At 73.0% G+C, this 48,094-nt stretch carries 43 protein-coding genes (1 of these 43 running past the window's edge); 21 read left to right on the forward strand and 22 right to left on the reverse strand.

Annotated features, from left to right (window positions below):
* Both AB0L45_RS32510 and AB0L45_RS32515 read right to left on the reverse strand, forming a co-directional pair.
* Window positions 1-502: the 5' portion of a multicopper oxidase family protein gene (locus AB0L45_RS32510; protein ID WP_365846392.1), read on the reverse strand. 1,169 nt of this gene lie to the left of the window's left edge; the window shows 502 of its 1,671 coding nt (coding positions 1-502); it begins with the start codon at window positions 500-502; the stop codon falls past the left edge of the window.
* Window positions 503-591: 89 nt separating this feature from the next.
* On the reverse strand, window positions 592-1,056 hold the full coding sequence (locus AB0L45_RS32515) for a DUF6153 family protein (protein WP_365846394.1): 465 nt from the start codon (window positions 1,054-1,056) through the stop codon (window positions 592-594).
* Between the two features lie 102 nt (window positions 1,057-1,158).
* Between AB0L45_RS32515 and AB0L45_RS32520 the strand changes: the two genes are divergently transcribed.
* Entirely contained in the window at window positions 1,159-1,863 is a 705-nt protein-coding gene (locus tag AB0L45_RS32520; RefSeq protein ID WP_365846397.1) for a DUF998 domain-containing protein, read from the forward strand.
* A gap of 98 nt (window positions 1,864-1,961) precedes the next feature.
* Entirely contained in the window at window positions 1,962-2,825 is an 864-nt protein-coding gene (locus AB0L45_RS32525) for an alpha/beta hydrolase (protein ID WP_365846399.1), read from the forward strand.
* 48 nt (window positions 2,826-2,873) lie between these two features.
* Here the strand turns inward: AB0L45_RS32525 and AB0L45_RS32530 are convergent, their stop codons facing one another.
* Window positions 2,874-3,491: a hypothetical protein gene (locus AB0L45_RS32530; protein ID WP_365846401.1), complete on the reverse strand. Its 618-nt coding sequence runs from the start codon at window positions 3,489-3,491 to the stop codon at window positions 2,874-2,876.
* A gap of 285 nt (window positions 3,492-3,776) precedes the next feature.
* On the opposite strand from AB0L45_RS32530, the gene glnA reads away from it, so the two are divergent.
* Complete coding sequence (glnA, locus tag AB0L45_RS32535) at window positions 3,777-5,138, forward strand: type I glutamate--ammonia ligase (RefSeq protein ID WP_365846403.1); 1,362 nt, start codon at window positions 3,777-3,779, stop codon at window positions 5,136-5,138.
* A complete protein-coding gene (locus tag AB0L45_RS32540) occupies window positions 5,135-8,173 on the forward strand; it encodes a bifunctional [glutamine synthetase] adenylyltransferase/[glutamine synthetase]-adenylyl-L-tyrosine phosphorylase (RefSeq protein ID WP_365846405.1) in 3,039 nt (1,012 codons plus the stop codon). Before glnA ends, AB0L45_RS32540 begins: the two co-directional genes overlap by 4 nt.
* A 28-nt stretch (window positions 8,174-8,201) precedes the next feature.
* On the opposite strand, the gene AB0L45_RS32545 is transcribed toward AB0L45_RS32540, so the two are convergent.
* The 3 genes from AB0L45_RS32545 to AB0L45_RS32555 form a co-directional block, all read right to left on the reverse strand.
* Complete coding sequence (locus AB0L45_RS32545; protein ID WP_365846407.1) at window positions 8,202-9,038, reverse strand: phosphatase PAP2 family protein; 837 nt, start codon at window positions 9,036-9,038, stop codon at window positions 8,202-8,204.
* 122 nt (window positions 9,039-9,160) lie between these two features.
* Window positions 9,161-10,240: a LacI family DNA-binding transcriptional regulator gene (locus AB0L45_RS32550; protein WP_365846409.1), complete on the reverse strand. Its 1,080-nt coding sequence runs from the start codon at window positions 10,238-10,240 to the stop codon at window positions 9,161-9,163.
* A 126-nt stretch (window positions 10,241-10,366) separates the two neighbouring features.
* Window positions 10,367-11,974: a glycoside hydrolase family 13 protein gene (locus AB0L45_RS32555; RefSeq protein ID WP_365846411.1), complete on the reverse strand. Its 1,608-nt coding sequence runs from the start codon at window positions 11,972-11,974 to the stop codon at window positions 10,367-10,369.
* Window positions 11,975-12,327: 353 nt separating this feature from the next.
* Between AB0L45_RS32555 and AB0L45_RS32560 the strand changes: the two genes are divergently transcribed.
* The 6 genes from AB0L45_RS32560 (at window position 12,328) to AB0L45_RS32585 (ending at window position 18,873) form a co-directional block, all read left to right on the forward strand.
* Window positions 12,328-13,596: an extracellular solute-binding protein gene (locus AB0L45_RS32560; protein WP_365846413.1), complete on the forward strand. Its 1,269-nt coding sequence runs from the start codon at window positions 12,328-12,330 to the stop codon at window positions 13,594-13,596.
* A 101-nt stretch (window positions 13,597-13,697) separates the two neighbouring features.
* Window positions 13,698-14,576, forward strand: a complete 879-nt coding sequence (locus AB0L45_RS32565) for a sugar ABC transporter permease (protein WP_365846477.1) — start codon at window positions 13,698-13,700, stop codon at window positions 14,574-14,576.
* A complete protein-coding gene (locus AB0L45_RS32570; RefSeq protein ID WP_365846415.1) occupies window positions 14,573-15,427 on the forward strand; it encodes a carbohydrate ABC transporter permease in 855 nt (284 codons plus the stop codon). Before AB0L45_RS32565 ends, AB0L45_RS32570 begins: the two co-directional genes overlap by 4 nt.
* A gap of 1 nt (window position 15,428) precedes the next feature.
* Complete coding sequence (locus tag AB0L45_RS32575; RefSeq protein ID WP_365846417.1) at window positions 15,429-17,057, forward strand: glycoside hydrolase family 13 protein; 1,629 nt, start codon at window positions 15,429-15,431, stop codon at window positions 17,055-17,057.
* Window positions 17,054-18,130, forward strand: a complete 1,077-nt coding sequence (locus tag AB0L45_RS32580; RefSeq protein WP_365846419.1) for a LacI family DNA-binding transcriptional regulator — start codon at window positions 17,054-17,056, stop codon at window positions 18,128-18,130. Before AB0L45_RS32575 ends, AB0L45_RS32580 begins: the two co-directional genes overlap by 4 nt.
* An 86-nt stretch (window positions 18,131-18,216) precedes the next feature.
* A complete protein-coding gene (locus AB0L45_RS32585) occupies window positions 18,217-18,873 on the forward strand; it encodes a 1,4-alpha-glucan branching protein (protein ID WP_365846421.1) in 657 nt (218 codons plus the stop codon).
* 27 nt (window positions 18,874-18,900) lie between these two features.
* Here AB0L45_RS32585 and AB0L45_RS32590 read toward each other — a convergent pair whose 3' ends face one another.
* The 3 genes from AB0L45_RS32590 to AB0L45_RS32600 all read right to left on the reverse strand — a co-directional run bounded on the left by AB0L45_RS32590 (window position 18,901) and on the right by AB0L45_RS32600 (window position 20,556).
* Window positions 18,901-19,455: an EF-hand domain-containing protein gene (locus AB0L45_RS32590; protein ID WP_365846423.1), complete on the reverse strand. Its 555-nt coding sequence runs from the start codon at window positions 19,453-19,455 to the stop codon at window positions 18,901-18,903.
* An 82-nt stretch (window positions 19,456-19,537) separates the two neighbouring features.
* Window positions 19,538-19,729: a DUF397 domain-containing protein gene (locus AB0L45_RS32595; protein ID WP_365846425.1), complete on the reverse strand. Its 192-nt coding sequence runs from the start codon at window positions 19,727-19,729 to the stop codon at window positions 19,538-19,540.
* Window positions 19,726-20,556, reverse strand: coding sequence for a helix-turn-helix transcriptional regulator (locus AB0L45_RS32600; RefSeq protein ID WP_365846427.1), 831 nt, complete (start codon window positions 20,554-20,556; stop codon window positions 19,726-19,728). Before AB0L45_RS32600 ends, AB0L45_RS32595 begins: the two co-directional genes overlap by 4 nt.
* 149 nt (window positions 20,557-20,705) lie before the next feature.
* Between AB0L45_RS32600 and AB0L45_RS32605 the strand changes: the two genes are divergently transcribed.
* From AB0L45_RS32605 to pulA, 3 genes are all read left to right on the forward strand, one after another.
* Entirely contained in the window at window positions 20,706-21,188 is a 483-nt protein-coding gene (locus AB0L45_RS32605; protein WP_365846429.1) for an ATP-binding protein, read from the forward strand.
* A 114-nt stretch (window positions 21,189-21,302) separates the two neighbouring features.
* Window positions 21,303-22,718: an alpha-amylase family protein gene (locus AB0L45_RS32610; RefSeq protein ID WP_365846431.1), complete on the forward strand. Its 1,416-nt coding sequence runs from the start codon at window positions 21,303-21,305 to the stop codon at window positions 22,716-22,718.
* A gap of 52 nt (window positions 22,719-22,770) precedes the next feature.
* Complete coding sequence (pulA, locus tag AB0L45_RS32615; protein WP_365846433.1) at window positions 22,771-25,416, forward strand: pullulanase-type alpha-1,6-glucosidase; 2,646 nt, start codon at window positions 22,771-22,773, stop codon at window positions 25,414-25,416.
* A gap of 335 nt (window positions 25,417-25,751) precedes the next feature.
* Here the strand turns inward: pulA and AB0L45_RS32620 are convergent, their stop codons facing one another.
* The 8 genes from AB0L45_RS32620 to AB0L45_RS32655 form a co-directional block, all read right to left on the reverse strand.
* Complete coding sequence (locus AB0L45_RS32620; protein WP_365846435.1) at window positions 25,752-26,279, reverse strand: GNAT family N-acetyltransferase; 528 nt, start codon at window positions 26,277-26,279, stop codon at window positions 25,752-25,754.
* 43 nt (window positions 26,280-26,322) lie between these two features.
* The gene (locus AB0L45_RS32625) at window positions 26,323-27,039 is read right to left on the reverse strand and encodes a TetR/AcrR family transcriptional regulator (RefSeq protein WP_365846437.1); all 717 of its coding nucleotides are present in this window, start codon (window positions 27,037-27,039) and stop codon (window positions 26,323-26,325) included.
* A 116-nt stretch (window positions 27,040-27,155) separates the two neighbouring features.
* Window positions 27,156-28,250 carry a PDR/VanB family oxidoreductase gene (locus AB0L45_RS32630; protein ID WP_365846439.1) on the reverse strand — a complete coding sequence of 365 codons (1,095 nt, stop codon included), beginning with the start codon at window positions 28,248-28,250 and terminating at the stop codon, window positions 27,156-27,158.
* 1 nt (window position 28,251) lies between these two features.
* Window positions 28,252-29,238, reverse strand: coding sequence for a metal-dependent hydrolase (locus AB0L45_RS32635; protein WP_365846441.1), 987 nt, complete (start codon window positions 29,236-29,238; stop codon window positions 28,252-28,254).
* A gap of 78 nt (window positions 29,239-29,316) precedes the next feature.
* On the reverse strand, window positions 29,317-31,317 hold the full coding sequence (locus tag AB0L45_RS32640) for a hypothetical protein (protein WP_365846443.1): 2,001 nt from the start codon (window positions 31,315-31,317) through the stop codon (window positions 29,317-29,319).
* Between the two features lie 136 nt (window positions 31,318-31,453).
* A complete protein-coding gene (locus AB0L45_RS32645) occupies window positions 31,454-31,699 on the reverse strand; it encodes a DUF397 domain-containing protein (RefSeq protein WP_365846445.1) in 246 nt (81 codons plus the stop codon).
* Window positions 31,700-31,823: 124 nt separating this feature from the next.
* Window positions 31,824-32,471, reverse strand: a complete 648-nt coding sequence (locus tag AB0L45_RS32650; protein ID WP_365846447.1) for a response regulator transcription factor — start codon at window positions 32,469-32,471, stop codon at window positions 31,824-31,826.
* Window positions 32,435-33,778, reverse strand: a complete 1,344-nt coding sequence (locus AB0L45_RS32655; protein WP_365846449.1) for a sensor domain-containing protein — start codon at window positions 33,776-33,778, stop codon at window positions 32,435-32,437. Before AB0L45_RS32655 ends, AB0L45_RS32650 begins: the two co-directional genes overlap by 37 nt.
* Window positions 33,779-34,038: 260 nt before the next feature.
* Here AB0L45_RS32655 and AB0L45_RS32660 point away from each other — a divergent pair, with 260 nt between their 5' ends.
* A complete protein-coding gene (locus AB0L45_RS32660; RefSeq protein ID WP_365846451.1) occupies window positions 34,039-34,848 on the forward strand; it encodes a GNAT family N-acyltransferase in 810 nt (269 codons plus the stop codon).
* Window positions 34,845-35,765, forward strand: coding sequence for a lysophospholipid acyltransferase family protein (locus tag AB0L45_RS32665; protein ID WP_365846453.1), 921 nt, complete (start codon window positions 34,845-34,847; stop codon window positions 35,763-35,765). Before AB0L45_RS32660 ends, AB0L45_RS32665 begins: the two co-directional genes overlap by 4 nt.
* Here the strand turns inward: AB0L45_RS32665 and AB0L45_RS32670 are convergent.
* The 4 genes from AB0L45_RS32670 to AB0L45_RS32685 form a co-directional block, all read right to left on the reverse strand.
* Window positions 35,741-36,346 carry a winged helix-turn-helix domain-containing protein gene (locus AB0L45_RS32670; protein ID WP_365846455.1) on the reverse strand — a complete coding sequence of 202 codons (606 nt, stop codon included), beginning with the start codon at window positions 36,344-36,346 and terminating at the stop codon, window positions 35,741-35,743. The genes AB0L45_RS32665 and AB0L45_RS32670 overlap by 25 nt on opposite strands.
* A 243-nt stretch (window positions 36,347-36,589) precedes the next feature.
* Entirely contained in the window at window positions 36,590-37,300 is a 711-nt protein-coding gene (locus AB0L45_RS32675; RefSeq protein WP_365846457.1) for a rhomboid family intramembrane serine protease, read from the reverse strand.
* Window positions 37,301-37,357: 57 nt separating this feature from the next.
* Window positions 37,358-37,621, reverse strand: coding sequence for a carboxypeptidase-like regulatory domain-containing protein (locus AB0L45_RS32680; protein WP_365846459.1), 264 nt, complete (start codon window positions 37,619-37,621; stop codon window positions 37,358-37,360).
* Window positions 37,622-37,696: 75 nt separating this feature from the next.
* Window positions 37,697-38,626, reverse strand: coding sequence for an endopeptidase (locus AB0L45_RS32685; protein ID WP_365846461.1), 930 nt, complete (start codon window positions 38,624-38,626; stop codon window positions 37,697-37,699).
* Between the two features lie 300 nt (window positions 38,627-38,926).
* Here AB0L45_RS32685 and AB0L45_RS32690 point away from each other — a divergent pair, with 300 nt between their 5' ends.
* The 6 genes from AB0L45_RS32690 (at window position 38,927) to AB0L45_RS32715 (ending at window position 45,434) form a co-directional block, all read left to right on the forward strand.
* Complete coding sequence (locus AB0L45_RS32690) at window positions 38,927-39,835, forward strand: Gfo/Idh/MocA family oxidoreductase (protein ID WP_365846463.1); 909 nt, start codon at window positions 38,927-38,929, stop codon at window positions 39,833-39,835.
* Window positions 39,836-40,036: 201 nt separating this feature from the next.
* Entirely contained in the window at window positions 40,037-41,581 is a 1,545-nt protein-coding gene (locus AB0L45_RS32695; protein WP_365846465.1) for an AMP-binding protein, read from the forward strand.
* Between the two features lie 243 nt (window positions 41,582-41,824).
* Window positions 41,825-42,553 carry a response regulator transcription factor gene (locus AB0L45_RS32700; RefSeq protein ID WP_365846467.1) on the forward strand — a complete coding sequence of 243 codons (729 nt, stop codon included), beginning with the start codon at window positions 41,825-41,827 and terminating at the stop codon, window positions 42,551-42,553.
* A 53-nt stretch (window positions 42,554-42,606) separates the two neighbouring features.
* Complete coding sequence (locus tag AB0L45_RS32705; RefSeq protein WP_365846479.1) at window positions 42,607-44,238, forward strand: HAMP domain-containing sensor histidine kinase; 1,632 nt, start codon at window positions 42,607-42,609, stop codon at window positions 44,236-44,238.
* Entirely contained in the window at window positions 44,235-44,921 is a 687-nt protein-coding gene (locus AB0L45_RS32710) for a hypothetical protein (protein WP_365846469.1), read from the forward strand. The genes AB0L45_RS32705 and AB0L45_RS32710 overlap by 4 nt, the downstream gene beginning before the upstream one ends.
* Before the next feature lie 264 nt (window positions 44,922-45,185).
* On the forward strand, window positions 45,186-45,434 hold the full coding sequence (locus tag AB0L45_RS32715) for a hypothetical protein (protein ID WP_365846482.1): 249 nt from the start codon (window positions 45,186-45,188) through the stop codon (window positions 45,432-45,434).
* A gap of 237 nt (window positions 45,435-45,671) precedes the next feature.
* Here AB0L45_RS32715 and AB0L45_RS32720 read toward each other — a convergent pair whose 3' ends face one another.
* Window positions 45,672-47,924, reverse strand: a complete 2,253-nt coding sequence (locus AB0L45_RS32720; RefSeq protein ID WP_365846471.1) for a germacradienol/geosmin synthase — start codon at window positions 47,922-47,924, stop codon at window positions 45,672-45,674.
* Between the last annotated feature and the right edge of the window lie 170 nt (window positions 47,925-48,094).

Below are 48,094 nucleotides of genomic sequence, written 5' to 3' on the forward strand. Positions count from 1 at the left end.
ACGTGCCGGGGTGGCTGACGGCGAAGCGGTACGTGAACGAGCCGCCCGCCTTGACGGGGCGCTGGGTCAGGTCCGGTACGCCGTCCATGTCGTTGCGCAGGGCCAGGCCGTGCCAGTGCAGGGACGTGGCCTCGGGCAGGTGGTTGGCGAGCGTCAGCTCCAGGGTGTCGCCTGCGGTGACCCGTACCTCCTTGCCCGGCAGGCCGTCCCCGTAGGCCCAGCTGCCGACCGTACGGCCGCCCAGGTCGAGCCGGGCGGCGGTGGCGGTGAGCGCCACCTTCCGTACGGGGCCGGAGCCGCGCTTGTGCTCGGCGGCGGCCACTTCCGGGCCGTCGGGGGAGACGTAACCGCCCGGCGCCTCGGCCGGGCCGCCGGCGTGGCCCGAGTGGCCCGCGCCCTTCGTGCTGTCCGTGCCGGAGCCCGTCGAGCAGGCGGCGAGCAGGCCGCCGCCGGCGGCGGCGATGCCCGCGCCGAGCACGGCGCGGCGAGTGTGTGTACGCATGCGGAAAAACACCTCATGAGGGAGTCGGTTGCGGTGTGCGCGGAAGCCGGTCCGCGGACGCGCGCAGGCGTCGGCGGCCGGCCGCGCGTCTACACGCGCAGGACCGAGAGCCGGGCGAGGTGTTTGTGGCGGGGGACCGGTGGCGGCTGGGGCCGCAGGCCGCGCAGCAGCCGGGCCCGTACGGCGGCCAGGAGGTCGGCGGCCTGCCGGCCCAGCAGCCGTCCCGTGCGGACGAGGACGAGTACGCACAGGGAGAGCACGGCCAGGCAGACCGCGCCGGGGTGCATGGCGTGGTGGTCGTCGGCGATGGAGGCGGAGGGCTGGGTGTGGGAGGGGAATGGCTGGGCGTGCGGGGAGGAGGGCTGGGCGTGCCGCGCCTGGTGGACGGCTTTCCCTTGGTGCGCCGCGGGCATCGCCCCCGACCCGTGACCGCCCACCGGATGCCCCAGGGTGTGCATCCCGACGATGCCGACGATGAGCGCGGCGAACAGCAGCAGGCGGCCGCACCATGCGGCTGCCTTCCCCCGCTCACGTCCACGCGTCGCGTACGGCATCTCTGCTCGGCCTCCCGGAACCTCTGCCCGGCAGCCTACCCCTGCGGGGTATGCCGCCCCAGGGCCACCCGGCCCCCTCGACTTTGCTTATCCTTGACCTTGATGTCCGTGCAGACGAGCAAGAGCCGCCGCGCCGCCCCCGTACTCCTCATGCTCGGCGCGGTCGCGTACACCGCCTGGGTGCTGGAGGTGGTCCTGTCCACCGGCCTCGACCCGGTCCGGACGTACGTCAGCGAACTGGCCGCCGCCGATCAGCCGCTCGGCGGCCTGTTCCGGGCCACGGACCTGTTCGCCGGACTGCTGGTGCTGGCCGGCGCGCTCGCCGCGCTCCGCACCCTGCCGCGCCGCCCCTGGGTCACGGCCGGCTGGGCGGCGCTCGCCCTCTTCGGCGCCGCCACCGCCGTCGACTCCCGGCTGCCGCTGAGCTGCGCGCCGACCAGCGACCCGGAGTGCGCGGCCCGCGAGACCGCGGGCCTGGTGCCCGCCACCCACACCGCGCACGCGATCAGCAGCTCACTGGCCATGGTGGGCGCGCTGGCCGCGCTGGTCCTGCTGACCGTGGCCGCCCGCCGGTACGGCTGGTGGCCGCCGCTCGGCCGCCTCGCGCCCTGGCTGACCGCGGCCGAACTGGCCGCCACCGCCTGGACGCTCACCTCCATCGCGGCCTTCACCGAAGGTCACGGCACCTGGGCGCTCGGCGTCGGCCAGCGCCTCCAGGTGCTGCTCGTCGCCCTGTACGTGGGGCTGCTCGCGTGGTGTGTCGGGCGAGCGGGCACCACTACGGGGAGGGAAGGGGACACGGCATGAGCGGGGACGGCGGACGCGGACGGCGCAGGAGCACGAGGGACGGCCCCGGAGGAGCCGCGCACGGACCGGGCCCCGGTCCCGGGCCCGCCCCCGGCCGCATGCTGCGCATAGACGGCGTGGTGCTGCACGTGCTGCGCGAGGGCAGCGGCCCGGTGTGCGTGCTCACCGGCGGGCTGGGCATGAGCTGGTTCGACTGGGGCGCGGTCGCGGCCCGGCTCGCCCCGCACCGTACGGTGGTCCGCTTCGACCGGCCCGGCCTGGGGCTGAGCGCGCCCGCCCAGGAGCCGCCCACCGCGGCGGGCGAGGCCGCCCGGATCGCGCACGTCCTGGATGCGCTCGGCCTGCCCGGACCGTGCACCGTCGTCGGCCACAGCCTGGCCGCCTTCCACGCGGAGGCGTTCGCCCGGCTGTACCCGGACCGCGCCGCGGGCCTCGTGCTCGCCGACGGCAGCGTGGAGGAGGATCCGCGTCCGCTGCTGCCGCGTACCGTCCGTACGGCCTGGGCGGGCGGCCTGGCCTCCGTGCTCTCGGCCGCCGGGATGCCGCGCGCGCTCGGCCCCACCGCGCGCCGCCTGACGGTCCGCGCCTCGACCGTCCGCGACCACCCGCGCGACCCGAACGAGGCCGGTGCCTACCGCACCAGCCGGGTGCTGCGCGCCTGCGCCCTGGAGAACGCGACGTACGCCTACCAGGCCGCCGAGGTCGCCGCGCTGCGCCCGGACCACCCGCTGCGCGGCGTGCCGGTGACGGTCCTGGCGGCGTACGACAGCAGCGAGACGCCGCGCGAACTGCGCTGGCTGGAGCGGCAGCGGGCGCTGGCCACCCAGCTCGGCGGCGCCTTCGCCGTCGCCGCCCCGGCCGGGCACCTGGTGATGGCCGACGCGCCGGACGCGGTGGCCACGGCCGTCCTGACGCTCACCGCCGACCCGGATCTGGAGGGCCCGCAGCAGTACGGGCGCTGAGCGTCCGGTCATGGCCCGGGCACGGAACAGGCTTCGCGTCCGGGCGGTTCACGGCTTCGCGGTCCGCCGCGCCCGCAGTTCGAAGAAGCCCGGTACGGACGCCGCGCCCACGACCGCGTCCCACAGGCGGTCGGCGGCCGCTCCGGTGGGCGGGGGCGCCACCACCGGGCCGAAGAAGCCGCGTTCGCCGCGGGCCGTGGTGAGGACCGTGACGGGCGAGCCGGCGTCCTCGCCGGAGAACTCCTGCGCCTGCCGGCGGGCGTGCGCCACCTGGCGGTCCAGCGCGGTGTCGTGCAGCACGTGGGCGTACGTCGCGCCGCCCGCCTCCGCCAGGCACCGCTCGGCCAGCTCGGGCGACGGTTCGGCGCCGCCGTCGTGCACCGCGGCGCCGTACGCGGCGTAGACGGCGCCGGTCAGGGTGTCCCGGCCGTCGGCGTGCGCGGCCTCGGCCAGCCGCAGCAGGCAGCGGCTCCCGGCGGCGGCCGGGCGGCGGGCGGCGGGCAGCTCGTCGAGCGGGGCGCCGTCGGTCAGGTCGAAGGCGCGGTACGCGAGCGGGACGCCGCGCCGTCCGGTGGCGTCCGCCAGCCACTGCGCGGTGCGCCAGGTCCAGGGGCACACGGGGTCGAAGTGGAACGTCACGGCCGTGACGTCGTAGTGGCGGCTCACGGGGGCTCCTCGGTCGTCGTACGGGATCGGACGGGTCCGGGTCCGTCACCGCCGCGTCCCGGGTCTCTCGCGGGGACAAAGCAGGACGATCCTGGCCGTCCTCTCCCGGAGTACCGCCCGCCGCTCCCGGGCAAACGTGCCGGTGCCGCCTTGCGGCCGGGCGGTTCTGTTCCCGGCCGAGGGTGCGTAATGTGACGGTAACCCCCTCACGTGATACTGGTGTGCCACACCTCGTTGCCCGATGGGGTGCGGACAGGCCGATTGACCTGCAAGGATTGGTGAGCCATGGACAAGCAGCAGGAGTTTGTGCTCCGTACGCTGGAGGAGCGCGACATCCGCTTCGTACGACTGTGGTTCACCGATGTGCTGGGGTTCTTGAAGTCCGTCGCCGTCGCGCCCGCCGAGCTGGAGCAGGCCTTCGACGAGGGCATCGGCTTCGACGGCTCCGCCATCGAGGGCTTCGCGCGGGTGTACGAGTCCGACATGATCGCCAAGCCGGATCCGGGCACCTTCCAGATCCTGCCCTGGCGCGCCGAGGCTCCCGGCACCGCCCGGATGTTCTGCGACATCCTGATGCCGGACGGTTCCCCGTCCTACGCCGACCCGCGCTACGTCCTCAAGCGCATCCTGGCCAAGACCTCCGACCTCGGCTTCACCTTCTACACCCACCCCGAGATCGAGTTCTTCCTGCTCAAGGACAAGCCGGTGGACGGCACCCGGCCCAGCCCCGCGGACTCCTCCGGCTACTTCGACCACACCCCGCAGAACGTCGGCATGGACTTCCGCCGCCAGGCGATCACCATGCTCGAATCGATGGGCATCTCGGTGGAGTTCAGCCACCACGAGGGCGCCCCGGGCCAGCAGGAGATCGACCTGCGCTACGCGGACGCGCTGTCCACGGCCGACAACATCATGACGTTCCGGCTGGTGATGAAGCAGGTCGCACTGGAGCAGGGCGTGCAGGCGACGTTCATGCCCAAGCCGTTCTCGGAGTACCCGGGTTCGGGCATGCACACCCACCTCTCCCTCTTCGAGGGCGACCGCAACGCCTTCCACGAGTCCGGCGCCGAGTACCAGCTCTCCAAGGTCGGCCGCTCCTTCATCGCCGGCCTGCTGCGGCACGCCGGCGAGATCTCCGCCGTCACCAACCAGTGGGTCAACTCCTACAAGCGCATCTGGGGCGGCGCCAACCGCACCGCGGGCGCCGGCGGCGAGGCCCCCTCGTACATCTGCTGGGGCCACAACAACCGCTCCGCGCTCATCCGCGTGCCCATGTACAAGCCGGGCAAGATGGGCTCCACCCGCGTCGAGGTCCGCTCCATCGACTCCGGCGCCAACCCCTACCTCACGTACGCGGTGCTGCTGGCCGCCGGCCTCAAGGGCATCGAGGAGGGCTACGAGCTCCCGGCCGGCGCCGACGACGACGTGTGGGCCCTGTCCGACTCCGAGCGCCGCGCCATGGGCATCGAACCGCTGCCGCAGAACCTCGGCGAGGCCATCGAGCTGATGGAGCGCAGCGAACTGGTCGCGGAGACCCTCGGCGAGCACGTCTTCGACTTCTTCCTGCGCAACAAGAAGCAGGAATGGGAGGAATACCGCTCCGAGGTCACCGCGTTCGAACTGCGCAAGATGCTGCCGGTCCTGTGACCGCCCACCCCGCTCCGCAGCACCAGGGGCGGCGCAGCAGCGCCTTCTCCCGGCTGCTGCGGTACGGCTTCACCGACCCGTCGGCGGCCGGGCGACTTCTTGAGGCGCCCGAACTGGCCGCCGTACGGGACGACTCGGTGCTCCTGGAGGCGCTCGGCGCCACCGCCGACCCGGACCTGGCGCTGACCGCGCTGGTCCGGCTGGCGGAGGCGCAGGACGAGGACGAGCGGCACAAGCTGCTGTCCACGCTGATCACCGCGAAGCCGCTGCGCGACCGGCTGCTGGGCGTGCTCGGCGCGTCCGAGGCGCTCGGCGACCACCTCGTACGGCATCCGCGCGACTGGCACTCGCTGGTCACCTACGAGGCGGCCGACCTGCACCCGACCACGCCCGAGTTCGAGGCGGCGCTCGCCGAGGGCATCTGGGGCGAGAGGGGCCGGGACCGGCCGCGCCCGGACGCGCTGCGCGCCGCGTACCGCCGCTGTCTGCTCGGCATCGCGGCCCGCGACGTGTGCGGGACCACCGACCTGGCCGAGACCGCCGCCGAACTGGCCGACCTGGCGACCGCGACGGTACGCGCCGCGCTGGAGATCGCCGCCGAGGAGCAGCCCACCGACAACGCCGCCTGCCGCCTCGCGGTCATCGCCATGGGCAAGTGCGGCGGCCGGGAATTGAACTACGTCTCGGACGTGGACGTCATCTTCGTCGCGGAGGCGCGCGACGGCACCGAGGAGGCCAAGGCGCTCCAGGCCGCGACGCGGCTGGCGGGCCGGATGATGCGGGTGTGCTCCGAGGTCACCGCCGAGGGCACCATCTGGCCGGTGGACGCCAACCTGCGCCCCGAGGGCCGCAACGGCCCGCTCGTACGCACCCTCAACAGCCACCTGGCCTACTACGAACGCTGGGCCAAGACCTGGGAGTTCCAGGCCCTGCTGAAGGCCCGGCCGATGGCGGGCGACGCGGAGCTGGGCAAGGAGTACGTGGCCGCGGTCACCCCGCTGGTCTGGCAGGTCTCCGAGCGCGAGAACTTCGTGAGCGACGTACGGCAGATGCGCCGCCGCGTCGTGGAGAACATCCCCGCCGCCCAGGTCGACCGCGAACTGAAACTGGGCCCCGGCGGGCTGCGCGACGTCGAATTCGCCGTCCAGCTGCTCCAGTTGGTGCACGGCCGCAGCGACGCGACACTGCACAGCGCCACCACCCTGGAAGCCCTTTCGGCGCTCGCGTCCGGCGGTTACGTCGGCCGGGAGGACGCCAAGGCGCTGGACGCCGCGTACTGCTTCCTGCGCACCCTGGAACACCGCATCCAGCTCCACAAGCTCCGCCGTACCCACCTGATGCCCGAGGACGAGCCCGACCTGCGGCGCCTGGCCCGCTCCATGGGCCTGCGCACCGAGCCGGTGGAGACGCTGCGCAAGGAGTGGAAGTGGCACGCCCGCGAGGTGCGGCGGCTGCACGAGAAGCTGTTCTACCGGCCGCTGCTGGACGCCGTGGCGCACCTGGAGCCCGGCAGTACGCGGCTCTCCGCCAAGGCCGCCGGCCAGCGCCTCGAAGCACTCGGCTACGCCGACCCGATCGCAGCCCTGCGCCACCTCGAAGCGCTGGCCTCCGGCGTCACCCGCAAGGCCGCCATCCAGCGCACCCTGCTGCCGGTCCTGCTCGCCTGGTTCGCCGACTCCGCCGACCCCGACGCCGGACTGCTCAACTTCCGCAAGGTCTCCGACGCGCTCGGCAAGACCCCCTGGTACCTGCGGCTGCTGCGCGACGAGGGCGCCGCCGCCGAGAACCTGGCCCGCGTCCTGTCGGCCGGCCGCTTCGCCCCCGACCTGCTGCTGCGCGCCCCCGAAGCGGTCGCGCTGCTCGGCGCGAAGGACGGCTTGCAGCCGCGCTCCCGGGCCGCGCTGGAACAGGAGGTGCTGGCCGCGGTCGGCCGCGCGGCGGACGCCGAGCAGGCCGTCGCGGCGGCCCGCGGCGTACGGCGGCGGGAACTGTTCCGTACGGCCGCCGCCGACCTGATCGGCGCGTACGGCACCGAAGGCCACCCGGCCGAGGCGGACCGCGGACACGCCGCCGACGTGGTCGGTACCGCCGTCTCCGACCTGACCGCCGCCACCATCGCGGGCGCCCTGCGCGCCGCCGTCCGCGACCAGTGGGGCGACACCCTGCCCACCCGCTTCACCGTCATCGGCATGGGCCGCTTCGGCGGCCGCGAGCTGGGCTACGGATCCGATGCGGACGTGCTGTTCGTGCACGAGCCGCGCGAGGGCGCCGACGAGCAGGAGGCCGCCAAGGCCGCGCACGCCGTCGCCAACGAGATGCGCCGCCTGCTCCAGCTGCCGTCCTCCGACCCGCCGCTGCCCATCGACGCCGACCTGCGCCCGGAGGGCAAGACCGGTCCGCTGGTGCGCACGCTCTCCTCCTACGCGGCCTACTACCGCCGCTGGTCCCTGGTGTGGGAGGCACAGGCCCTGCTGCGCGCCGAGCCGGTCGCGGGCGACGCCGGCCTGGGGGAGCGGTTCATCGAGCTGATCGACCCGCTGCGCTACCCGGTGGAGGGCCTGGGCGAGGACGCCGTACGGGAGATCCGCCGGCTCAAGGCCCGGATGGAGACCGAGCGGATGCCGCGCGGCGCCGACCCGACCACGCACACCAAGCTGGGCCGCGGCGGCCTCAGCGACGTGGAGTGGACCGTACAGCTGCTCCAGATGCAGCACGCCTGGCACGAGCCGGGACTGCGCACGACCCGGACCCGCACGGCGCTGGCCGCGGCCCGCGACGCCGGGCTGCTGGCCACGGAGGACGCCCAGATCCTCGACGAGGCGTGGGTGCTGGCGTCCCGGGTCCGCAACGCCACGATGCTGGTACGTGGCCGCCCCGGCGACACGTTCCCGTCCGACTCCCGGGAGCTGGCGGCGGTCGGCCGCTACCTCGGCTACGAGGAGGGCCACGTCGGGGAGATGCTGGACGATTACCGGCGGACGACCCGAAGGGCCCGCGCGGTGGTGGAGGAGCTCTTCTACGGGGCGGCGGGCTGAGGGCTGCGGCCCCGAGGGGCCAGGGGCCTCAGGCCGCGCCCACCCGCCGCGGCAGCCGGTGCGGCAGCGCCGCGTACCAGGCGAAGGCCAGGCCGATACCGAAGGCGAGGCACAGTATGCCGCCCACCGCGTCGAGCCAGAAGTGGTTGGCGGTGGAGACGATGACCATCAGGGTCGTCGTCGGGTAGAGCAGGCCGAGGACCTTCGCCCACACCGGCCGGGCGATCAGCGCGATCATCACGCCGCACCACAGTGACCACCCGATGTGCATGGACGGCATCGCCGCGTACTGGTTGGACATCGAGGCCAGGTTGCCGGAGGCCATCGAACCCCAGGTGTGGTGGACGATGACGGTGTCGATGAAGCCGCCGCCGCTCATCAGGCGGGGCGGGGCCAGCGGGTAGAAGTAGTAGCCGATGAGGGCGACACCCGTGGTGGCGAAGAGGGCGAGGCGGGCGGCCGCGTACCGGCCGGGATGCCAGCGGTAGAGCCAGACCAGCACACCGATGGTCAGGATGAAGTGCAGGGTGGCGTAGTAGTAGTTCATCGAGACGATGAGCCAGGTCACCGAGTCGACGGCGTGGTTGACGGTCTTCTCCACAGCTATGCCGAGGGTCTGCTCGGCCTGCCAGATCCAGTCCGCGTTCTTCAGCGCCTGGGCCTTCTGCTCGGGCACCGCGTTACGGATGAGGGAGTAGACCCAGTAGCTGACCGCGATCAGCAGGATCTCGAACCACAGGCGGGGGGCGCGGGGGGAGCGCAGGCGGGCCAGCCGGCCACCGGAGGGCGCGCCCGGCGCGGCATCCTCGGTGGGTGGCGGCACGGCCGTACGGCCGTCAAGAGTCTTCACATGCGCTTCACCCATAGGCAGACAGTCTGCCAGAAACGGGTCGTCGGCCGATCACCCTCAGGTCTGGTCCTGGAGGGCCGCGCGTAGCACCTTGGAGGGAGGCGGCACCCCCTACCCGGGTCGGGGGTGCTTCTGGGTCACGACGGGGTCGGAAGCCCGCCGCCGGTGTCGGCGGAGGCCGCCGGAGCGGGGATCCGGGCGGTCTTCGGGGCCGAAGCGGTTGAACCGCGTACGACCAGCTCCGGGTGGAAGACGAACTCGCTGTGCGGCGCCGGGGTGCCCCCGACCTCCTCCAGCAGGGCGCGCACCGCCGCCTGGCCCATCGCGGTGACCGGCTGGCGGATCGTGGTCAGCGGAGGGTCCGTGAAGGCGATCAGCGGGGAGTCGTCGAACCCGACGACGGAGACCTCCCTGGGCACCTCCAGGCCCTGCTGCCGGGCGGCCCGGATCGCGCCGAGCGCCATCATGTCGCTGGCGCACACCACCGCCGTACAGCCGCGGGAGAGCAGCGCGCCGGCCGCGGCCTGCCCGCCCTCCAGGGAGTACAGGGAGTGCTGGATCAGCTCCTGGGCCGCCTCCCGGTCCAGGCCGAGCTGCTCCCGCATGCTGTGCAGAAAGCCTTCGATCTTGCGCTGTACGGGCACGAAGCGCTTCGGCCCGAGGGCCAGCCCGATCCGCTCGTGGCCCAGTGCCGCCAGATGGGTGACGGCGAGGCGGATCGCGGCCCGGTCGTCCGGTGAGACGAAGGGTGCCTGCACCTTGTCGGAGAAGCCGTTGATCAGCACGAAGGGCACGCCCTGGCCGCGCAGCTGCTCGTAGCGCTGCATGTCCGCGGAGGTGTCCGCGTGCAGGCCGGAGACGAAGATGATTCCGGCGACGCCGCGGTCCACCAGCATCTCGGTCAGCTCGTCCTCGGTGGAGCCGCCGGGCGTCTGGGTGGCCAGCACCGGGGTGTAGCCCTGGCGGGTCAGCGCCTGGCCGATGACCTGCGCGAACGCCGGGAAGATCGGGTTCTCCAGCTCCGGAGTTATCAGGCCGACCAGCCCGGCGCTGCGCTGCCGCAGCCGGACGGGCCGCTCGTACCCGAGGACGTCGAGTGCGGCCAGCACGGACTGGCGGGTGGTCGCGGAGACACCGGGTTTTCCGTTGAGCACCCGGCTGACGGTGGCCTCGCTGACACCCGCCTGCGCTGCGATGTCGGACAGCCGGGCGGTCATGGAGGGGACTGTACCCGTCGGCTGTCGGATTGCCCACGCTGCCCGCACCGTCCGGCGGGCCGGACGGCCCTTCCGGTCGGCCGCACGGCTCCCGGGCCGGCCCCGGAAGGCCGCCGGGTGCGACCGTCAGACGGCCCACCAGGTGCAGGAGTCGCCCGGCAGGACGGCGGTGGCGCCTTCGGCGGCGACCGTCGCGGAGGAGAGCAGTACCCGTCCGGGGAGCGGGAGTTCGACGGCGCGGTCCAGGGTGTTGAGGGTGCACATCAGGCCCGTACGGCCCGGCCGGCCGGTACGGGTGAAGGCCAGCAGCCCTTCGGGGGCGTCGGCCCAGGCGAGGCCGCCGTCCCCGAGGCAGGGGTGTTCGCGGCGCAGGGCGAGCGCCGCGCGGTAGAGCTCCAGGGTGGAGGACGGGTCGCCGGTCTGGGCCCGTACGGAGAGGTCCTTCCAGGCGCGCGGCTGGGGCAGCCAGCTGCCGCCGGGCCCGAAGCCGTACGCGGCCGTCTCGCCGTACCAGGGCAGCGGGACGCGGCAGCCGTCACGGAAGCCGTCCTGCCCGTCGCCGCGGAAGAAGGCGGGGTCCTGGCGTACCTCGTCGGGCAGGTCGGTGACTTCCGGCAGGCCCAGTTCCTCGCCCTGGTACAGGTAGGCCGAGCCGGGCAGCGCGAGCATCATGAGCGTGGCGGCGCGGGCCCGGTGCAGGCCGCCCAGCCGGGTCGCGTGCCGCACCACGTCGTGGTTGGACAGCACCCAGGAGGTGGTGGCGCCGACCGAGGTGGTCGCGGCGAGGGAGGCGTCGATGACGGTGCGCAGCGAGGCGGCGGACCAGTCGGCGGTCAGGAACTGGAAGTTGAACGCCTGGTGGCACTCGTCGGCGCGGACGTACAGGGCGAGGCGTTCGGGGCTGGGGGCCCACGCCTCGGCGACGGCGATGCGCTCGCCGGGGTAGGAGTCCAGCAGGCGGCGCCAGGAGCGGTGGATCTCGTGCACGCCGTCCTGGTCGAAGAAGGGCAGAACCTGGCTGCCGATGAGCTTGGCCTGCTCCTTGTGGCCGATGTCGGGCAGGCCGGGCGCCTTGACCATGCCGTGGGCGACGTCGATGCGGAAGCCGTCCACGCCGAGGTCGAGCCAGAACCGCAGGACCGACGCGAACTCGGCGTGCACGTCCGGATCGTCCCAGTTCAGGTCGGGTTGCTGCGGGGCGAACAGGTGCAGGTACCAGTCGCCGCGTTCGGTACGGGTCCAGGCGGGCCCGCCGAAGACCGACTCCCAGTCGTTGGGCGGCAGCTCGCCCGACGCGCCCTTGCCGGGGCGGAAGATGTAGCGCCGCCGGGCCAGTTCCGGGTCCTGGAACCAGGGGTGCTGGTCGGAGGTGTGGTTGGGCACGATGTCGACGATCACCCGCAGGCCCAGTGCGTGCGCGGCCCGTACCAGGTCGTCGGCGTCCTGGAGGCTGCCGAACAGTGGGTCGACGGCGCGGTAATCGGCGACGTCGTAGCCGCCGTCGGCCTGCGGGGAGGCGTAGAAGGGGGTGAGCCAGACGGCGTCCACGCCCAGTTCGCGCAGGTACGGCAGGCGTTCGCGGGCGCCGCGCAGGTCGCCGATGCCGTCCCCGTCGCAGTCGGCGAAGGAGCGGACGTACACCTGGTAGATGACGGCGTCGCGCCACCAGCCGGGGCGCCTGCCGGGCGGCGCGGGCGTGCGGCCGGGATCGGTCGAGGTCAGCTCCTGGGTCATCTGGCATCCCTGTCGAGAGTGGGGCGTTTCGGGGCAGAGCGTCCATGCATCGTCTTGCAGGGTCCAGGCATCGATCGGCGGACGGTCGTCTACGGGCTCAACGCGCGGGACACGGCGGGGTGACGGGCCTATGGGCGCTCGCGGCCCTGGTGAGCGGCTTGCGGGGGTGCGGTGGGCGCGGCGTGCGCGGGCGCCGCCCCCACCGAAACCTTCCTGAGACCTTGCAGAAATTTGCCGCAAGGTCTTTCGAATTCATTTCCACGCTGTTACGTTCCTGTCCGCCATCACAGGCGTTCCGAACGGCCGAGCGAGGCGTTCCGGCGCCATCTCGGGCGTCCCCCTAAGGAGTTCACATGCGGCGTGGCATAGTGGCCACCGCGTTGGTCGCGGGTCTGGCACTGACGGCGACAGCGTGCGGAGGTGGCGGCGGCGGAGGCGACCAGCAGAGCGGTGGCGAGCTGTCGGGCACCGTGACCTTCTGGGACACCTCCAACGACGCCGAGAAGGCCACGTACAAGAAGCTGGCCGAGAGCTTCGAGAAGGAACACCCGAAGGTCGACGTCAAGTACGTCAGCGTCGCGTTCGGCGAGGCCAACGCCAAGTTCAAGAACGCCGCGGGGGCCGGTGCGGGCGCCCCCGACGTGATGCGCACCGAGGTCGCCTGGGTCGCCGACTTCGCCAACCTCGGCTACCTCGCCCCGCTGGACGGCACCCCGGCCCTGGACGACGCCGGTGACTACCTGCCGCAGGCCCTCGGCAGCACCAGGTTCAAGGACAAGACCTACGCGGTGCCGCAGGTCACCGACACCCTCGGCCTCTTCTACAACAAGCGGCTGCTCAAGCAGGCCGGTGTCGGGGTGCCCAAGACCTTCGCCGAGCTGACCGCCGCCGCCAGGCAGATCAAGGAGAAGACCGGCGCCACCGCGCTGTACCTGCGCGGCGACGACCCGTACTGGTTCCTGCCGTACCTGTACGGCGAGGGCGGCGACCTGGTCGACGCCCGCGACAAGATCGTCACGATCGACGACGACGCCGGCGTCAAGGCGTTCAAGGCCATCAAGGACCTGGTCGACTCCAAGGCCGCCGTCACCGACGCCACCGACGGCCAGGAGAACCAGCTCAAGGCCCTCAAGGACGGCAGCGTCGCGATGGCGGTCAGCGGTCCGTGGGACATCGAAGGCGTCCGCGCGGGCAAGGAGTTCAAGGACAAGAAGAACCTGGGCGTCGCGCCCGTACCGGGCGGCAGCGCCTCCCAGGGCTCCCCGCAGGGCGGCTGGAACCTCTCCGTCTACGCGGGCTCGAAGAACCTCCAGGCGTCCTACGCCTTCGCCAAGTACATGAGCTCGGCGAAGATCCAGCAGCAGACCACCGAGCAGCTGAGCCTGCTGCCCACCCGCAAGTCCGTCTACGAGATCCCGTCTGTCAAGAACAACGAGATGGTCGGCTTCTTCAAGCCCGCCGTCGAGAAGGCCGTCCAGCGCCCCTGGATCGCCGAGGGCAACGCGCTGTTCGAGCCGATCAAGGTCCAGATGAACAAGGTCCTCACCGGCGCCAGCACCCCCGAGCAGGCCGCCAAGGCCGTCGGCGACAGCTACCGCAAGCTCCTCAAGGACTACAAGTGACGGACACCGCACAGCTGTCCCGGACCCGGCGGAAGGAGGCCGCCGCCGCACCGCCGGGCCGGGTGCGCAGAACCCTGAGCACCCACTGGTACGCCTGGACCATGGTCGCCCCGGTGGTCCTCGTCATCGGCGTCATCATCGGCTACCCGCTGGTCCGCGGCGTGTACCTGTCGCTGACCGACGCCAACGAGGCCAACGTCGAGCGCAACATCGGGATGAACCACATCCCGGCCACCTACAAGTTCACCGGCCTGGACAACTACACCGCGGTCCTCGGCGACAGCGTCTTCTGGGGCCGGCTCGGCTGGACCGTGGTGTGGACGGTCGCCTGCGTCACCCTCACCTTCGCCATCGGCCTGACCCTCGCCAACCTGCTCAACCGCACGCTGCGCGGCCGCACTTTCTACCGGCTGGCGCTGATCCTGCCCTGGGCCATCCCCGCCTTCGTCTCCGTCTTCACCTGGCGGCTGCTCTACAACGAGAAGAACGGCCTGCTGAACAAGCTCCTGGCGGGCGGCGGCATCGACGCGGTGCCGTGGCTGAACGACCCGACCTGGGCCAAGCTGTCGGTCATCGCCGTCAACGTCTGGCTGGGCGTACCGTTCATGCTCGTCGCGCTGCTCGGCGGTCTCCAGTCGATCCCGGGCGAGCTGTACGAGGCCGCCGAGATGGACGGGGCCAACGCCTGGCAGCGGTTCCGCAACATCACCCTGCCCGGTCTGCGCGGCGTGAGCAGCACCGTGATCCTGCTCTCCACCATCTGGACGTTCAACATGTTCCCGGTGATCTACCTGCTCACCCGGGGCGGCCCCGGCGACGCCACCGAGATCCTGGTGACGTACGCCTACCGGCTCTCCTTCGTCGACAGCCCGCGGGACTTCGCCGGCTCGGCCGCCTGGGGCGTGCTGATCCTGCTCCTGCTGTCGCTGATCGCGGTCGTCTACCGGCGCTCGCTCCGCAAGCAGGGAGAAGTCTGGTGAACCGGACCACGAGTACACGCAACCAGCGCAACCGGCGCGGCCCGCTGGCCTCCGCCGGCCTGCACCTGACCCTGCTGACCGCCGCCGCCGTCGCGGTCTTCCCGCCGCTGTGGCTGCTGATCACGTCCTTCAAGCCGAAGAACGACGCCTTCTCCACCGAACTGGTCACCAACTTCACCTTCGCGAACTACCGGCACGTGATCGCCGACACCCAGTTCCTGACCTGGTTCGGCAACTCCCTGGTGGTCGTCGGCATCACCACCGCCGTCGGCGTCTTCGTCGCGGCCACCACCGGCTACGCCGTCAGCCGCTTCCGCTTCCCCGGCATGCGGCCGCTGATGTGGCTGCTGCTGATCACCCAGATGTTCCCGGTCGCCGTGCTGATCGTGCCGCTGTACAACCTGATGGCGAGCCTGGGCCTGCTCAACCAGCCGGCCGGCCTGGTCGTCACGTACCTGACCATCGCCGTCCCGTTCTGCGCCTGGATGATGAAAGGGTTCTTCGACACCATCCCGGTGGAGATCGACGAAGCCGGACGCGTCGACGGCCTCAACCCCTTCGGCACCTTCTGGCGCCTGGTCCTGCCGCTCGCCCGCCCCGGCCTGGCCGTCACCGGCTTCTACACCTTCGTGACGGCCTGGGCCGAGGTCGCGTACGCCTCCGCCTTCATGACCGGCGAGGAGAACCTGACCCTCGCCGGCGGCCTGCAGACCTTCGTCAACCAGTACGTCAACGACTGGGGCTCGATGACCGCCGCCGCCGTGATCATCGCGGTGCCCGCGGGTCTGGTCTTCGCCTTCGCCCAACGCCACCTCGTCGCCGGACTGACCTCCGGCACCACCAAGGGATGACATGACCACCGAGCACCACACCCATGGAGCGACCGCCGACGCCGCGGACCCGGCCGCGTCCGCAGCCACCCAGTGGTGGCGCGACGCGGTGATCTACCAGGTCTATCCGCGCAGCTTCGCCGACGGCAACGGTGACGGCATGGGCGACCTGCCCGGCATCCGTACGCGCCTGCCGTACCTGAAGGACCTGGGCGTCGATGCCGTCTGGCTCAGCCCCTTCTACTCCTCCCCGCAGGCCGACGCGGGCTACGACGTCGCCGATTACCGCGTCATCGACCCCGCCTTCGGCACCCTCGCCGACGCCGAGGCCGTCATCCGCGACGCGCACGGCCTGGGCCTGCGCATCATCGTCGACGTCGTCCCCAACCACTGCTCCGACCAGCACGCCTGGTTCCGGCAGGCACTGGACGAGGGCCCCGGCTCGACGCTCCGCGACCGCTTCCACTTCCGCAAGGGCCGCGGCGAGAACGGCGAACTCCCGCCCAACGACTGGGAATCCGTCTTCGGCGGCCCGGCCTGGACCCGCGTCGCCGACGGCGAGTGGTACCTCCACCTCTTCGCCCCCGAACAGCCCGACTTCAACTGGGACAGCCCGGCCGTCCAGGACGAGTTCCGCTCCATCCTGCGCTTCTGGCTCGACCTCGGCGTGGACGGCTTCCGCATCGACGTCGCCCACGGCCTGGTCAAGGCCCCCGGCCTGCCCGACATGGGCCGCACCGGACAGCTCAAGCTGCTCGGCAACCAGGTGCTGCCGTTCTTCGACCAGGACGGCGTCCACGAGATCTACCGCTCCTGGCGCCGCGTCCTGGACGAGTACGCGGGCGAGCGCATCGGCGTCGCCGAGGCCTGGACCCCCAGCGCCGACCGCACCGCCCTCTACCTGCGCCCCGACGAACTCCACCAGGCGTTCAACTTCCACTACCTCGGCACCGCGTGGGACGCCGCCGCCCTCCGCGCCGCCATCGACGACTCCCTCGACGCCATGCGGCCCGTAGGCGCCCCCACCACCTGGGTCCTGTCCAACCACGACGTCGTACGGCACACCACCCGCCTCGGCGGCGACGGCCGCCGCGCCCGCGCCGCGGCCCTGCTGATGCTCGCGCTGCCCGGCTCCGCGTACGTCTACCAGGGCGAGGAACTGGGCCTCCCCGAGGTCACCGACCTGCCCGACGAGGTCCGCCAGGACCCCGCGTTCTTCCGCGGCGACGGCCAGGACGGGCTGCGCGACGGCTGCCGCGTCCCGATCCCGTGGTCCGGCGACACGGCACCGTACGGCTTCGGTACGGGTGGCAGCTGGCTCCCGCAGCCGCCCGAGTGGGCGCGCCTGAGCGTCGCCGCCCAGACCGGCGACCCGGCCTCCATGCTGGAGCTGTACCGCGCCGCCCTCGCGCTGCGCCGCAGCCACCCCGGACTCGGGGCGGGCGACGCGGTCGAGTGGCTGGACGCCCCCGACGGCGTCCTGGCCTTCCGGCGCCCCGGCGGCTTCGTGTGCACGGTCAACACCACGTCGGAGCCCGTACGCGCCCCCGTCCACCCCGGCTGGCGCCCGCTGCTCTGCTCCGTCGAACTCCGCACCGTGGACGACGAACTCACCCTCCCGGCGGACACCGCCGTGTGGTGGGAAGCGTGACCGACCACACCGAGGCGCCGCCGGCCGGGGGCAGCGGCCCCCGGCTGGCGCGCATCGCCGCGCAGGCCCAGGTCAGCGAGGCGACCGTCAGCCGGGTGCTCAACGGGAAGGCGGGCGTGGCCAGCGGCACCCGGCAGCGGGTGCTGGCCGCCCTCGACGTGCTCGGCTGCGAACGCCCCGTACGGCTGCGCCGCGCCAGCGCCGGACTGGTCGGCCTGATCGTCCCCGAGCTGACCAACCCGATCTTCCCGGCCTTCGCCCAGCTCATCGAGCAGGCCCTGGCCGGCCACGGCTACACGCCGGTGCTGTGCACCCAGCTCCCCGGCGGCGCCACGGAGGACGAACTCGTCGAGCAGCTCGAAGCCCGCGGCGTCACCGGCATCATCTTCCTCTCCGGCCTCCACTCCGACAGCACCACCGACCCCACCCGCTACACCCGCCTCACCGACCGCGGCCTCCCGTACGTCCTCATCAACGGCTACCACGAGGGCGTCGCCGCGCCCTTCGTCTCCCCGGACGACCGGGCCGCCGCCCGCATGGCCGTACGCCACCTCGCCGAACTCGGCCACCGCGACATCGGCCTGGCCGTCGGCCCGGTCCGCTACGTCCCGTCGCGCCGCAAGGCCGAAGGCTTCGTCGCGGCGCTGACCGAGACGTTCGGCCTGCGGACGGGGCGGGCCGAAGGGCTCGTCCGGCACACGCTGTTCGGCGTCGAAGGCGGTCACGCGGCGGCGGCGTCGCTGCTGGACGAGGGCTGCACGGCGATCGTCTGCGGCAGCGACCTGATGGCCCTCGGCGCGGTACGGGCGGCCCGCCAGCGCGGCCTGGACGTACCGGGCCGGATCTCCGTCGTCGGCTTCGACGACTCCCAGCTCATCGCCTTCACCGACCCGCCGCTGACGACCGTGCGCCAGCCGGTGCGGGCGATGGCCTCGGCGGCCGTGGACGCGCTGATCGAGGAGATCCGCGCCCGCGAGGACGGCGACCGCTCACCGGACCGGCACACGGAATTCGTCTTCCAGCCGGAGCTGGTGGTGCGCGGCTCGACGGCGCGGTTACCGCCCGCGGCGTGATAGGCGGCGAACACGGGTGGCAGGATGCACCGGAGCACCACCAGTCACCCGGTCACCGTGACCGGACTCGGGAAAGGCGGCGTCCCATGTCCATCATCCACCGCACCACCCTCTCGCCCACCAAGCTGGAGCTGCTGGCCTCCTGGCTCCCCGCCCAGCCCTGGTACGCCGGCGACGGGACGGCCCCGGACCTCACCAAGGCCGGCGGCTTCCGCCTCGACGACCCGGCGGGCGAGGTAGGCATGGAGTTCATGGTCGCCACCGACACGGCCGGCCCCGCCCCCGTCCACTACCTCGTCCCGTTCACCTACCGCGGAGCCCCCCTCCCCGGCGCCGGCCACGCCCTCATCGGCACCCTGGAGCACGGCGTACTCGGCAAGCGCTGGGTCTACGACGGCACCCACGACCCGGTCCTGGTCACCCAGCTCTTCGCCTTCCTGACCGGCACGGCCGAAGCCCACGCCCAGAGCGAGAACGACACCCTCGACCCCACGGTGCGGGCCCACTTCGCGGAACCGGACCACGGGACGGTACAGGGCCCCGAATCGGTGGCCCAGAACCCGTCCAGCACCGACATCCTCATCCACACGCCCCGCCCCCTCGTCCTGCGCGTACACCGCGTACTGACCACGGCCGCCGACAACGACGACACCCCCCTGGGCCACATCAGCGCGACGTGGACCGAGGCACCGGGGGAGCGGGCGCGCGGCGTGTTCGTCACGGTGCATGAGGCGTCGGCCTGACGGTCGGGGCCGGGGCCGGGGCCGGCCTCACGTGATCAGCGGCGAGCCCAGCAGCCAGTTGCCCGGGGCGTCCGGGTCGGGGCTGAGGTAGAACTCCTCGATGGCCTTGCGGAATTCGGCGTGGCTGATGGCACCGTCGCCGTCGCGGTCCAGCCGGTGGAAGGCGGGGGTCGAGGTGGCCGGCTCGATGTGCAGGGCCTCGTACATCCGCACGTACTCGTCCTGGCTGAGCATGCCGTTGCGGTCGGTGTCGAGGGCCTGCATGAGCGCGTCGACGATCTGGAGCACGACGTGCTCGAAGGTCTTCGGGTCGGTGACGTGCGAACGCATCAGGCCGATGAACGCCTGGCGGCTCACCCGTCCCTCGCTGTCCGTGCCGCCCGCGTCCCGCAGCACCTCCCACCACCGGCCGAACGCCTCCCGCAGCGCGGCCCGGTTCTCGTGGTCCTCAGGCTTCGCGATCGCCATGAACAGCCCGGCCATCACCTCGAAGTCCTCGTGGGTCAGCCAGCCGTCCTCGGTCCGGTCGAACCAGTCGAAGAGGATGCTGAACTTGCGGTCGAGGGTGTCGCTCGTCGCCATCGGAACCCACCGTTCTCTCGAATGCGGCCAGAACCGCATCCATGCAACTGCCACCCGGGGCGGCGGGCAATGACGGTTCGGGTCAGGTTGCCCGGCGGGTGGCGTAGAGGAGGAAGGCGGTCCAGGCGTGGGGGGAGACGGTGAGGCGGGGGCCTCGGGTGTTCTTGGAGTCGCGGATGCGAATGACGGTGGGGGAGGTGGCGATTTCTACGCAGCTGTCAGCATCGCCGCTGCTGTAGCTGGACTTGTACCAGGACAGGTCAGTGGTGCTCATAGTGCTCCTCGGATCCGCTCCAGCAGGCTCACGGATTCGTCCAGCGTAAGGGCCTGCGAACGCATCCTGGCATACCGCCTCTGCAGGATGCTGACCTCCTTCGGATCCGAGATCAGGTGGCCGGTGCGCTGCCCTTCGGAGTACCCGTACCACCGGTTGCGCTGGGTTTCGAGCAGTTGCAGCGGGCCGCCGAGCCCAGCATGGTCCTCCCGCACCAACGGCATGACCTGGATTTCCACGTTCCGGAGAGTCGCGCATTCCAGCACGTGGTCGATGAGTTCCCGGGTGACATCCGCGCCGCCGGTACGCCTCAGGAAGAGGCTCTCTTCGAGAATGAAGCTGAACGTGGTGTTCGGCCTCTCACGGAGGAGGCGTTGACGTTCCATTCGTGCCGTGAGCTGAATTTCGACCTGTTCGTCGGTCAGCGGCGGCACGAGGGTGTCGAACAGGCTACGCGCGTAAGCCTCGGTCTGCAGCAGGCCCGGGACCATCCGGCACTCGTAGGTGTACAGGTTGATCGCACGCTCCTCCAGGGCCGCCCATTGCCGGAACCACGCTGCCAGGCCAGGCTTACGGGCCAGGTGCTTGGCCGCTGCCCGCAACACCCCGAACGCGCCCAGCACTTCTTCCGCCCGCCCGATGAAATCCGGCGGCGCGAGCCTGCGGCCTTGCTCGATCGACGCGATGGTCTCCGGGGAGAACCGCACCAACGTAGCCAGGCCCTCCTGCGTAAGCCCCGCCCGTTCCCGGAACACCTTGACCACGGCCCCGAAGCTTTTGAGGCTGTCCGTGCCTTCGGGCTCGTTCTTGTCTGCGCTGTCTGCCATGGGTCGGCACCTCCGAGGGGTCTACGCACACAATCGGGACATGGTTACGGCCTGTGACCCGTACCGTCCACCCTGCGCACCCGTACGCTGACGTTCCGTACGGGCGGAAAGCCTGGCCACCCCCGTCCTGAGCGGCAACCGTTGCCCCCATGCCAACCCACCTCATCACCCGCCCACCCCACCCACCCGTCACCGTACGTGTGTTCACCCAGCGCTTCAGCAGTACGCGGCTCGGGGCGCGCCTTGCGCGTCATCTCGCTGTGCATCGGCTCGACGCGTGGGGGTTTCCGTACGGCACCGGGTTCTCCGATGACGTCGGTGCCGTCGTGGGGGAGCTGGCGGCCAACGCCGTGACGCACGGCCGCGTGCCCGGGCGGGACTTCGAGTTGCGGCTCGCGGTGCTCGGAGGGCTCGCCCGTACGGGAACGCTGCGGATCGAGGTGACCGATACGCGGACCGAGCGACGGCCGCCCGGACCTGACGGGCTCGTGGACGCGCCGCCGGACGCCGACGGGGGCCGCGGCCTGACCGTCGTGGCCGCGCTCGCCACCCGGTGGGCTGTCCTCGACCGGGCGGGAGTCGGCAAGACCGTGCGCGCGGAGCTGGACCTGGCGCCGGGGGCTTACGGGTAGGGCGTGTGCCGGGCGCGGCACAACTCCTCTGCAATCCCTTGCGCAAACTCTTGCAGCAATCAACCACGGCGGATAGAACAACGGCTGAACCCCTCCCACCCTCAGGAGGACACCATGGCAGTCCGCATCCGCCGGCACCGGTCCGCCCGCAGACCGGTGGCCGCCGCGCTCGCCCTGCTCTGCGGCGCGGCGGCAGCCGTCCTCGCCCCGCCGCCGCAGCCCGCGCAGGCGGCCCCGCCCGGGGCGAAGGACGTGACCGCAGAACTCTTCGAGTGGCGGTACGACGCGGTGGCCAAGGAGTGCAAGGACACGCTGGGCCCCGCCGGGTACGGCTTCGTGGAGGTGTCGCCGGCCACCGAGCACATCCAGGGTGGCCAGTGGTGGACCTCGTACCAGCCCGTCAGTTACAAGATCGCCGGGCGGCTCGGTGACCGCGCGTCCTTCAAGAACATGGTCGATGCCTGCCACGCGGCGGGGGTCAAGGTCGTCGCGGACGCGGTGATCAACCACATGTCGGCCGGGTCGGGTACGGGGACCGGCGGCTCGTCGTACACGAAGTACGACTACCCGGGGATCTACCAGCGGCAGGACATGGACGACTGCACCGGGCGGATCACGGACTACCGCGACCGGTGGAACGTGCAGCACTGCGAACTGGTGGACCTCGCCGACCTGGACACCGGTGAGCCGTACGTGCGGTCCCGCATCGCCGCGTACCTGAACGACCTGCTGTCGCTCGGCGTGGACGGCTTCCGGATCGACGCGGCCAAGCACATGCCGGCGGAGGACCTGGCCGCCGTCAAGCGGCAGTTGAAGGATCCTTCCGTCTACTGGAAGCAGGAAGTGATCTACGGAGAGGGCGAGGCCGTCTCGCCCACCGAGTACCTGGGCAACGGTGACGTACAGGAATTCCGGTACGGGCGCGACCTGAAGCGGGTGTTCCAGAACGAGAAGCTGGCGTACCTGAAGAACTTCGGGGAGGGCTGGGCGTACCTGCCCTCCGGGAAGTCCGGTGTCTTCGTCGACAACTGGGACACCGAGCGCAACGGTTCCACCCTCAGCTACAAGGACGGCGCGGACTACACCCTCGCCAACGTCTTCATGCTGGCGTGGCCGTACGGGGCGCCGGACGTGCACTCCGGGTACGAGTTCGCCGACCACGACGCGGGCCCGCCCAACGGGGGCGCGGTGCGCGCGTGCTGGCAGGACGGTTGGAAGTGCCAGCACAACTGGCCGGAGATCCGCGCCATGGTCGGCTTCCGCAACGCGACCCACGGCACGGCCGTCACCCACTGGTGGGACAACGGCAACGACGCCATCGCCTTCGGACGCGGCGAGAAGGGCTACGCCGTGGTCAACCACGAGAGCAGCGCGCTGACCCGTACGTTCCAGACCGGGCTGCCGGCCGGCACGTACTGCGACGTGCAGAGCCGCAAGCCGGTGACGGTGGGCGGGGACGGGCGCTTCACCGCCACGGTCGCCCCGAACACGGCGCTGGCGCTGCACGTCGGCGCGCGCAGCTGCGGCTGACCGCTCCGCCCGATGCCCGGCCGGCCCCCGAACGTCCTGAAGGAGTCCTTACGTGAGGCGCACCCTCCGCCGTACCGTCGCAGCCGTGGCCATGGCCCTGTGCGCGGCGGTCCTGCCCGCCCCGCTCCCAGCGAATGCCGAACCGCCGCCGCCGACGGCTCCGGCCCAGGCGGCAGCGCAGTGGATCGACCGCGACACCGTGGTCTGGAAGGGCGCCCGGCACGCGGACGCCCGGCTGGAGTTCGGGACGGCCGGACCGGACCGGCCGACGGGGCGGATACGGCTGACACCCACCGCCCTCACCCCCGCCGAGCAGGCCGCGTACCCGCACCTGAAGCACTTCCCGGCGTTCGCCGTCGACCCGCGTGACCGGAAGCTCGCCGCCACCGCCCTGCGGGACCGGCTCGTCGCCGTCCAGCCGGACGCGGACGGGCGGCCCGTCAGCACGGGCGTGCAGATCCCGGGCGTGCTGGACGACCTCTACGGGCCGGCCGCGGCCGGGGCGCCGCTCGGCCCGGTCTTCCGCCGCGGCCGCCCCACCCTCTCCGTCTGGGCGCCGACCGCCCGCACCGTCGCGCTCGAACTCGACGGCCGTACGGTGCCGATGCGGCGGGACGACGCGAGCGGCGTGTGGCAGGCGCGGGGCACACGCGGCTGGGCGGGCAAGCCGTACCGGTACGTGGTGACCGTCTGGGCGCCGAGCGTCGGCCGCTTCGTCACGAACAAGGTCACCGACCCGTACGCGACCGCCCTGAGCGCCGACTCCGCGCGCAGCCTCGTCGTCGACCTCGCCGACCCGCGCCTCGCGCCGAAGGGCTGGGACCGGCTCAGGAAGCCCGCCGCGGTGCCGCTGAACCGGGCCCGCATCCAGGAACTGCACATCCGCGACTTCTCCGTCGAGGACCGCACCTCGCGCCACCCGGGCCAGTACCTCGCCTTCACCGACCGCCGCTCGGCCGGGATGCGGCACCTGAAGGCCCTCGCCGACGCCGGGACCTCGTACGTCCACCTGCTGCCCGCTTTCGACATCGCGACCGTCCCGGAGCGGCGCGCCGACCAGGCCCGGCCGGACTGCGACCTGGCCGCACTGCCCGCCGACTCCGAGCGGCAGCAGGAGTGTGTGGGGAAGACCGCCGCGCGGGACGCCTACAACTGGGGGTACGACCCGTTCCACTACACCGTGCCGGAGGGCTCGTACGCGTCCGACCCGGATTCGCCGCGCGCGCGGACCGTGGAGTTCCGGCGCATGGTGCAGGGACTGAACGGCGCCGGGCTGCGCACCGTCATGGACGTCGTCTACAACCACACCGCCGCGAGCGGGCAGAGCGCGCTGTCCGTCCTGGACCGCATCGTGCCCGGTTACTACCACCGGCTGCTCGACGACGGCTCCGTGGCCACCTCCACCTGCTGCGCGAACACCGCGCCCGAACACCTGATGATGGGCCGGCTCGTGGTCGACTCGGTCGTCACGTGGGCCAGGCAGTACAAGGTCGACGGCTTCCGGTTCGACCTCATGGGGCACCACCCGAAGGCCAACATCCTCGCCGTACGCAAGGCCCTGGACGCGCTGACCGTCGCCGAGGACGGCGTGGACGGCAAGGCGATCGTCCTGTACGGGGAGGGCTGGAACTTCGGCGAGGTCGCGGACGACGCGCGCTTCGTGCAGGCCACCCAGCGGAACATGGCGGGCACCGGGATCGCCACCTTCAACGACCGCGCCCGGGACGCCGTACGCGGCGGCGGCCCCTTCGACCCGGACCCGCGCGTCCAGGGCTTCGCCTCCGGCCTCCTCACGGACCCCAACCCCTCGCCCGCCAACGGCAGCCCGGCCGAACAGCGCGCCCGCCTGCTCCACTACCAGGACCTGCTCAAGGTCGGCCTCACCGGCAACCTCGCCGACTTCACCTTCACCGACACCTCCGGCCGTACGGTCAAGGGCGCGCAGGTCGACTACAACGGCAGCCCCGCCGGATACGCCGCCACCCCCGCCGACGCCCTCGCGTACGCCGACGCCCATGACAACGAGACGCTCTACGACGCCCTCGCCTACAAACTCCCGCAGGGCACCTCGCCCGCCGACCGCGCCCGGATGCAGGTCGTGGCCATGGCCACCGCCGCGCTCTCCCAGGGCCCGGCGCTCTCCCAGGCGGGCAGCGACCTGCTGCGGTCGAAGTCGCTGGACCGCAACTCGCACGACAGCGGCGACTGGTTCAACGCCCTGCACTGGGACTGCCGGGACGGCAACGGCTTCGGCCGAGGCCTGCCGCCCGCCGCCGACAACAAGGACAAATGGCCCTACGCCCGGCCCCTGCTCGCCGACCCCGCCCTGCGCCCCGGCTGCGCGCAGATCACCGCCGCCTCCGCGGCCTACCGCGACCTGCTGCGCATCCACGCCGCGGAGCCGGCCTTCGGCCTGGACAGCGCCGCTGCCGTACAGCGCACGCTCTCCTTCCCGCTGTCGGGGACGGCCGAGACGCCGGGCGTGCTGACCATGCGGCTCGGCAAGCTCGTGGTGGTCTTCAACGCGACGCCGCAGCGGCAGCTCCAGCGCGTACCGGCGCTCGTGGGCGCGCGGTACGGCCTGCACCGGGTGCAGGCGCGCGGCGCGGACCCGGTGGTGCGGCAGGCGTCGTACGAGAAGCGGACGGGGACGTTCGCGGTCCCGGCGCGTACGGTCGCGGTGTTCGCCGCGAAGTAGCCGCGGCGGCAGCCCGGCCGGGTGTGCTGGTCGGGGCCGTCCATGGGCCGCCCTGCCCATGGACGGCCCATCCGCCGGTGGCGGTCCGGGGCCCGTCTCCCCCGTGGATCCTTCCCATGGTTCCCCCATCCGTCCGCCGGAGCGGACTCCATGGGCCCCCGTGATCCCGTGCCCTCAGGCCCCGGTGACACCACTGTGAGCCCCCTGGGAATTGTCCGAAAGCCCTGGAGGCGCCGGACAAAGGGCCGGACAACCCGTGCCGGTTGCGCGGCGCGTCTCCGCGCGCCGGTGCTCTGCGCCGGGTGTGCGCCCCCGCGCCCGTGGTGCGCCCCCGGTTACGCCCCCGGTCCGAGCACCCGCTTCTCCAGCAGCGTGACGGTGTACCGGCTCCCGTCCGAGCCCTCCTTCGCCCGCTGTGCGCCGACGACCCGGTAGCCCGCACTCTCGTAGTACGGCTGAAGCCGCGGATTGCTCGACTTGCAGTCGAGCCGGCTCAGTGGACGGCCCGCCTCGGCGATCCGCCGCTCGGCCCGGGCCAGCATCGCGCGGCCGGTACCCGCCGGGGCCCGGTCGCGGTCCACCATCAGACGGTGCAGGTACCCCGCCACGGGCGGCTGCGGCCCCCAGGCGGGCAGGTCCTCCCACCACAGCTCCCAGGCGCCCGCGATCTCCCCGCCCACCTCGGCGAACCAGACCTCGTCCTGCTTGATCCGCAGCCGGAAGTGCTCGGCGTCCCGCTCGCCGGGCGTCCACTGGCTGATGCCGCGGCCCTGCATCCAGCGGGCGGCGCCGTCGTACAGCGCGACGAGGGCGGCCACATCGGCTTCGGTGTCCGCAGCGAGGCGGAAGCTGATCATGTCCATGCGCGGATTGTGCCGCAGCGGTACCGGAACGGGCTCGTCCGTCTCACCCCGGCTGCGGCGCCAGCGCCAGCAGCCGGGTGAGCAGGTCACCGAACGGCCCGTCGGACGGCTCGTCGGCCAGCACACGGCCCAGGACGCCGGCCATCTCCGCGTCGTACGCGGCGCTCACCGCCGCCAGCGCCGCGAAGTCGTGCACCAGCTGGCGTTCCAGTTCGCCGCGCGGGACGGCGCGGCTGTCGAGCCAGATCAGCGCGGTGGTCTCGGCGAGCGAGATCCAGGAGCGGACCACCAGCTCCATGCGCGGCATCGGATCCCGCACGCCGAGGTGGGAGAGGATCTGCTCGTACGCGGCCTGGCGCACGCCGTCGATCATCGCGCTCGTACGGCCCGATCCGACCCCCGCCATGGCGCCGACGGACGGGCCGCCGCGCATCAGCGCCGAGAAGCCGGGACCGTGTTCCTCGACGAAGTCGAAGAACCGTTCCATCACGCGGAGCAGACGGGCACCGAGCGGACCCTCGTGCGGCTCGACGAAACGGGCGGCCAGCTCGTCGGCCGCCCGGCGCAGCGCCGCCTCGTACAGGCTCTGCTTGCCCGGGAAGTAGTGGTAGACCAGCGGCCGGGAGATGCCGGCCGCCTCGGCGATCTCGTCGATCGAGACCTCCTCCGGAGCCCGGTGGCTGAACAGGCCGAGCGCCACCGCGATCAGCTGCTCACGTCGTTCCTCGACACCCATCCTGCGGCGCGCCCCGTTGGTCATGCGCACACCCTAACGAGCCGGGGCGCGCCGCGGAATCGAGCGGCCGGGAGGCGGACAGCGGGCCCTCGACGGCGAGGCCGGACACCGCACCGGCGCCCGCCCCTCCCTCAGATCCCTCAGAGATCGAGCACCAGACGCTCCCCCCGGGCCCGCGAGACGCAGATCAGCATCGAGTCGTCCCGCTCGGCGTCCGTGAGCAGCTCGTCGCGGTGGTCCACCTCACCGTCGAGCACCCGCTGCCGGCAGGTGCCGCAGAAGCCCTGCTCGCAGGAGTACGGGAGATCCGGCAGCGCCTGTTCGCGGAGGGCGCGCAGGGCGCTGCCGTCCGCCGGGACGGTGACCGTACGGCCCGTACGCCGCAGCTCCACCGCGAACTCGGCGTCCTCGCCCGGGGACCGCGCCGCGGCGGGCGCGAACCGCTCCGTGTGCAGGGTCAGCCCGCGCGCCCCCTGCGGCAGCAGCCCCGCCACGGCGTCCATCAGCGGGTCCGGGCCGCAGCAGTAGACCGCGGCGTGCGGCGGAGCGCCGGCGAGCGCGCCCGCCAGGTCGGGCAGCCCGTCCTCGTCCTCGGCGACCACCGTCACCCGGTCCGACGCGGCCCCCGCCAGCTTCTCGATCTCCTCCAGGAACGGCATCGACGCGCGCGACCGCCCGCCGTACACCAGCCGCCAGGGCACGCCCTCGGACTCGGCCTGCCGCAGCATCGGCAGGATCGGTGTGATGCCGATGCCGCCCGCGATGAACAGGTAGGCGTGGCACTCCTCCAGCCGGAAGCGGTTGCGCGGCCCGCGCACCTCCACCACCGTTCCCTCGTGCAGCTGCTCGTGCACCTCGCGCGAGCCGCCCCGGCCGTCCGCGATCAGCCGCGTGGCAATCGTGTACGAGCCGGTGTCGGCCGGGCTGCCGCACAGCGAGTACGGGCGTACGGCCCCCGAGGGCAGCACCACGTCGAGGTGGGCCCCCGGCTCCCAGGCCGGCAGGCCGTCGCCCTCCAGACGCAGCCGTACGACACCCTCGGCCTCCTCGGCGCGCTCCACGACCAGGAGCCGCAGGGGACCGGAGCGGCCCCGGCCCCGGCCGGAGACGGGCTGTTCGAGCGCGGGCAGCGGCCACAGCGGGGACCGGCCGACGCACCGGCGCAGAGCCCGCTGGACGACCAGCGCGGCACCGGCGGCGGCCAGGACCGTACGTATCCGGGGGAGGGACGGCATCTCAGGCGGCTCCTGTCGGGCGGGTCGTCGGTGTGCCGGGCCGCGCGGCCGTGGGCTGCGGACGGGCCTCGGCGGCGGTCGCGGCGGGGGAGCCGGCCAGGTAGGCGGCGGCCTGCTCGGTGCTGCCGTACCGCGACGGGTGGTAGGACGGGCTCAGGTACTGCGGGACGGACCGGGCCATGTCGGCGACGGTCGGCAGGACGCCCTGGCGCCCGCCGCGCGCGAACTCCCGGAAGCTGGCCCGGCCGTCCGTGAGCGACGGATCGTTGGCCATGAAGAAGCGGGTGCCACGCTGCCAGAGGAAGACGAGCGCGGCGAAGGCGGTGGCCCAGGTCCGCACCCGCCGCCGGTACCCGCCGTCCAGGTGCAGGAACAGGTCGAAGGCGACCGAGCGGTGCTCGACCTCCTCGGCACCGTGCCAGCGCAGCAGGTCCAGCATCGTCGGATCGGCACCCCTGGCGTCCAGCGCCGCCGCGTTGAGCACCCAGTCCCCGAGGAACGCCGTGTAGTGCTCGATCGCGGCGATGATCGCCACGCGCTCCATCAGCCACCACTGGCGCGCCCGCCCCGGCGGCAGTGGGGGCACCGCCCACCCCTTGAGCAGTGGGGGACGGTCCCCGAGCAGCTTCTCGAAGAGCCAGTCGACCTGCGCGGTGTACGGGGTGGGGTCCAGGCCGAGCCGCTTGAGGTGCGGCAGTACGCCGTCGTGCGCCTGGGAGTGCATCGCCTCCTGGCCGATGAACCCGAGCACGTCCGCCCGCAGCCGCGCGTCCCGGATCTGCGGCAGCACCTGCTGGTAGACGTGCACGAACCAGCGTTCGCCGGCGGGCAGCAGCAGGTGCAGCACGTTGATGGTGTGGGTGCTGTCCGGGTCGCCGGGGATCCAGTGCAGGGGCGTGTCCGCCCAGTCGAAGGCGACGTTGCGGGCCTTCAGCGGGGTGTGCTCGGACGCGGCCGGCCGGGGCCGCGACGAGGCCGTATTAGACATGGCGTCAATGTACTGGCGGGTACGGGATCGGCAACAGGCTTGGGGCCGGGATTTTCCGCGGCCCCTCCCGTCCCGGTGCTACCGCAGCCCCGTCACCCGCCCACCGCTCCGCAGCCGCCCCGACAGCTCCGCCCGGGCGCCCGCCGTGGCCGGTACGGCCAGCTGGGAGCCGGCCGCGCGGCCCGTGAGCCCGCCGCCCGCACTGATCTCCGTGAGCTGCGCGCTGCCCGCGGCCACCAGCCACCACTGCCCGCCGGACGTCTTCCACAGCACCCCGGCCAGCGCCCACGGCTCGCGCGGACCGCACCCGGGGCCGCCCGTGGAACGGGCCACCACCGCGCCCGGCGCGTACGGCCGGCCGCCCGCGGGCGGCGTCTGGACCTGCGCGAAGGCACGGCTGCCGGCGCCCCGCCAGGTCTCGGCGCGCGTGCACACCCACGCCGCGGTCCCGCCCCCGGCGGGCAGCTGCTGCCGCGCGAACTCCCAGGAGTTGACCGTGCGGACGCCCTGGCCGCGCAGCCCGCCCAGGTGGCACGCCGTACGCGCCCAGACCGTACGGGCCTGCGGTCCGTCCGGCTCGCCGGGGCGGTCCGGAGCGCCCGACGTCAGCCGGGCCGGGAGCAGTTCGCCGAGGTCGGTGAAGAGGCGGCCGTCCAGCCGCAGGGCCTGCCAGGACGTGCAGGAGGTGGCCTGCGCCGGGGACGGTACGGGGCCGGTGGTGCCGTCCTCGCCGAGAGGGAGAGGCTGGGCCGCGCCGGTGGGCTTGCGCAGGTCGGTCAGCGCGGCGTGCTCGGTCCACGGGGCGGTGAGGTAGCGGACGTTGCTGTCCGCGCGGCTGAGCACCAGGGCCGTGGCGGAGGTGTCGTCCGCGCCGTCCGTGCGGGCGAAGTCCAGTGCCGCGCCGCCCTGCCCGTCGGGGCCGTCCGCCGGTTCCGCGTAGCGCACCACGCGCAGCCCGTCGTACAGGAGCACCACCGCGGCCCGGTCCGCCACGCCCGCGTAGAGCAGCTGGGGCGGACCGGCCGCGGGGCCCTTCGCGGTGCCCGGGGTCGCCGAGACCTGTACGTCCGGGCCGGGCCTGGCCCATACGGCCAGCGCGCGCCGCAGCAGCGCCCGGTCGTCCGTACGGTCTCCACGGGCGGGCCACGCCGACAGACCCCGCCGCGTCGCGTTGCGCCACGCACCGGCGGCGGCCCGCGTCACCTTGGCGGGGTCCAGGGCGGCCTGCGCTGCCGCGTTCTCGGCGTACGGGGGAGCCGCGGCGCCATCGGGGCCCCGACCGCCGCCCGGCAGGCTCAGCAGCGCACCGCACACCAGCACCGCCGCCCCCGCCGCCAGCGCCGTGCGCGCGTACCGGCGGCGCCGCAGCAGGTCGGTGGGCCGGACCTGGAGGGAGCAGGGGTCGAACTCGGGGGACTCCAGCAGCGCCCGGTCCCGGCCGCCCGCCGCCGGTGCCGTACCGGCCGCGGCGGCGAGCGCGCCCGGCACGTCCTCGGCCCCGGCCGCCTCCAGGACCGCCCGTACGTCCGCGTCGCCCAGCCCCTCCAGCGCGCGCAGCACGTACGCCGCGCGGGCCGGGGCGGACAGCGCCGACAGCGCCCGGGCCAGCGTGAGTTCGTCCACGTCCCCGGAGCGGGGGAACAGCCGCAGGCCCCAGACCTGCGGCAGCAGCGGCGGCAGCGGGGGCACGGGCACCTCGCGGCGCAGCAACGGCACTCGTACCCGCGGCTGTTCGGCCGCCAGGGCCGCGCGCAGCACCCGCAGGCGTACCAGCGCGTAACCGGGACCGGCGGGGTCGGAGGCCGGGTGGCCGGAGCGGCGCTGGGGCGGCAGGGCGACCGGCCGCGCGGGAGTGTCCTTGCGCGGCAGGGCGCGCTGGACGACCGAATGCGCCGTCAGGACGCGCCGGTTGCGCCCCAGCGAGGGCGGCAGGACCAGATAGGCGAGGCGCGTCAGCCGCGGATAGTGCTCGACGAGGGCCGCCTCGGCCTGCTCGACGCCGACGAAGGCGGCCGGGACGTCACCGGCGCCGGGGCGGCGGCTGTCCGGACGGGGTGCTGTTGCCTGCTGCTGCTCCACCTTCGGTGAAACGAGTGAATCCTGGGATGGTCACCTGACCCCGCGCCCCCGGAAGGGCGGCGGCCCGTGTCCCGCGGGCCGCGGTACGGCACCGGAACCGTGCGCCGCCGCCGTACCGCCGCCCGCGCCGCGCCCGCTACTCCGGGCGGTGCGTGACGTCCAGGTCGAACTCGCCGTCCCGCGCGCCCAGGACGAACGCCCGCCACTCCGCCTCGGTGTACCGCAGCACCACGTCCGGCTCCTTGGAGTTGCGCATGGCCACCGCGCCCTGCTCCAGGAAGGCGATCTCCACCGCCTCCTCGGACTCGCCCGGGGCGCGCTGCCAGGTGGCGTCGGAGATGTCGAGGGCGTAGAGCCACTCCTTGTCTGCTGCGGCACTCATCCGGTGAACTCCTCGCTCGCGTTCCGTACGGGTCTGCGTACGGATCGTCAGCGTACGCGGTGGCCGGATGAGCTTCCAGCGGTCCCACCAGGTGTGCTACGAGAGCCTGGTGGGCCGGGCGGGGTCAGCCGCGGTCCAGGTAGGCCAGTACCGCCAGGACCCGGCGGTTGTCGTCGTCGGACACCGGCAGGTGCAGCTTCCCGAAGATGTTCGAGGTGTGCTTGGCGACCGCGCGCTCGGTGACGACCAGCTTGGCCGCGATGGCCGTGTTGGAACGCCCCTCGGCCATCAGCTCCAGCACCTCCGTCTCGCGCGGCGTCAGCCGGGCCAGCGGCCGGTCCCGCGAGCGCCGGGACAGCAGCTGGGAGATCACCTGCGGGTCCATGGCCGTACCGCCGGCCGCCACCCGCCGTACCGCGTCGATGAACTGCTCGGCGTCGAAGACCCGGTCCTTGAGCAGGTACCCCACGCCGCCGGTGCCGTCGGCCAGCAGCTCACGCGCGTACAGCTGCTCCACGTGCTGGGACAGGACCAGCACCGGCAGGCCGGGCCGGGCACGGCGGGCGGCCAGCGCGCACTGCAGGCCCTCGTCGGTGAAGGAGGGCGGCAGCCGTACGTCGACGACCGCGACGTCCGGCTCCTGCTCGGCCAGCGCCCGCGCCAGGTCGGGCCCGTTGTCCACGGCGGCGGCGATCTCGAAGCCGAACGCCTCCAGCATCCGTATCAGACCGTCTCTCAGGAGGAAGAGGTCTTCGGCGAGCACAACGCGCACGGGATCTCCAGCGTGACCAGGGTGGGGCCGCCCGCCGGGCTGCTGACGGCCAATATGCCGTCGAATGTACCGAGTCGCCGTTCGAGCCCGCGCAGGCCGGAGAGCGTACCGGCCTGCGCGGGCAGCCCCGCACCGCGCGCCGGTGCCCCCGTGCCGCCCGCGGGCACCCCCGTGCCGCCCGCGGGCGGCAGGACCACGCCGCCACGCCCGTCGTCCCCGACGGTGACCCGCAGCCGCCCGCCGGCGTACTCCAGGTCCACCCACGCCCGCGTGGCGTCCGCGTGCTTCGCGGTGTTGGTGAGCAGCTCACTCACCGAGAAGTACGCGGCCGACTCCACCGGCGCCTCCAGACGGCCCGCCAGCCGCCCCGTCACCTCCACCGGCAGCGGCATCCGCAGGGCCAGCGCCCGTACCGCGTCGTCCAGGCCGCGTTCGGCCAGCACCGGCGGGTGGATGCCGCGCACCAGGTCGCGCAGTTCGGACAAGGCCTCTGCCGAGGACGTACGGGCGCGGGCGACCAGCTCCTTGGCCTGGGCCGGATCCCGTTCGATCAGCGCCTCGATCGTGCCCAGGTCCATGCCCATCGCCACCAGCCGGGCCTGCGCGCCGTCGTGCAGGTCCCGCTCGATGCGGCGCAGCTCGGCCGCCGAGGCGTCCACCGCGTCGTGCCGGGTCTCGGTGAGCCGTGCCACCCGGGCGGCCAGTTCGGCCTTGGGCGGCGTGAGGAACACCGCGGCGAGCCGGAAGTGCAGCGACAGCAGCCTCGGGTTGAAGCGGGAGGCGGCGAGCGCCGCCGCGCCCAGCACCGGCATCAGGGCCACCTGCAGCGGGTCCGTGGTGGACAGGAACCCGTACATCTGGTCGCTGAGGTCCGCGCCGTTCCAGATCAGCACCGGGAAGACGAAGCCCTCGACGCCGAACAGGATCACCACGGCCGGCAGCAGTGCGCTGAAGAACCCGGCCGTCATGTCCACCGGCAGCCAGAGCAGCTCCCGCCAGGTGGCCGGGGCGCGCAGCACGTGCTGGCACCGCTGCACCACGCCGGGCAGGCCGGGCTGCCGGTCCGGCAGCGGGCGGTACGCGGCGGGCACCCGCAGGTCCGCCCAGTCCCGCGCCCATGCCCGCCGCTGGTCGGCGTACCACCGGGTCAGCCGCACGACGAGCGGGAGGGTCAGCCAGCCGACACCGACCGGGAGCAGGGCGAGCGAGACGAGAGTGAGGGAGATGAGCAGGACCGAGCCCGCCAGTGAGACCACGGCGAGGCCGAGCCCCCGTGCCGTGGCGACCAGTGTTCGGCGGACCCTCATCCGTACGCTCCCTGTACTTCACGCGCCCGGACGTCGGGCACGGGAACAGTCTGCCGGGTGGAGAAGACCAGGTCACTGGGTATCACCCCCCTAAGGGGGTGTAGCTGGCACCACCGCGCGGGCAGCCGTGGCCCGGCGGGTGGCGCACGCTGCCGGACCCGGCGGTCCGGCCCCGCTCCTCTTCTCCCACCGCACCCCCTCCCGTTCCCGCGACCCCTGCCGGCCTCACCACGTCTCGAATTCCCCGGACGGAGAGCCCCATGAGCGTCCCCGCGACCGTGCCCGCCGCTACCCCGCCAGCCGCGTACGAGACCTCGATCGCCGCCACCCCCGGCCTGATACGCGCCGCCCAGCGCCTGCGCCACCAGGTCTTCGGCGAGGAGCTGGGCGCCACCCTGCGCTCCCCGCTGGCCGGCCACGACGTCGACCCCGTCGACGACCTCGCGGACCACCTGATCGTCACCGAGACCGCGACCGGCGACGTGGTCGGCACCTACCGGCTGGTGCCGCCCGGCCGCGGCGACCGCCTCTACTCCGACGGCGAGTTCGACCTGTCGGCACTGGCCGCGCTGCGCCCCTCGCTCATCGAGGCCGGACGGTCCTGCGTCCACCCCGGCCACCGCGGCGGCGCCGTCATCAACCTGATGTGGGCCGCGCTCGCCCGCTACACCCTGCTCTCCGGCCACCGCTACCTGGCGGGCTGCGCCTCCGTGCCGCTGGGGGACGGGGGCGTGGCCGCGGCCGCCGCCTGGGAGCTGGGCCGCACCCGGTACGCCGCGCCGCCCGGACTGCGTGTCACCCCGCACCGGCCGTGGCGCCCCGAAGGGCCGGGGCCGGACGCCCGGCCGCACGTGTCGCTGCTGCCGCCGCTGCTCCGCGGCTACCTGCGGATCGGCGCGTGGGTGTGCGGGCCGCCCGCGCACGACCCGGAGTTCGATGTGGCCGACTTCTTCGTGGTGCTCGACATGGAGCGGCTCGGCGACCGGTACCGCCGGTTCTTCCTGGGGGAGCGGCCGGACGGACGGGACGCCGCGGAGCGGCAGGGCACGCCGTCCGGGAGCCGGGCGTGAGTACCTCCTGGGACGTACGGTCCGAGTGCACCACGCGGTGCGCCGCCCACGCCGTGCCACGCGTCCCGTTCACGGAGGCGGCCCGCCGCTGCGCCGCCTTCGCGCACGCCGCGGGCCGGGCGCTGCGGGACGGCGAGCGGACGGCCGAACCGGCGCGGCTGCGGGCGCACGCGCGCGCGGTGCTCGGCGCGATCGGCGTACGGCTCGTCGTGGCGTCGGCGGCGGACGCGACGGGGTTCACGGTCCCGGCCGGGCGCCCGCCCGGTTCCGCGGTCCATGATCCGGCCGCGCCCCGCCCCGGCACCCTCGTCGTCGCCAACCACATCTCCTGGCTGGACGTCCCCGCCCTGCTCGCCGTCGAGCCGGTCACCCTGCTCGCCAAGCGCGAGATCGGCGACTGGCCGCTGGTCGGCACCCTCGCCCGCCGCGCCGGAACCCGCTTCATCGACCGCGCCAGCCCGCGTCAACTCCCCGCCACGGTCGCCTCCTTGGCGGAGCTGCTGCGCTCCGGGCGGTCGGTGGCCGCGTTCCCGCAGGCCACCACCTGGTGCTCGGTGGCGTACGGCGCCTTCCGGCGGGCCACTTTCCAGGCGGCGCTGGACGCGGGCGCCCCCGTACGGCCGGTGACGCTCGCGTACGAGCAGCACGGGCTGCCCAGCACGGTCGCGGGCTTCCTGGGCGACGAGGAATTCCTGTCCTCCGTACGGCGGGTGGTCGGCGCGCGCGGCCTGACGGTCCGCGTCACCGTGCACCCGCCGCTGCTGCCGCGGCCGGGCACCGGCGACCGGCGCGCGCTGGCGGAACTGGCCCGCGCGGCCGTCACCGGCACCGTCAGGGAACCGGCCCGGCGGCATGGAGAGCGCGTACCTCCTGACCGGGCCGGCCGGGCCGGTCAGACGCTCGGTACGTACTTGTAGCCGACGCGCCGTACGGTCACGATCGAGGACCGCAGATCCGCGCCCAACTTGCGGCGCAGCCGGGCGACATGCACATCGACGGTACGGCCGTCGCCGACGTGCCCGTACCCCCACACCGTGGTCACCAGCTGGTCGCGGGTGTGCACCCGGTGCGGGTGCGCCACGAGGTGGGCGAGCAGTTCGAACTCCAGGTACGTCAGGTCCAGTGCCCGGCCGTGGACGTGCACGGTCCGCTGCTCGGGGTCGATGCGGACGGTCGCGTCACCGGTCGTGGCCGGGGCGGCGGCGTCCGGCTCCCCGGGTGCCAGGTGCGGCGCGGCGGCGGCCGGCACCTGCTCCGCCGGGACGAGCACGAGGTAGCCGACCATCGCCGGCTGCCCCGGAAGCGCGGGCAGGCTGTGCTGCGGCGCGGGCAGCCAGGTCGCGCCGGAGGTCAGCAGCTCGGCGACCGGCGGCAGCTCGTCGGGCGCCACGGCGCGCAGGCGCTGTCGCTGCCGGCCGGGCACGGCGGGGACGGGGGAGGGGGCGGCACCGGCCGTCGCGGTGGCGGAAGGGGCAGGCAGGGTACGGACGTTCGTCATGATCGTCAGCTCTTTCGCGCAGAGGGGCGTCGGTGGACGTCGTGCGCGCGGGCAGGGCTGGAGACGCTCGGGAGGCGTCGGAGAGGCGTGTGCGGGCCCGCGCTCAGTGCGCGCGGCAACACAGACGGTCGAAGTGATGTCCCTGCCGGGACGGCCAGAAGGGCTCAAGGTCGCTGCGACCTGTCGCGGTGTCGGTGAGGCTGGCCATGCCCCCATTCAACCAGACGGCCGTTGATCTGTCCTTCACGCGGCCTGCTGACCGGCGCGGAACGGACGGCGCGGCCGGACCGGCGTACGGCGGCTGAGGGAGGCGGGCGTACGGCGGCGCGTCCGCGGCGCGGCGTCCGTGGCCGTACGGCGGCGGGCCTTGAACGCGGCGCCCGCGCCCATGCCCAGCAGCAGCGCCGCCAGGTGGCCCGCGTCCGTGAAGTCCCGCCCCCGGCGCAGGACCGGGGCCACGCCCAGCGCCAGCATCCCCGCCGTCGCCGCGGCCCGTGCGCCGCGGTGCGGTACGGAGACGGCGAGCGCGCCCACCGTGGCGTAGAAGCCGTAACTCGCGCCCACGTCCACGGCCCGTTCGGTGTCGGGCGTGACCGCCTTGTGGGACAGTGCGCGGGCCGCCCGCAGCCCGCCGTACACCAGCACGCTGGCGCCGATGTGCCCGGCGGCGAACATCGCGGCGGCCCGCCGGGTGCCCCACGCCGCCTCGGCCGTACCGAGCGCTGCGAGCAGCGCCAGCCCGTACGGGACGGGCAGCGGGCTCTCGACGAACACCGCGCTGGTCGCCAGCGTCCGCCAGCGGCCCGCCCGCAGGTTGTCGACGTTGGTGGAGTGCGTGCGCAGCAGCTCGGCGCGCTCCTGCGCGGGCAGCCGCGCGGTGGCGTACGCGCCGAGCTGGACGGCGCCGACGTACAGCGGAGTGAGCCAGGGTGCGTAGGCGGAGGGCGCTCTCATGCCCTCCATCATCCCTGGCCGCGGCCCGCGCCTGCCGGGCCGGTGCCGGAGGCGGGGTCAGCCGAGGCGGATCTCGACCGGGTCGGCCGACCCGCCCCGTACCGTGACCGCGGCCCCGGCGGCCTGCGACGTGCCGCCCCGCTCCGAGCGGCACTCGACGGTGTAGCCGCCGTCGGCGCCGGCGGAGAGGGTGAAGCGCCCCTCGCCGTCGGTGAGCGCGGCCACGTCCGGGAAGGAGCCGGGGCCCGCGGCGAGATACACCCGGGCGTCCGGGACGGGCCGGCCGTCCGCGTCCACCACGACTCCGGAGATCGCCGCCATGCCGGGACCTTTCGTCTCCTGCTCGTTTCCTGCGGATTCCGTGCTGTCTGCGGCTGCCCTGCTACCGCTGTCCGGTCACGCCTTCCACGCCACGTAGTTGTTGTACACCGGCGTGGTGATCCGCGTGCCGGAGTTGGTGACCGCGCCGCCGTACGCGTGGATCGCGATGCCGTACCGGCCGCCGTTGTAGAAGTGGTAGACGGAGCTGCCGCTCTGGCCGCCCGCCGTGTCGATGTCGTAGTACACCTTGCGCGGCCCGACGGAGGCGACGCCGCGCGCGTCGTACCACTGCGTACCGGCCGGCTTGTCGCCCGGGTACCCGGAGATGTTGCCGACGGTCTTGAGCAGGTCGGCGTCGGACCACACGCCGAAGCCGAACCAGCCGGTGGTGTTGCCCAGGTTGTTGGGCAGGATGATCGCGCCGTAATCGTAGTTCTCGTCGCCGTTGTTGGCCCAGCCGTTGACCGTACGGAAGCTGGTGCTGGTGACGACGCCGTACGGCAGGGTGTTGCCGTTGCGGCCCGGCATCACGTTGATGCTCTTGACCCAGCCGTCGCGCCCGGCGACGCCGCTGTTCTTGATGTAGACGACGTGCCCGGCGGTGGCCAGGGTGTGCGGGCCGATGAACCAGCCCGTACCGATCCAGCGGGAGTTGTCCGCCGCGGTGATCAGCAGCGAGCAGTGCACCCGCCACGGGTACACGGACGTGTCGGTGATCTGCACCCGGTCGTCCGGGCCGTGCACGGTCTCGGCGGCGACCGGCGGCGGGCCGAAGGACGCCTCGCCGATGTCCGGCAGCGCCGCGGTCGGCGGCTGCCAGAGCTGCTCGGGGGTGCCCTCGGGGCGGTTGTAACCCCGTACGTTCTCCAGGCCGTCGGCGGTCGCCCGGGCCGCGTCGCCCTGCGGCCCCTCGGACGGTGCCTGGACGGCCAACTCCTCAGCGGTGAAGACGACGTGCTGTTCCTCCGGCTCGTTCGAGACAGCGGTGTGGAACTCGATCGGCATTGCGGGTCACCGGGCCTCTCGGGTCTCGCGGTGCACTGTGGGAGTCCTCCTCGAAGGAGTTCTCTTCTTGTACTGCGGTCCCCGGAGCCGGACAACGAAAGATTCGGCGAATTCTCACGGATAGCCCTGTGCTACGTCATCTGTCCCGAAGTGCCCCGGCAACAGCACGAGACCCCCCGCGAAATCCGGACGCCCCGGCCCCGGGAGAACTTCCGCACGCAGAACGGACCCGGCCGGACCTTGCGAGCCGGTACGGAACGCGGCACGACGCGCGCGCGGGCGCGGGGCACACTGGCGGTCATGACGACGACTCTGCGCATCGGACTCCTCGGCACCGGCCCCTGGGCACAGCGCGTCCACGCCCCCGCCCTCGCCGCCCACCCCGGCGTCTCCCTCACGGGCGTCTGGGGGCGGCGCCCGGAGGCCGCCGCGGCGCTGGCCGCGAGCCACGGCACCCGCCCGTACGCGTCCCCCGAGGAGCTGTTCGCCGACACCGACGCCCTCGCCGTCGCGCTCCCGCCGTCCGTCCAGGCGGACCTCGCCGTACGGGCCGCCGAAGCCGGCCGCCACCTCCTCCTGGACAAGCCCGTCGCCACCACCGTCACCGAAGCGCGCGCGGTGGCCGACGCCGCCGACCGGGCGGGCGTGGCCTCCGTCGTGTTCTTCACCGCGCGCTTCGGAGCCGCCGAGGGGGAGTGGGTCGACAAGGCGGCCGCGGCCGGCGGCTGGTTCACCGCGCACGCCGACTGGCTCGGCTCGGTCTTCGCCGCCGACAGCGACAGCCCGTACGCGGCCTCTCCCTGGCGCCGTGAGAAGGGCGCCCTGTGGGACGTCGGCCCGCACGCGCTGTCCCTCCTGCTGCCCGTCCTCGGGGACGCCGAGCACGTCACGGCCGCCCGCGGACCCGGCGACACCGTGCTGCTCACGCTGCGCCACGCGGGTGGCGCGGCGAGTTCGGCGACCGTCAGCCTGACCGCGCCGCGCGCCGCCTCCGGGGTGTCCGTCACGCTGTACGGCACCTCGGGCACCACCTCGCTGCCGCGCCGCCAGGACGGGCCGGAAGTGGCGTACGCGCGGGCGGTGGACGCGCTGCTCACCGCCGTACACGGCGGCGAGCGGCACCCCTGCGACGCACGGTTCGGACTGCGGGTGACGGAGGTGCTGGCGGCGGCGGAGGCGTCGTTCGGGGGCATGGCGGAGACGGGGTGACGCCCAATCAATTGCCGCGCCGGGCCGAACTCTCCGCCTTATGCCTCACCGGGTATCGCTACATGCCGGAATTGGTCTTGGAAGGTATGGAAGTTCCCGCCTAACGTCGTGACCGCGCCCTTCGCGCTCCCCATCCGTACGCACTCCGCGCCGCATTCCGCGCCGCGCCCCGGTGCGCCGTACGACAAGGAGGCGCAGCTCATGACAGCGTTCACGAGTTACGTCGAAAACATCCTGCAGGAATTGGCGGACCACCCGGAACGCCGGGTACTGACCACGTCCGAGGGGCGGGACATCACCGCCGCCGCATTCCACGACACCGTGCACCGCACGGCGGCGGAACTCGCCGACCGCGGCATCGGGCGCGGCCACACCGTCGCGATGCTGTCCGGCAACCGGCCGGAAGCCCTGTCCGCCCGGTACGCCGTCAACCTGCTCGGCGCCAGGATCGTCCTGCTGTACGAGGGACAGGCCCCGGAAACCCAGGCGCGCGTCGTGGAGAGCGCCGAGACCGCCCTGCTCCTCGTCGGCCCGGAGTCGGCCGGACCCGCCGCCGGACTGCTCTCCCACCTCGACGGCGCCGCGCCGGACGTCCTGCTGCTCGCCCCCGGCGCCGACGGCGTCCTGGACGCCGAGGACCTGTCCGCCGCGGCCGCCGCCCGCCCCTCGGGCCGTACGGTCGAGAGCGCGGCCCGCCCCGAGGACGACTGGTGCATCCGCTACACGGGCGGCACGACCGGCGTCCCCAAGGGCATCCGGATGGCCCACCTCCCGTACGCCAAAGCCGTGGACTACTCCTTCGCCTCCGCGGGCGACCCGGCCCGCCTGCTCGCCTGCACCTCGCTCGCCCACCTGGCCGGACAGCTGGCCGACATGACGCTGGCCGGCGGCGGCAGCGTCGTCCTCCAGGACGGGTTCGACCCCGGCGCGGTGCTGGCCGCCGTCGCCCGCGAACGCATCACCCACATGTGGCTGCTGCCGCCCCTCCTCTACCAACTGCTCGACCACCCCGACCTGCCCACCACCGACCTCAGCAGCCTCACCCGCATCACCTACGGCGGCTGCCCGGCCTCCCCCTCCCGGCTCCGGCAGGGCCTCGACGTCCTCGGCCCGGTCCTCTACGGCTGGTACGGGCAGTCCGAGGCCCTGCTGCTCACCGAGACGAGTCCCGAGGAACACGACCGGACCGGGCAGGGCGGCCAGATCACCGTCGGCCGGCCCGTACCCGGCGTGGACATCGAGATCCGCGACGAGGACGGCCACCGCCTCCCGCCCGACACCAGCGGCGAGGTGTACGTCCGCTCCGAAGGCATGATGACCGGCTACTGGAAGAAGCCCGAACTGACCGCGCAGGTCATCCGGGACGGCTGGGTACGCACCGGCGACGTCGGCTACCTGGACGAGGCCGGCTACCTCTACCTGATGGACCGGGTCAAGGACATGATCATTGTGGTCGGCGGGCACGTCTACCCGGGCGAACTGGAGGACCTGCTGCACACCCACCCGGACATCGCGCACTGCGCGGTCTTCGGCGTGAGCACCGCCGACGCGGTGGAAGAGGTGCACTGCGCCGTCGTCCCCGCACCGGGACGCACGATCGACCCCGGCGCGATCACCGACTTCGTGGTGGCGCACAAGGGCAAGATGTACGCGCCGAGCGGCGTGCACCAGGTGGACGCCATCCCGCTCACCTCCGTCGGCAAGCCGGACAAGAAGCGGCTGAGGGGGGAGCTGGTGGAGGGGTAGGGGGCGGGGGCCGGGCCGGGCCGGGGCGGCCGTCGGGCGGTGGTCTTCGGAGGCCTGTGGCGGCTTCAGGTGGCGTACGGAGGCTCTGGACGGCGTGCCGCGCCGTTCTCGCGGGACCGTCATCAATTCCTCACACCATGCGAGACACGACGTCACGAACGGCGCGCACCATGGTCAGCCCCCGTCCCCGCCGTACGCTTTCGACGAGCGTCCGCCCGGCCCCCCTTCGGAGACCACCGCCCCATGACCCGTGTGCTGCTCATCGAGGACGATCCCGCCGTACGCAAGGGCGTCCATCTCGCGCTGCGCCGCCGCGGACACGAGGTCGAGACGGCCGCCAGCGGCGAGACCGGACTGCTCGCGCTGGAACGTTTCCGGCCGGAGCTGGTGCTGCTCGACCTGATGCTGCCCGGCATGAGCGGACTGGAGGTGTGCCGCCGCATCCGCGAGACGCAGCAGATCCCGATCATCATCCTGTCCGCGCGCGGCGACGACATCGACATGGTGGTGGGGCTGGAGGCCGGCGCCGACGATTACGTGGTCAAACCCGCCGGCGGCGAGGTGCTCCAGGCGCGGATGCGGGCGGTACTGCGGAGGGTGGTGGGGGAGGGGCGCGGTGACGGAGCGCGGCAGGCGGAACCCGTGGCTGCCGCTCCATCGCCCCGCTCCTCCTCCACGGCGTACGGCGCGCTGACCATCGACCGTGCTGCCCTCCTGGTCGCCAAGAACGGCCACGAACTCGTCCTCGCCCCCTCCGAACTCAAGCTGCTCCTCTTCCTCTCCGACTCCCCCGGACAGGTCTTCAGCCGCCAGCAGCTCCTCGAACAGGTCTGGGAACACAGCTTCTACGGGGACGTACGGCTGGTGGACGCGTGCGTGATGCGGCTGCGCTCCAAGATCGAGGACGATTCGCGCGCGCCTGTGTACGTCCAGACGGTACGGGGGTTCGGCTACCGGTTCGGGCCGCTGTGAGCACCCCGTCGCCCCGCCGGCCGGCGGCCGCGCCGACACGGGGCCGCGAGTGGCTGACCGCCGCGTACACCAGGCTGCGCGGGCTGCGCACCCGCCTCGTCGTCGGCTTCCTCGTCGTCTCCGCGCTCAGTGCGCTGATCACCGCCGCGCTCACCTTCCGGCAGGCCCGTACGGCCATACTGGCCCGCACCCAGAACACCGCCGTGCACGACCTGCGCGCCCAGATGCAGTCCCTCGGCCCCGACCTGCCCTTCCCGCCGCAACGCGCGGACCTGCAGAACCTCGTCGTCCAGCTCGACCGGGCCGGCGGCTCCCGCAACTGGCACACCTACGCGCAGTACGGGGACGGGCCGGTGGCGCCGGGGCCGTGGGGGGCGGGGGGCGCGGATGGCGGTGGTGCGGGGGGTGCGGGCGGCCGTGCGCCGGGGCGCGCGCCCGGGAGCGCGGTCAGCGACGGCCTGCGTGCCGCCGTACGGGAGCACCACGCGCCCATCTTCCAGCGCGTCGACCGGGGCGGGGTGCCGTGGCTGGCGATCGGCGTGCCGGTGGACTTCACCGACGAGACCCCCAGGGCACCGCACGGGGAAGCCTCCGCCGCCGGAACGCCGTCAGCCGCCCCCGGCCCGGGCGCCCGCAACGGCAAGCCCTCCGGCCTCGTCGTCTACGCGGAGTTCGCCCTGGACGACGAGCAGGCCGACATCTCCGCCCTGGTCACCGCCGCCCAGGCAGGCGCCCTGCCCGCGCTCGCGCTGGCCGTCGTCCCCGCGCTGTTCGCCGCGCGCCGCGTCCTGCTGCCCGTACGCCGCCTGCGCGAGGCCGCCGAACGCATCACCTCCGGCGAACTGGACACCCGCTCCCCGGTGACCGGCCGCGACGAACTCGCCGACCTCACCGTCACCTTCAACGAAATGGCCCGCGCCCTGGAGAAGGACGACGCCGAACTGCGCCGCATGGAGGCCAACGCCCGGCGGTTCGCCGCCGACGTCTCCCACGAACTGCGCACCCCACTGGCCGCCATGGCCGCCGTCACCGAGGTCCTCGACGAGGACGCGGCCCGGCTGGACCCGGACACCGCCGACGCCGTACGGCTGATCAGCGACGAGACCACCAAACTCACCCGCATGGTGGAGGACCTGATCGAGGTCTCGCGGTTCGACGCGGGCGCCGCCGACCTGCTCCTCGACGAGATCGACGTCGCCGTCGCCCTGCGCAAGACGCTCCAGCTGCGCGGCTGGCAGGACCAGGTCGAGACCCGCCTCCCCGAGGGCCTGCGGTCCCGCCTCGACCCGCGCCGTATCGACGTGGTCGTGGCCAACCTGGTCGGCAACGCACTGCGGCACGGCGGCTCCCCCGTACGGCTGACGGCGTACGCGACGACGGGACGGCTCCGTATCGACGTGGCCGACCACGGCCCCGGCATCGACCCGGAAGCCCTCCCGCACGTCTTCGACCGCTTCTACAAGGCCGACGCCGCCCGTGCCCGCTCCAGCGGCAGCGGACTGGGCCTGGCCATCGCGACGGAGAACGTCCGGCTGCACGGGGGCACCCTGCGCGTGGCCAACGCTCCGGGCGGGGGAGCGGTCTTCACGGTGGACCTGCCGCTGGACCCCCCACCGGAACCCGCACCTGCCCCGGCCCCCGCGCCCGCTCCCGCTCCCGCTCCCGCCCCCGAGGACCGCCCATGAGGAGCCCGACCCGACCGGCGCCGGCCACGCCCCCGTACCTTCCCCACCTTCCTCGCCTCGGCACCGCCTTCTTCACCACAACCCTCCTGACCACAGCCCTTCTCACCGTGGCCCTCCTCCTCACCGGCTGCGGCATCGCCCCCACCGGTTACGTGCAGGCAGGCGCCCCCGCCCAAGGCATCCGGCAGCCGGGCACCGACACCTACACCGCCCGGATCTTCTTCCTCTCCCCCCTCGGCGTACACGCCGCCGCCCGGCCGGCCGACGGCCCGGTCGGCCCCCAGGAAGCGCTGGACCTGCTGGTGAAGGGCCCTACCGCCGCTGAACAGGCGCGTGGGCTGGTCAGTGTGGTGCCGCCGATGCCCGGCCGGCTCACCGCCGTCGCCTCGACCGGCGCGGTCAGCGTCCACCTCCCCCTTCCGGTGGCCCGGATGGAGGCGGCGGCGGTCCACCAGATCGCGTGCACCGCCGCGCACGCCGCCATCCCCGGCGGCCGCCCCGCCACTGAGGTGGACGTCCGGATGTATGAGCCGGCGAGCGGGGAGCGGCCCTGGACGGTGCGCTGTTCCAGCAACGGGATCGCTCTGCCGACCGCCGGCCCGGACACCGGGCAGAGCCCGGCCCCGAAGGCCTCCCAGGCCCCCGCCCCCACCCCCTCCCCGCCCCTCCCAAGCACTCCCTGACCAGGCGGCTTTGTCAGTGGTCGGCACTAAAATTGGCAGCAGAAAGGAAGCAGTCCAGGCAGTCCAGGACTGCTTGTCCGCTGTCCCAGGAGGTTGCCGATGGCCGTAGCCACACCGTCCACGAACACCGCGATCCCGAAGCAGACCACGACGACCGACACGGCCGCGACGACCGCCAAGTCCACGACGGCCACCAAGGCCACGACGGCCGCCAAGTCCACCCGGACCGCGCAGTCCGCGTACCGGAAGACCGCCGCGCGCCGGGTGGTCCGCCACACGCCGATGGTCAAGAAGCCGCTGCCCGCCGGTCTCCCGCGCGAGTGGTACGAGGACCACAACCGCCGTCTGAAGGCCATGCGCCTGGCGATAGCCCTGCTCGACGGCGGTGTCTACACCCCGGAGCGGGCCCGCAACCGCACCATCCGCACCACCGCGGCCCGGATCGGAGTGCACCCGCCCTCCAACACGACCTGCCGCCTCGTCCGCTCCCTGATCACCGAGAACGCCCGCTGACCGCGCAGGCGACGCGCCGCCGCCTGCGCGCGAACACGAGCGACGACTCCCACCGACCCTGACCGCGGCCCAGCAGCTGCCGCACTCCTGACCTGAACCGGCCCCTCCCGGCCTGACGGGAGGGGCCATCAGTCATGTCCGAGGGCCGACCACTCATGCTCGCGGGGCGACCACTCATGCCCGCCGGGCGACCCTTCATGCCCGCGGGACGACCACTCATGCTGGCGGGGCGACCCTTCACGCCCGCGGGGCGACCACCCGGGCCGCCGCCGTCCCCACCCCACTGGGCCGGCCGACGAACCTGCGTCCCGGCGCCGGCCCGGTAACCGCTCCCCGCCCCTTGTGCCGGACCAGATCCTCTTCCCGGTACCGCCGGCACCCCTGATGCCAGGTGAGAATCCCCGCCATCCAGTTCTCCAGCTCCTTCACATACCCGTCCAGCAGCGACCGGACCTCCTCCGGCAGGCCGAAATCGTCGTACAGTACCGGCAGTTCATGCGCCGCCACATGCTGGAACTCCCGCATACGCGACGTCATGAGGTCATGGACGATCGCGAGTGCCGTCGGATAGTCGCAGTCGAAGAAGTTCTGCACGACCAGAACCCCGTTGTGCACCTCGCCCTCGTACTCGATCTCCTTCTGGTACGAGAACACGTCGTTCAGCAGCGTCGCGTAATCGGCGGCCGCGTTCTCCAGGGAACGCAGCGGGCCGCTCCGGTAGACCTCCTCCGGAACCCGCCGCCCGTGCCCGATACGGCTCAGACTCATCGTCAGGTCGGAGCCGAACGTCGCCCGCCGCATCTCGATGTAGTCCACCGGGTCGGGAATGCGGTGCAGTGCCTGGTTCTCCAGCTCCCAGATCCACCCGGCCGTCATCATCTCGACGGATTCCCGGAACACGTGGCGCGCCGCGGCATCCATCGGCTCCGTCGTACGGCGCCACAGATCCGCCAGCCCGCGCTCCATCGCATCACCCGGCTCGGGCATCGCCTCCCCGTCCGCCACGGGCATGAACGCGGAAAGCCGTGCGTTGCACGCTTTCGCCCCGGCGATGTCCCGCACCGTCCCGAACACCGCCGGGTAGTAATCGTCCCCGTACGTGCCCCAGGTCAGCCACTGCGACCCCAGGTCCAGTTCCGCCGGCGTCGCCTCGGGATGCAGCCCGGCGGCGCACAACGGAAAGTCGTAGTCCGCCACCTTCTCGTCACTCCAGACGTCCGACAGCGGCACCCCCTCCTGCGCCCGCAGCATCCCCATCCGCCGCGCCCACTCCACCGCGTTCACCCGCGCCCCGTCCAGATGCGGACTCAGCGTCGTCGTGAACGGCATGGAGAAGTCCGGCAACTGCGACGGCCCCACCCTCTGGAACGGCACGTGTGAGAAATTCCGCACCCGCTTGGCCCCGGTGACCGCCACCGCCCGCCGCACATCCACCCCGGAAGTACCCAGCCCCCCGAACGCGAACGGCAACCAGCCCCGCGCCGAACCCGCCGCCTCCCCACCCCCGTTCATGTACCGGCTCGACCGCATGTGCCACGCGTGCCCGCCCGACTGCCAGTCCTGCAACCCCTTGGCATGAGCCAGCACATCCGCACACTCCCGCGGACTCAGGCCCTGCTCCGCGAACAGCACCGGCAGCTCCGTCACCACCGTGTGCTCGAACTGCTGCATCCGCGAGGTGATCAGGTCATTGACCGCATCCGCCGCCTCCTGAGTCGTGCATCCGAGGAAGTGCTCCAGCACCAGCACCCCATTACTGAGTTCCCCTTCCTCCTCGGTCTCCCGCTGGTACGAGAACAGGTCGTTCCGCAGATGCACCGCATCCGAGAACGCGTCCTTCAACACCCGCAACGGACGCGCCCCGGCAACCGAAGCCGGCACCTCCGCCCCCACCGCGAACTCCACCAGCCCGGCCGACCAGGGCGCACCTCCCACCTTCCGCCGCATCTCGACATACTCCACGGGATTCGGCAGCCGCCCCGCGCTGATGTTCGACAACTCCCACAGCGACTCGTTGAGCAAATGCTCCGTACTCTCCCGGAAACGCGCCCGCCACCCCTCCGACATCGAAGGCACCGTCCGCGCCCACAGATCCGCCAGCCCCGCCTCCACCGGATTGACCGGCTCCGGCACCGGCGCCCCCAACTCCATCGGCATGAACAACGGCAGCCGGTCCAGATACGCCTTCCCACCCACCCGGTCCTGCGTCCGCTTGAACGCCTCCAGAAAGTGATCGTCGAAAAAGAACACCCACACATACCAGTCCGTCACCAGCGACAGCACATCCGCCGAGCAGTCCGGATGCGTATACGCGCACAGCAACGCGTAATCATGAGCATCCAGATCCCCCTCCCCCCAAATCCCCGACCCCTCAAGCATCCCCATCCCACGGGCCCACTCCTTCGAATGCCCACGCGCCTTCTCCAAATGCGCATTCAACCGCGCCGGATACGGCAGGTAGAACCCCGGCAATTCAAACGGCTGCCCCACCGAAACCCACCCTCTCCTAGTCCCTCACACCTGCCCACCGAAGCCCCTCCCCGCCCCAGCGGCCACAGCACTACCCAGCCCACCCGCCACTTATCCACCGACTTGACACAACCAACGTCACCGATGGCCATACACAGAGCGGCGGGGCCGGCGCCCCGGCGGGGGGGCGG

This window comes from Streptomyces sp. NPDC052496 (assembly GCF_040679095.1).
Taxonomy (GTDB): domain Bacteria; phylum Actinomycetota; class Actinomycetes; order Streptomycetales; family Streptomycetaceae; genus Streptomyces.

What these genes read in the sequence shown, in the direction of transcription:
- AB0L45_RS32515 (WP_365846394.1), bottom strand. Translation starts at nt 1,056, where the DNA reads ATGCCGTACGCGACGCGTGGACGTGAGCGGGGGAAGGCAGCCGCATGG.
- AB0L45_RS32520 (WP_365846397.1), top strand. Translation starts at nt 1,159, where the DNA reads ATGTCCGTGCAGACGAGCAAGAGCCGCCGCGCCGCCCCCGTACTCCTC.
- AB0L45_RS32525 (WP_365846399.1), top strand. Translation starts at nt 1,962, where the DNA reads ATGCTGCGCATAGACGGCGTGGTGCTGCACGTGCTGCGCGAGGGCAGC.
- glnA (WP_365846403.1), top strand. Translation starts at nt 3,777, where the DNA reads ATGGACAAGCAGCAGGAGTTTGTGCTCCGTACGCTGGAGGAGCGCGAC.
- AB0L45_RS32545 (WP_365846407.1), bottom strand. Translation starts at nt 9,038, where the DNA reads ATGGGTGAAGCGCATGTGAAGACTCTTGACGGCCGTACGGCCGTGCCG.
- AB0L45_RS32550 (WP_365846409.1), bottom strand. Translation starts at nt 10,240, where the DNA reads ATGACCGCCCGGCTGTCCGACATCGCAGCGCAGGCGGGTGTCAGCGAG.
- AB0L45_RS32555 (WP_365846411.1), bottom strand. Translation starts at nt 11,974, where the DNA reads ATGACCCAGGAGCTGACCTCGACCGATCCCGGCCGCACGCCCGCGCCG.
- AB0L45_RS32560 (WP_365846413.1), top strand. Translation starts at nt 12,328, where the DNA reads ATGCGGCGTGGCATAGTGGCCACCGCGTTGGTCGCGGGTCTGGCACTG.
- AB0L45_RS32565 (WP_365846477.1), top strand. Translation starts at nt 13,698, where the DNA reads ATGGTCGCCCCGGTGGTCCTCGTCATCGGCGTCATCATCGGCTACCCG.
- AB0L45_RS32575 (WP_365846417.1), top strand. Translation starts at nt 15,429, where the DNA reads ATGACCACCGAGCACCACACCCATGGAGCGACCGCCGACGCCGCGGAC.
- AB0L45_RS32585 (WP_365846421.1), top strand. Translation starts at nt 18,217, where the DNA reads ATGTCCATCATCCACCGCACCACCCTCTCGCCCACCAAGCTGGAGCTG.
- AB0L45_RS32590 (WP_365846423.1), bottom strand. Translation starts at nt 19,455, where the DNA reads ATGGCGACGAGCGACACCCTCGACCGCAAGTTCAGCATCCTCTTCGAC.
- AB0L45_RS32595 (WP_365846425.1), bottom strand. Translation starts at nt 19,729, where the DNA reads ATGAGCACCACTGACCTGTCCTGGTACAAGTCCAGCTACAGCAGCGGC.
- AB0L45_RS32600 (WP_365846427.1), bottom strand. Translation starts at nt 20,556, where the DNA reads ATGGCAGACAGCGCAGACAAGAACGAGCCCGAAGGCACGGACAGCCTC.
- AB0L45_RS32605 (WP_365846429.1), top strand. Translation starts at nt 20,706, where the DNA reads ATGCCAACCCACCTCATCACCCGCCCACCCCACCCACCCGTCACCGTA.
- AB0L45_RS32610 (WP_365846431.1), top strand. Translation starts at nt 21,303, where the DNA reads ATGGCAGTCCGCATCCGCCGGCACCGGTCCGCCCGCAGACCGGTGGCC.
- AB0L45_RS32620 (WP_365846435.1), bottom strand. Translation starts at nt 26,279, where the DNA reads ATGGACATGATCAGCTTCCGCCTCGCTGCGGACACCGAAGCCGATGTG.
- AB0L45_RS32625 (WP_365846437.1), bottom strand. Translation starts at nt 27,039, where the DNA reads ATGACCAACGGGGCGCGCCGCAGGATGGGTGTCGAGGAACGACGTGAG.
- AB0L45_RS32630 (WP_365846439.1), bottom strand. Translation starts at nt 28,250, where the DNA reads ATGCCGTCCCTCCCCCGGATACGTACGGTCCTGGCCGCCGCCGGTGCC.
- AB0L45_RS32635 (WP_365846441.1), bottom strand. Translation starts at nt 29,238, where the DNA reads ATGTCTAATACGGCCTCGTCGCGGCCCCGGCCGGCCGCGTCCGAGCAC.
- AB0L45_RS32645 (WP_365846445.1), bottom strand. Translation starts at nt 31,699, where the DNA reads ATGAGTGCCGCAGCAGACAAGGAGTGGCTCTACGCCCTCGACATCTCC.
- AB0L45_RS32655 (WP_365846449.1), bottom strand. Translation starts at nt 33,778, where the DNA reads ATGAGGGTCCGCCGAACACTGGTCGCCACGGCACGGGGGCTCGGCCTC.
- AB0L45_RS32660 (WP_365846451.1), top strand. Translation starts at nt 34,039, where the DNA reads ATGAGCGTCCCCGCGACCGTGCCCGCCGCTACCCCGCCAGCCGCGTAC.
- AB0L45_RS32670 (WP_365846455.1), bottom strand. Translation starts at nt 36,346, where the DNA reads ATGACGAACGTCCGTACCCTGCCTGCCCCTTCCGCCACCGCGACGGCC.
- AB0L45_RS32675 (WP_365846457.1), bottom strand. Translation starts at nt 37,300, where the DNA reads ATGAGAGCGCCCTCCGCCTACGCACCCTGGCTCACTCCGCTGTACGTC.
- AB0L45_RS32680 (WP_365846459.1), bottom strand. Translation starts at nt 37,621, where the DNA reads ATGGCGGCGATCTCCGGAGTCGTGGTGGACGCGGACGGCCGGCCCGTC.
- AB0L45_RS32685 (WP_365846461.1), bottom strand. Translation starts at nt 38,626, where the DNA reads ATGCCGATCGAGTTCCACACCGCTGTCTCGAACGAGCCGGAGGAACAG.
- AB0L45_RS32690 (WP_365846463.1), top strand. Translation starts at nt 38,927, where the DNA reads ATGACGACGACTCTGCGCATCGGACTCCTCGGCACCGGCCCCTGGGCA.
- AB0L45_RS32695 (WP_365846465.1), top strand. Translation starts at nt 40,037, where the DNA reads ATGACAGCGTTCACGAGTTACGTCGAAAACATCCTGCAGGAATTGGCG.
- AB0L45_RS32700 (WP_365846467.1), top strand. Translation starts at nt 41,825, where the DNA reads ATGACCCGTGTGCTGCTCATCGAGGACGATCCCGCCGTACGCAAGGGC.
- AB0L45_RS32710 (WP_365846469.1), top strand. Translation starts at nt 44,235, where the DNA reads ATGAGGAGCCCGACCCGACCGGCGCCGGCCACGCCCCCGTACCTTCCC.